Genomic DNA, 57,671 nt, shown 5'->3' on the forward strand with positions numbered 1-57,671 from the left:
TATGCAGGGCCAAAGCTGAAGTTGAAGCTTGAAAAGATCAGCAAATTCACGCTGGAAATCATCAAGCGGTCAGACGCGATTAAAGGCTTTAAGATTCTCCCGCGCAGATGGGTAGTTGAACGCACTTTTGCATGGTTGGGCCGATGCCGCAGATTGGCCAAAGACTTCGAGAGAACCATCGCTTCTGCTGAGGCGTGGATTTATATCGCAAATATCCGCATGCTCACAAGGCGCATCGCAAGATCATGATAAAAATGAATTCTTTATGAGTCAGCCTCTTAGAGTAGGCTTTGACATTGTAAAACTCCGCGCCTTGATTGTTAACCTTTTTCGTTATATCAAGACTTTGCAAATAGTGATTATAACTGTGTCGATTTAGGCGCTGGTTAAATCGCAAAAAAGGCAGATGGTAATGATTCACCATCTGCCTTTTTTTATGCCTGAATTTATATTTTCTGTCAATACAATGTTTAAACGTAGAGCTAAGCTATTATATAGGTAATATTTATATTGTCAATAATTTATATTTATTGATCTTGACTTTTATTGAAATGCGCAGATTCTATCAATACTTGGTGTTTTTGGGTAAAGTTTAGCATAAAGGCACTATATCTAGTGTTTTTATTGGGGGCTGCAAGGGGGGGGCTCATTTTGGATGGCTGCGATGGAGTGATATTTGTTTTATGGAGTATAAAAAAACCGGAGCAGTGTGTGCTCCGGTTTGCTATTTTTATGCGCGTTTAAGCTAAGCTTAAACGTCCAGATTGGCTACGTTCAGCGCATTGGTCTGAATGAATTCGCGGCGTGGTTCCACTTCATCACCCATCAATCGGCTAAACAGGCTGTCTGCGTCAGTTGCATCAGTGACTTTCACCTGCAACAGCGAACGTGCATTCGGATCAAGGGTGGTTTCCCACAGCTGCTCGGCATTCATTTCGCCAAGACCTTTATAGCGCTGCAAGCTCAGGCCCTTGCGGCCGGTGGCGAAAACCGCATCCAGAAGTGCCAGCGGGCCGGAGATTTCCTCGCTCTTGTCTTTGCGACGCAAAACCGGTGGCTCAGCATAGACTTCTTTCAAGCGCTCGGTGAGGCGGTCAATCTGACGCGCATCAGCTGAACCAATCAGGCTCATATCGAGGATGAGAACATCTTTAACGCCGCGCAATGTGCGCTCCAGACGATAGCCGCCATCTTCATGGATATGGCCAGACCAGCCACGTTCGGTATCTTCTGCAATTATATCCAAGCGCTTAGCAATGGCATCCGCAGAGGCCTGCGTTTTCTCGTCATTGGCAACCGATTCAGGGTTGAGAACACCGGCAATTGCCGCCTGTTCCACAACGCGCTGATCGTAGCGTGTGTGCAGGCCTTGCAACAGTTGACGCAGCATACGGGCATCTTCGATCACATTTTTCAGATCGTGACCTGCGCGCACTTCGCCGCCCTTCAATTCAAGGGATGCTTCTTCAAGACCGGTTTCAATGAGGAAGTCCTCAAAGGCTGCTTCGTTCTTGATATATTGCGAGCTCTTGCCGCGCGTTACTTTGTAAAGCGGTGGCTGGGCAATGTAGATATGACCGCGCTCGATCAGTTCCGGCATCTGACGGAAGAAGAAGGTCAAAAGCAGGGTTCGGATATGCGCACCATCGACGTCCGCGTCAGTCATGATGATGATTTTGTGGTAACGCAATTTGTCCGGATTGAACTCATCCTTACCAATCGACGTGCCGAGTGCTGTAATCAGCGTTCCCACCTGATCGGAACCGAGCATACGGTCAAAACGCGCGCGTTCCACGTTGAGGATTTTACCGCGCAGCGGCAAAATCGCCTGATTTTGACGCGAACGGCCACCCTTGGCAGAACCACCAGCAGAATCACCCTCAACGATGAAGATTTCTGACTTGGCAGGATCACGCTCCTGACAGTCGGCCAGTTTGCCCGGCAGTGAGGTGATATCCAGCGCGCCTTTACGGCGGGTAAGATCACGTGCTTTGCGTGCTGCTTCGCGTGCAGCGGCTGCTTCGACAATTTTGCCCATCAGCAATTTGGCTTCGGTTGGATGTTCTTCCAGCCAGATCGAAAGCGCTTCATTGACGAGGCTTTCAACGACAGGGCGAACTTCTGATGAAACCAGCTTGTCTTTGGTCTGCGACGAGAATTTAGGATCCGGCACTTTGACAGAAAGAACAGCCGTTAAACCTTCACGGCAATCATCGCCGGTGAGGTTTACTTTTTCTTTCTTGGCAATGCCGGAGCTTTCCGCATAACCGGTCAGCTGACGGGTCAGCGCACCACGGAAACCAGCCAAGTGGGTGCCGCCATCGCGCTGCGGAATATTGTTGGTGAAGCACAAAACCCGCTCGTGATAGGTATCATTCCACCACATCGCGACTTCAACGGTCATGCCGTCTTTTTCGCTGCGGATATAAATCGGCTCTTCAATGATCGGCTTTTTGCTCTGATCAAGATAGCGCACAAAAGCCTGCAAACCGCCATCATAGTGAAGTTCTTCCACACGATGATCGGCAGGGCGCTTGTCGGTCAGAAGAATACGCACACCAGAGTTAAGGAAAGCCAGCTCACGCAGGCGACGCTCCAATGTGTCATAGTCAAATTCGACCATAGTGAATGTATCGGTCGATGGCAGGAAGCTGACCTCGGTGCCTTTTTCCTCGCCCGCATCGCCGGTAACAATCAACGGCGCATCGGCTACGCCATGAGTGAAGCTCATTTCATGAATTTGTCCGCCACGGCGGATTTTGAGGCGCAGCCAAACGGACAAAGCGTTAACAACCGATACACCCACACCGTGGAGACCGCCGGAAACTTTATAGGAGTTCTGGTCGAACTTACCGCCCGCATGAAGCTGGGTCATAATAACTTCGGCAGCAGAAACGCCTTCTTCTTTGTGGATGTCGGTCGGGATACCACGGCCGTTATCGGTGACAGTGCAAGAACCATCGGCATTCAGTGTAACTGTTACCAGTGTTGCATGGCCGGCCAGCGTTTCGTCGATGGCATTATCAACGACTTCATACACCATATGGTGCAGGCCGGAACCGTCATCCGTGTCGCCAATATACATGCCAGGACGTTTACGCACGGCATCGAGGCCTTTGAGCACCCGGATAGAGTCAGCGCCATAATCCGGAGTTGCTTCAGGGGTCATCTCTGGTGTCTCGGTCATGAAAAACTTTCGATTATCTGTTACGATAATGGTTTCAGGCGCATCTTTTAAAAGGCGCACCAAAAACCTTGTGTCGAATCATACGACATATAGGAATTCAATATAGGCTCTCGCGCCGTTTTCTCCAAATTGATAGCCACGATTTAAGTGGATTTCTCATCACTTTTAGCGTGTTTTTTGATGATTTATGCTTCTTTTCACCAAAAGCACTGTAACGCTGCTCAAAACATCAGGGGATGACAATTTCAGGGTATGAAAAAAGCCCCGTGAAGGGGCTTTTAAATTTTAGAAATTGCAGATTATGCGAATAGTCTTTTTGCGTGCCAGCGCAAATGATCATCCATAAATGTGGAAATGAAATAATAAGAATGATCATAGCCTTCGCGCATATTGAGCGTCAGCGGAATATTGGCTTTTTTGCACGCCTCTTCCAGAAGCCATGGGCGCAGACCATCATCCAGAAAACCATCGGCAGTGCCTTGGTCGATGAGCAGTTCCGGCACACGGTGGCCGTCTTCGATCAGTAATGTGCTGTCATAAGCGCGCCATTGCGCCTGATCATTGCCTAAATATTTCTCAAAAGCTGGTTTTGACCATCCGGCTGTTGATGGCTGGGCAATGGGCGCAAAAGCTGAAACGGATTTAAAGCGGCCGGTATTTTTAAGCGCAAGGGTAATGGCACCATGGCCGCCCATCGAATGGCCGAAAATGCTCTGGCGGGTGAGATCAACAGGGAAGTTCTGCTCGATCAGTGCAGGCAGTTCTTGGCTAATATAGCGCTCCATCTGATAGTGCTTATCAAAAGGGGCTTGGGTGGCATTGAGATAAAAACCGGCACCTTGGCCAAACTGCCAATTGTCTTTTTCATCCGGCACATCTTGGCCGCGCGGAGATGTGTCCGGGCAGATGATTGCTAGCCCAAGCTCTGCGGCCAGACGGCGATATTCGCCTTTATCCATCACATTTTGATGGGTGCAGGTGAGGCCGGAAAGATACCATAAAACCGGAACGGGCCCTTGCTCTGCTTGTGGTGGCAGAAAAATTGCAAAAGTCATATCGCATTGGCAGGCTTCACTTTTATGGCGATAAACGCCTTGCGTGCCGCCAAAGGCTTTGGCTGTTGAAATGGTTTCCATAGATTTTCCTCCAAAGCAAAAATTATATGAGAAGGAGCACCATTCCAGTTAAAGAAATGGCGCTGCTTGATTGTTGTCAGGCCTGTGGGGCAAAGCGCATGTCGATATGCGGAATGCCATCTTCCAGATATTCATCCGAAATAGGCACAAAGCCAAACGAGCCGTAAAATTTGCGCAAATAGCTTTGCGCACCCAGCTCTATTGCCGCATGAGGAAAGCGCTTTTGTGCAAATGCAAGCGCTTCTTCAAGCAGACGATTGCCAAACTTGTGGCCGCGATAATCCGGTGCCACCACGACACGGCCAATTTTCACAGGCTTGCCGGTTTGTTCAGGCGGCAACACACGCAAAGATGCGGCCAGCACATCACCATGCACGTCAACATCCAGAATGCGCAAATGAAATGCGTCATAATCTTTACCGTCAATTTCGGGGTAAGGGCATTTTTGCTCAACCACGAAAACGTCCACGCGCAGCTTCAGCATGGCATAAAGTGCGCGCGGGGAAAGATTATCGATTTCATCCCAGCGGGAGGTGAAACGGGCTTCGCCCATCAGAATGTGATGACCGAACGGATGGATTTGCCTTCATGCATCAGATCAAAGGCGGTGTTGATTTCATCAAGCGGCATTTTATGGGTGATGAGATCATCAATATTGATCTTACCTTCCATGTACCAATCAACGATTTTCGGCACATCGGTGCGGCCGCGTGCGCCACCAAAAGCGGTGCCTTTCCAGACGCGTCCGGTGACAAGCTGGAACGGACGGGTTGCGATTTCCTTGCCGGCTTCCGCCACGCCGATGATGATTGATTCACCCCAGCCGCGATGGCAGCATTCCAGCGCCTGACGCATCACATCCGTGTTGCCTGTGGCATCAAATGAGTAATCCGCACCGCCGTCGGTTAAGTCCTGAATGGCCTGAACCACTTTATCATTGCCGATTTCACGCGGGTTGATGAAGTCTGTCATGCCGAATTTTTTCGCCATTTCGACTTTAGCCGGATTGATGTCGACACCGATGATCTTATCGGCACCCACCATGCGTGCGCCCTGAATAACATTGAGGCCGATGCCGCCAAGGCCGAACACCACAACATTGGAGCCCGGACGTACTTTTGCCGTGTAAATCACGGCGCCAATACCGGTGGTAACACCGCAACCGATATAGCAGATTTTATCGAATGGCGCGTCTTCACGCACTTTTGCCAGCGCGATTTCTGGCAAAACAGTGAAATTGGAGAAGGTCGAGCAGCCCATATAATGGAAGATTTCGCCACCATCGCAGGAGAAGCGCGTGGTGCGATCCGGCATCAGGCCCTGACCTTGGGTGGAGCGGATGGAGGTGCAAAGATTGGAGCGCTGTGACAAGCAGGTTTTGCACGAGCGGCATTCCGGTGTGTAAAGCGGAATGACATGGTCGCCGGGACGCAGAGTTGTGACGCCCGCGCCAACTTCACGCACGATACCTGCGCCTTCATGGCCGAGAATAGCAGGGAATTTGCCTTCTGAGTCAAGGCCTGAAAGCGTGTAGGCATCGGTGTGACAGACACCGGTTGCCATGATTTCCACCAGAACTTCACCCGGTTTCGGGCCGCCGATTTCAATGGTTTCGATGGTCAGCGGCTTGTTTGCTTCCCATGCCACAGCTGCGCGTGATTTCATTTTTGTTTCTCCTCGCGGGTTCCTGATATTTTATTTTAAATAGCTGCGGATGATCCGCATAATCTGGTCAATTTCGGCTTCGGCTTTTTCCAGAGGCAGCGCCCCTGCATCTGTGTTTGCCGCACCAAAAGTTTCACGCAAATGGCTTTCCAGTACTTCGGCCATCAATCCGGTGGCGGCACCGCGCAGTGCTGCCAGTTGCTGCAACAATGCACCGCATTCAGTGCCTGCATCCACCGCACGTTCCAGTGCTTCCGCCTGACCTTTAATGCGGCGCAGGCGCGTGATGACGCGTTTTTTCTCTTCTGGTGTATGCGGCATGGTGTTGAAGCCCTTTAAAGCTTGATAGTTAAAAACTATATACTATGGGGGAGTATGTCAACGGTGCAATTTGACGGGCACTCAATACTGGACAAGCACCGCCAAACTGGTGCAGAGCTTTTGTTTATCGCTTTTATTGGCGCCTTAACCGGCGAGTAAAAAATGAGATAGGCATTTTCATTGCGAAGCTTACCCGAACTACCTGTTACCCATGTCTTGCCTGCTTTGGATGCCGCGATGGAGCGGAGCAATAAACATGTGCTGGTAGCACCTCCCGGCGCGGGTAAAACGACGCTGGTGCCTTTGCATTTTTTGCATCAGAACTGGTCTGGTACGGATAAGATCATTGTGCTGGAGCCGCGCCGCATTGCAGCGCGTGCGAGCGCTAAACGCATGGCGCAATTGCTCGGCGAAGAGGTCGGGCAGAGGGTTGGCTACCGGATGCGTCTTGAAAATAAGACAAGCGCTTCCACCCGTGTGCTGGTGGTGACGGAAGGTGTCTTCGCCCGCATGATCTTGGAGGATCCGGAACTCAGCGGCGTTAAAGCGGTTTTGTTTGATGAGTTTCATGAGCGTAGTTTAGACGCGGATTTCGGCCTTGCTCTGGCATTGGATGTGCAGGCAGCATTACGTCCGGATTTGAAAATTCTGGTGATGTCGGCAACGCTTGACGGTGCGCGGGTGGCAGCACTTCTGGGCGATGAAGCGCAAGTGATCAAAAGCGAAGGGCGAAGCTTTCCTATCGATATTCGCTATCGCGAACGCAAACCACAAGAGCGCGTGGAAGATGCCGTTGCGCAGGCTATTCGGGATGCACTTTTTGATGAGGTGGGCAGTATTCTGGCCTTCCTGCCGGGGCAGGGCGAAATTGAACGGGTAGCCCGTTTGCTGGAGCCGCATCTGGGTGCAAATATCATGCTGTGCCCGCTTTACGGGGCGATGGAGGGGCGTGATCAGGATGCCGCGATCAAACCTGCGCCCGAGGGAAAACGCAAAATTGTACTGGCTACATCAATTGCAGAAACCTCGCTGACCATTGATGGTGTGCGCGTGGTGATTGATAGTGGTTTAAGCCGTGTGCCGCATTATGAACCGGCAACCGGTTTGACACGGCTTGAAACCGTGCGTGCCTCGCGTGCGGCGGCCGATCAGCGGGCAGGACGTGCAGGGCGAACAGAATCCGGTGTTGCTATCAGGCTTTGGCATCAGGGGCAGACAGCGTCTTTGCCGCCCTATAGCACACCGGAAATTCTCGAAGCGGATTTGTCCGGCCTGTTGCTTGATTGTGCTGCATGGGGTGTGAGTGATCCGGCTGATTTGCAGTTTTTGGATCAGCCGCCGCGCGCAGCCCTTAATGAAGCACGTGACCTGCTGACGGAACTGGGAGCATTGGACAGCGATGGCCGGTTGACCGTAGATGGTCAGGCAATGCGCGAACTGGCTTTGCCAGCGCGCCTTGCGCATATGGTGGCAAAAGCCAAGCAACGCGGTGAAGGTTTATTTGCGGCAGAATTGGCGCTTCTTTTAACTGAGCGCGGCCTTGGTGGCTCCGATATTGATCTGGAAGAACGGTTTCGTAAATTTAAACATGATCGCTCTGACCGCGCCCAACGCGCCAAACAATTGGCGAAGCGATTAGGAGATACTTCAACTGGCGAGACGTCCACGATCGGGCGCTTATTGCTGGATGCTTATCCTGATCGCTTGGCAAGGGCGCGTGGTGCTGCGGGGCAATTTGTGCTGGCTAATGGTCGTGGCGGCGAAGTGGATGGGGCATCGTCTTTGTCCAAAGCATCATGGTTGGTGGTGGCGGATTTGACAGGGCGTGCTGAGCGCAGCCGCATATTGGCAGCGGCAGAAACAAGCGAAAATGAAATCCGGCAGGTTTTAGGTCATAAGATCAAAACCGGCAGACAAGTGCTTTATGATGCAGAAAAAAACAGTCTGCGCGCCCGTGAAGCCACACGAATTGGCCAATTTGCTTTGCAGGAAAAGCAAATGGCTGCTCCTTCCGGCGAAGAAGCGGATTTAGGTGTCATTGATGCCGTTCGCCAATATGGATTGCAGATTTTGCCATGGGGCAAAGAGGCTGAAATTTTACGCCACCGTTTAGGCTGGCTTTATCAGGGCTTGGGCGAGCCGTGGCCTGCCATGGATGATGCGTCACTGATCGGCAGGCTGGAAGATTGGTTATTGCCGTTTTTAACCGGCGAAGCACGGCTTGATAAAATACCGTTTCATGTCATCAGCAATGGTTTGCGCTCGCTGGTGCCTTATGATTTGCAGCGCAAGATTGATGCGCTGGCACCGGTGAGTTTTGAAGTGCCGACAGGCTCCAATATCACAATCCGTTATGATGCCGGCCAGCCGGTGATTGCTGTGCGGGTGCAGGAATTATTCGGGCTGACAGTGCATCCCGCCATTGCCGATGGTAAAGTGCCGCTGGTGCTGGAATTGTTGTCGCCGGGTCATAAGCCAATCCAGATTACTCGCGATTTACCGCGTTTTTGGGCGGGCTCATGGGCCGATGTGCGCGCGGATATGCGTGGCCGTTATCCCAAACATGTCTGGCCGGAAGACCCTGCCAATGCAGCGCCGACACGCCGCGCCAAGCCACGCGGGCAATAGACGGGGACGGAAAACGGTGCGACAGGACTTACCTTGATTTAAAACTTGCCTTATAGGGTCAACAAAAAATGCTACGGAGTGGTCATGCACACAGATTTTCACAGCCGCGCTTCGAGCCAGTCGCGTCGTCCGCGTCTGACCACTCTGGTGCGCATCCGCTGGCTGGCGATTGCCGGACAAACCGCTGCCGTGATGTTTGTGGCGCTTTATCTGCGCTTTCCGTTTCCGGTCGGTATTTGTTTTGCGCTGATTGCCCTTTCTGCATGGCTTAATTTGTTTTTGGGTTTCCGTTATCCGGTCAGTCACCGGCTTGATCCGACTGCTGCCAGCTTTGTGCTGGGCTTTGATGTGCTGCAACTGGCAGGGCTGTTATATCTGACCGGCGGTTTGCAAAATCCGTTTACGATTCTGATGATCGTGCCGGTGATTATTTCGGCCACATCGCTGCCGACACGTCACACAATCGTGCTGGGACTATTGGTGACGCTGTGCACGAGCTTTCTCACCTTCTATCACCTTAATTTGCCGTGGTATCCGGATACGGTACTGGAATTGCCGTTTTTATTGGTGACAGGCATTTGGAGCGCGGTGATTTCCACGCTTGGCTTCACCGGCGTTTATGCTTACCGGATTGCTGAAGAAGCGCGCCAGCTTGGCGACGCATTAGCGGCAACCGAGCTGATTTTGCAACGCGAGCATCATTTGACCGCGCTCGACGGTTTGGCGGCCGCTGCCGCCCATGAGCTCGGCACGCCTTTGGCAACCATCGCGCTGGTGGTTAAGGAAATGCAGCGCTCGCATTCCAAAGATGAAGGGCTTGCTGATGATATCAGTCTGCTGCAATCACAAACGCAGCGTTGCCGTGAGATCTTGCAGCGCCTGACCAGTCTTTCATCTGAAAATGAAGAGCATATGTCGCGTATGCCGCTTTCGTCACTGATTGAGGAAGTGGTGGCACCGCATCGCCACTTCGGTATTGATCTGGAAGTGGTGCGTAAGGACGGGGCAAAGCCTGAACCGGTGGTGCGGCGTAATCCGGGGCTCTTATATGGCCTTGGCAATCTGATTGAAAATGCGGTGGATTTCGCCCGCGAGAAGGCTACAGTTTCATGGAGCTGGAGCGAAACGGAAGTGCGTGTCATCATTCAGGATGACGGGCAGGGGTTCAAACCGGAAATTCTGGAGCGAATCGGTGAACCTTACACAACCAGTCGTGAAAGCGGACAAAGTGGTGGTGGCTTGGGATTGGGGCTCTTCATCGCGAAAACGTTATTGGAACGCTCCGGCGCGCATATAAGTTTCCATAATCGAAGCAATCCGGGGCAGGGCGCGGAAATCCGCGTGGTGTGGTCTCGTGATATTTTGGCCGGAAATGTGAAATAAATACGGTTCGCAAGCATTTTTTTGAATTGCTTATTTGACTTTTTGCCGCAGGGCTACAATAAGGAAATAAAAAACCGAGTAGGAAAACCTGATGGACGAATTGAATCAGGACGACAGTGAAGTAATCGGCATCGATCCTTCTCTTCTTCTGGTCGATGACGACAAACCGTTTTTGCAACGCTTGGCACGTGCCATGGAAAGCCGTGGCTTTGTCGTGACAACTGCAGAGTCGGTTGAAGAGGGTATTGCAGCCGTGAAGGCCGCTGCACCGGCTTATGCCGTTGTGGACATGCGGTTGGGTGACGGAAATGGTCTCGATATTATCGAGGCGATCCGTGCCAGGCGCGCCGATACACGGGCAATTGTTCTCACCGGCTATGGCAATATTGCCACCGCTGTGAATGCGGTTAAACTTGGGGCGATTGATTATCTCTCCAAGCCTGCCGATGCGGATGAGGTTTTTGGTGCTCTGACACGCAAACCGGGTGAAAAGGTGATTCCACCGGAAAACCCGATGTCGGCCGACCGTGTGCGATGGGAACATATTCAGCGTGTTTATGAAATGTGCGAGCGCAATGTTTCCGAAACAGCGCGTCGTTTGAATATGCATCGCCGCACTTTGCAGCGGATTCTGGCCAAGCGCGCCCCGCGCTAAAAACTTCCGCCAGTTATGATGAAATATGTGAAATCAGTCTGAAGGACTGGTTTCACTGATGATTATCTTGAAAACTCTCAATTGAATTAAAGTATGACAGGCTGAAATACTGTTGTGCTTAAAAAATCTGTTCCCTCGCAAAGGTTAATAAGTATAGTTAATGAAGGTTTAACTATATTGAATGCACATTGGCGTTAACAAGCAAGGTCGGTTCAAAAGGGGAAGCGGCTTGTTATTGGGGGGAATTCATGAATTTCAAATCATTGCAAATACCCGTTGCTGTTGTTCTGACCGGATTTTTGGCAGCATGTTCCACGACCGGTTCGCCTTTTAAGGCAAGCGCATCTTATCCGGCGGTTAAAGATGCGGGCTATACGCTGCCTGCTATCCCGAGGGATAAAATTCCTGAGCAATATCGCCGCCAGACAGTGACTTATAAAACGTCGCAAAAGCCTGGCTCAATTGTTGTCGATACCAAAGATAAGCATCTTTATTATGTGCTGCCGGACAATAAAGCCGTGCGCTATGGCATTGGGGTGGGGCGTGAGGGCTTTGGTTGGTCAGGCACAGCACGTGTTGCTGCCAAGCGTGAATGGCCGACATGGACACCACCGGCACCGATGATTAAACGCCAGCCGGAATTGGCAAAATATCGCAATGGCATGGGGCCGGGCTTGAAAAACCCGCTCGGCGCGCGCGCTCTTTATTTGCACAATAAAAATGGTGATACCGGCTATCGTTTGCACGGCACACCGGAATGGTGGTCGATTGGCAAAGCCATGTCTTCCGGCTGCATTCGTCTGATGAACCAAGACATTATGGATCTTTATGATCGCGTCGATAAAGATGCGCAGGTCACCGTTCTGTAGGCGCGACCAGTAAATTTGAAAATAAAAAAGCCGCATGAAACAAAATTTCATGCGGCTTTTTGATAATGACAGAAAATCAGATCAGATTGCTTCGACCTGTAAAACTTCCGGCACAAAGTGCTTAAGCAGGTTCTGGATACCGTGCTTCAAGGTGGCGGTTGAGGACGGGCAACCGGCGCAAGCGCCCTTCATGTGCAGATACACAACGCCGTTTTCAAAGCCGCGGAAGGTGATGTCGCCGCCATCTTGTGCCACAGCTGGGCGTACGCGGGTTTCCAGCAATTCTTTGATGGTGTCGACGATTTCACTGTCACCTGCATCAAAAAATTCATCGGCGCTGTGGTCGGTGGCAGCAGGAGCGCTGGCGCCGGCCATGACAGGCGCGCCGGACATGAAATGCTCCATGATAGTGCCGAGAACCGCAGGCTTCAGATGCTGCCATTCTGCATCATCTTTAGTGACGGTGATGAAATCATAACCGAAAAATACGCCGGTAATGCCAGGAACTGCAAAGAGTTTGGCAGCAAGCGGAGAGGCATCGGCTGCGGTTTCTGCGCTGCGGAAATCTGCAGTGCCCTCAGGCATGACGACTTTGCCCGGGAGAAATTTCAAGGTCGCCGGATTAGGCGTTGTTTCTGTCTGGATGAACATTTCGTTCTCCCGCGTTGGGCAGATTTCAAGCCTCTCTTATACGGGGCTGAAAGCTGCAGAAAGAGATTATCGGAATATCCCGATTATTATCGGAAATATCATACCTTGGAACTATTCTAATAAACGGGAATGGCGAAAGAGGCAAGCCCGTTCCTTGTCAGAACAGTGAATTAAACATGACAATGTTTATCAATATAGTGTTATCAAGCCACGTCATCAATATCTTCGTCACTTAAATTCGCCGGAATAACAGTGACAGGGATAGGGAAGGATGCGCTTTTACCAGCCAGCATCTGGATGAGGGGGCCGGGGCCCTCTTTGCCTGATGCTGCGGCCAGTACCAGAATGGCAATATCCTGATCTTCTTCAACCAGGTTTTGCAATTCTTCGGTGGTTTCACCGGCACGTACAATCAGCTCAGGTTCAAGCCCTTGCTTTTCGCGCACTTGGGCTGCGAGCTTTTCCAGCGCCAAGCGGGCGCGTTCTTCCGCTTCCGAGCGCATGATCTCGCCAACGCCCAGAAAATGCTGGAAATCCGATGTATCAATAACAAACATCAAAACCAGTGCGCCGCCGGTATTTTTAGCGCGTCTTGATGCATAGGCGACAGCACGCCCGCATTCAGGCGTATCATCAATAATGACCAGAAATTTGCGGCGGTGTCCGGCTTCCCGGCTCAATCTTTTTGAAACCATTTGACCAATCTGCCATTTCAGAACATTTGCTGCAAGCGCCATGATGATAAATCAGCATGGCGCCTGACGATTATTGAAGTTGATTATTTAAAAAGCTTAGTTCTGCAACCAGCCGATAATATTGCGAACATCTTTCATTGTCTGTTCGGCAATGACACCGGCGCGTTCGCCGCCATCTTTCAGTACGCTGTCGATATAAGCAGGGTCTGCGATTAGTTTCCGCATTTCCTGTGTGATCGGCGACATCTGCGCAACCGCTAGATCAGCAAGTGATGATTTGAATTCGGAGAACTGCTTGCCACCGAAATCACGCAGAACTGCTTCTTTGGAAATACCGGAAAGAGCGGCATAAATGCCGATAAGATTGTCCGCTTCTGCTCGACCTGCCAGACCGTCAAGCTCTGATGGAATAGCATCCGCATCGGTTTTGGCCTTGCGGATTTTTCTGGTGATGGTTTCAGCATCATCAATCAGGTTGATGCGTGACAAGTCCGACGGATCGGATTTCGACATTTTCTTGGTGCCGTCACGCAGCGACATGATGCGCATTGCAGGGCCGGAAATCATCGGCTCAGTAAGCGGGAAATAACCGGTCACAGTTTCATCGCCAACTGCCATTTCCACGCCAATGCCGAGATCGGCGATGCGGGCGGAATAGTCATTGTTGAACTTTTGTGCGATGTCGCGGGTCAGTTCCAGATGCTGTTTCTGGTCATCGCCCACCGGCACATGGGTGGCGCGGTAAAGCAGGATGTCCGCAGCCATCAGGCTTGGATAAGCAAAAAGGCCGAGCGAAGCATTTTCGCGATCCTTACCGGCTTTATCCTTAAACTGCGTCATGCGGCTCATCCAGCCGATACGCGCAATACAGTTAAATACCCATGCCAGTTCAGCGTGCTGGATGACGCGGCTCTGGTTGAAAACCATGTTTTTTTTCGGATCAATTCCGGCGGCCAGATAGGCTGCGGTCAATTCACGGGTCGCCTGTGCCAGCTCTGCCGGATCGGGAGAAATGGTCAAAGCGTGCATGTCCACAACGCAATAAATGCACTCATGGTCATCCTGCAATTCGACCCAGCGCTTGATGGCGCCGAGATAGTTGCCGAGGTGGAGATTACCGGTTGGCTGGGCACCGGAAAAAATTCGTTCTTTAAAGCCACTCATAATGGGTATTTCCTCAAGCTGTTGGAAAGCCGGGCGAGTATCGTTTTCATGTCTTTGATGATCTGACATACTCTGACTTGGTTATATTAAGAGCGACGTATGTGGTTTGGACGCATGCGGACGCTCTTCAACACCAGCACTCGTGCCAGAGCGTGAACAACCAAGCAAGCTATTTTTATAGTTATGCGGCTTTTGATTTTCTTCGCATATTATTGCGAAGCATGGAAAGGCTCGCGCCACCGGTGGCAAAAGCTGCGCCGAAATAGGTAATCATGGCGCAGACAACCAGAAGGCCAACGGTTAAAGCCTGCACACCGAAGCCCGCACTTCTTTGCAGATAATCAGACAGATAATGTGCGCCGAAATAAAGCATGGCTGCCATGATAGCGGCTGACAAAATAAGGCGTGGCACACGGCTGATCAGCTGTGCGTCATAAGCCCAATGGCCGCGATAAATCAGCAGGCTCAGAAGCAGCATTGCATTTGTCCAGCCAGCGACCACCTCTGCGATGGCAATGCCCCAAACACCCCAGATCGGAAACAAAGTAAGGGCGAGCGACACATTAATTACAACTGCAATACCAGCAAAAATCATCGGTGTGCGGGTATCTTCACGGGCAAAAAAGCCGGGCAAAAAGGCTTTAATCAGCACGAAGGCCGGCAAGCCAATGCCGTAAATGGCGAGAATATGAGCAACAATAAGTGTGGAATCGGCACTGAATTGGCCGCGTTCAAACAGCAGGCGCACGATTGGTGTGGCAAAAACCAGCAAAGCGGCAGCAGCGGGCAGGGTTAAAAATAGCGTAAATTCAACCGATCGGTTTTGTAAGTTTCCGGCTTCCTTGTCATTGCCGCTTTGTAAAGCGCGCGACAATTCGGGCAGTAAAACTGTGGCAACCGCAATGCCCACCACGCCAAGCGGTAATTGTGAAATACGGTCGGCATAAACCAGGGACGAAACCGCACCTTCTTGCGATGAGGCAATATTGGTGTTGATCAAAAGGTTAATCTGCGTGATGCCGCCGGTGATCGCGGCAGGCAGAGCCAGCACCAACAGGCGGCGTACATTGGGAGTGAGTTTTGGCAAACGGAAGCCGATTTTAATGCCTGCATTGCGCACTGCGCCCCAGACGATTGCAAGCTGCACTAGACCTGCCGCCATCACGCCCCAAGAAAGACCAAGGCCGATATCAAGCGGATCATAACCCTGCCACCATGCCCACACCAGTACGGCAATGAGGATGATGTTCAGGAAAACCGGTGCAATGGCGGCGGCAAAAAAGCGATGCAAAGTGTTGAGCATCCCGCCCATCATCGCCGCCAGCGACATACAGGCCAGATAAGGAAACATGATAACGGCCAGACGTACCGTATGCTCATATTTGACCGGATCATCAACAAAGCCCGGTGCGATGACGGTGCGCACCAAAAACGGCATGGAAAGCTCCATGGCGATGGTCAGCACCAGCAAAATCGTGAACAGAACGCCAAAAACCTCTTCGGAAAATTTACGCGCACCTTCCATGCCGTTTTTTTCAATCTCTTTGGAAAAGAGCGGCACGAAGGCGGTGTTAAGCGCGCCTTCGGCAAAAAGACGACGGAAGGTGTTGGGAAACCGAAAGGCGGCATTAAACGCATCCGCGACAGGGCCGGTACCGAGCGCTGCGGCCATCATCATTTCACGGGTGAAGCCGAAAATGCGGCTCATCAAAGTGCCCGATGCGACGGTCGCGAATTTTTTAACCAAGCTCATAGGATCAATGCCTGTCAGTTACCCGTTTGCGCGGTTGTTTTGGCCGCTGTCTCGTCATTCAAAAGGGTGAGAAGTTTGCGTTTAATATTATTCTGTTTGGTTGTTGAGGCGATTTTTTCGCCGCTTAAATCTGTCACATAAAATGTATCAATAACCTTTTCACCGTAGGTGGTGATATGGGCGGATGCAATATTGAGCGACAGATCGGAAATCACACCGGTTAATTCCCATAACAAGCCGGGGCGGTCGAGCCCTTTTACTTCCAAAACAGTAAATTTATTCGAAAGACTGTTGTTGATCACCACGCGCGGCTCAATACGAAATGTTTTGGGCGTGCGCTTTGGTTTGATTTTCTTTGCCATCACATCAGGCAGATGGGCAATGCCCGCCAATGCGTCCTCAATCAGCTGGCCAACGCGCTCAGCGCGGCGGCGTTCATCCTCATCAAGCTCAAAAGCGCGGCTGATCAAAATCGTGTCCAAAGCGCGCTCATCACGGGTGGTGAAAATCTGCGCGTCAACGATATTGGCGCCTGCTGCCGCACAGGCACCGGTGATGACGGTGAGGAGGCGGGGCGAGTCCGGTGCTAAGACCGTGATTTCAGTGACGGCTTCAAAGCGGTGCGGTTGTGCAAGCGTTGCAACAGTGCGCTTTTGTGTGTCAGCCTGTCTGATAAAATCGGCATGCCGGATCTGATCTTCCAAAGGCACAGTCAGCAAATAATTGGTATAAAGAAGCGGAATATAGGCATTGACGGCCTCTTCCGGCCAGGTTTCCAAACTCTGCGCAAGCAAATGTCTGGCTTTTTCGCCGCGCTCGGTGCGCGATGCCTCGGAAAAACCACCGGTTAAAACCAGCTCGGTCTCATAATAGAGGGTGCGCAGTAACTGGCCTTTCCAGCCGTTCCAGACACCGGGGCCAACGGCTTTGATATCGCAAACAGTCAGGATAAGCAGAAGTTTCAGGCGGTCTTTGGTTTGCACAATGTCTGCAAAATCCTGAATGGTTTTGCGGTCATTGAGATCACGCGACTGGGCAATCTTGCTCATGGTCAGATGTTGTTCGATCAACCATGCAACCGTGTCTGTTTCGGAAGCTGTCAAGCCAAAGCGCGGGCAGAGCTTACGGGCAATGCGCGCTCCGGCCACGGAGTGTGCCTCAGGGCGGCCTTTGGCGATATCATGTAAGAAAAGCGCGACATAAAGAATATTGCGTGCGGTTTTAAGCGATGCGATCAGCTCATTGGAAAGCGGGTGTTCTTCCTCCAAAGTGCCGTGTTCGATTTCCGACAGCACTTTGATCGAACGTAAGAGATGCTCGTCCACCGTATAGTGGTGATACATGTTGAACTGCATCATCGCGACGATACGGCCAAAATCAGGAATGAATTTGCCCAGTACGCCGGTTTCGTTCATGCGACGCAAAATCAGTGCCGGATCACGCGGTGAAGTGACGATTTCCAGAAATAATTTGTTGGCTTCCGGATTTTCACGCAAATCAGTTTTGATGAGCTTTAACGAGCGCGAAACCTGCTGCATGGCGACAGGGTGCAGCGCCAGCCCATGTTTATCGGCCAGATGAAACAGGCGGATGATATTGACCGGATTTTCCTGAAAAACCGTATCACGGGCAATATTGATACGATGGTTTTCATCAATAAAATCACTGCCGCGGCTAAGCTTGCGCTTATGCGGTTCGCTGCTGATGTAAATCTGGTTATAGCCGGGCACATTCTTCACTTGCTTCTCTTCCAAAGCAGCACAGATGATACGGGTTAAATCACCGACATCTTTGGCCACCAGAAAATAATGTTTCATGAAGCGCTCGACGGCATTTTGACCCGGATGCGCGGTATAGCCAAGCCGTTCAGCAATGTCGGGTTGCAGTTCGAAAGACAGGCGCTCAGTGGCGCGGTTGGTGAGAAAATGCATATGGCAGCGCACTGCCCAGAGAAAATCTTTGGCTTTGTTAAACAAGCGATGTTCGGCACGCGATAAAACACCAAGCTTGACCAGCCCCTCACTGCTACGGATGCCGTAGAAATAACGCGCAATCCAGAAGAGGGTTTGCAGGTCGCGCTGTCCGCCTTTGCTTTCCTTGACATTCGGCTCGACGAGATAGCGCGTGACACCGGATTTTTGGTGGCGCAGATCACGCTCATGCAGCTTGGCGGCAATAAATTCAGGGCCTGTTCCGGCCACAACTTCGCTTTCAAAGCGGCTTTGCAGCTGCTCAAAAAGTGCAAGATCACCAATCAGTAAGCGATTTTCCAGCACCGATGTGCGGATGGTCATATCTTCCAGCGAAAGCCGGATTGTATCATCAATATTGCGTGTGGCATGGCCGACTTTAAGCTTCATATCCCACAGCATATAGAGGATATATTCCACCACCTGCTCGCCCCAGGGCGTCTGTTTATAGGGGAGCAAAAATAATAAATCGATGTCGGAGCCGGGTGCTAAACCACCGCGGCCATAGCCGCCCACCGCGACAATTGCCATGGTTTCCGCCATGGACGGATTATTAACCGGATAGATGCGGGTGGTCACAAAATTATAAAGCGCATGGATGAGGACATCCATCAAATGAGAAATACGTCTGGCGCATAAAGTGCCGCCGCCATCTTGGGCGAGCATTTTTTCAGCCGCTTCCAAGCCTTGCTGACGCGTTTCTTTCAGCAGACATAAAATATCACGGCGTAATTCTTGGGCAGGGCGCTGGCTTTCAGCCAGCAGATTGTATTTTGCAATAAAGGCTTCTTCGTCAATCGTCTGGAGTATTTTCAAGAGACTGCCTCATATTGCATCAATGTTTGAGCGCATGCCGAAAAAATCTGAAGCGGTTTTTAGACAGGATACGCGGGTATTATGAATCTTAAACGCCGGCTCCACGATGTGAGGCCGGCGTTTAATCTAATCGAAGCTTTGCTTAGTTGGAAGCATTATAGGCAGTGATTGCAGCCATATTGACGATGTCGGTATCTTTTGCCCCAAGGCTGACAATCTGGGCAGGCTTATCAAGGCCGACCAGGAGAGGGCCAATTAACGTTGCACCGCCCAGCTCTTGCAGCATATCGGCTGCAATGGTTGCCGAGTGGTGATCCGGTGTGATCAGCACATTGGCAGGGCCGGAAAGGCGGATGAACGGATATTGCGCCATCAGCTTGCCGTTAAGCGCTACTTCTGCACTCATTTCGCCATCAAATTCGAAGTCCACATGGCGTTTTTCCAAAATGCGGACAGCTTCCTGAATGGTTGCCGAGCGTTCGCCGCCCATATGGCCGAAGGTGGAATAAGCGGTGAGAGCAACGCGCGGGGTGTAGCCCATGCGACGTGCCATACCGGCTGCTTCCACGGCAATATCGGCCAGCTCTTCCGCAGATGGTGATTCATGCACGGCTGTGTCGGCGATAAAGACGGTACGGTCGCGGCAGATGGCGATAGAAACGCCAACAACGCGGTGGCCGGGTTTGCTGTCGATCACGCGGCGCACATCTTCAAGGCCGGTGGCGTAATTACGGGTGATACCGGTGACCATGCCGTCGGCATCACCAAGAGCAACCATGCAAGCTGCAAAATGGTTGCGGTCATTGTTGATCAGGCGGTGGCAATCACGGAACAAGAAGCCCTGACGCTGCAATTTCTGATAAAGATAATCAGCATATGCGCCGTTGCGGCTGGAAAGACGCGCATTGATAATTTCAATATTCGGCTTATCCAGATCAACACCTGCGGCTTCTGCGGTCGCGCGAATGCGGTCTTCACGCCCAACGAGAATGGCAGTGCCCAGTTCCTGATTGACGAAGGAGACAGCGGCACGCATGACCTGCTCTTCTTCACCTTCGGCAAAGACGATGCGTTTTGGCTTGCTGCGCACCCGCTCATAAATACCGCGCAATGTCGATGCAATCGGATCACGACGCGCTGATAATTCGCGTGAATAGGCATCAAGATCAGCAATTTCGCGACCGGCAACACCGGTATCCATCGCAGCTTTGGCAACAGCCACTGAAACAGAAGCCAGCAGACGCGGATCAAACGGCACCGGAATGATGTAATTGCGGCCAAAGCGCGGGCGGTTGCCCTGATAGGCGGCCACAACATCGTCCGGCACATCTTCACGGGCAAGCAGAGCCAGTGCGTTTGCGGCGGCAATTTTCATTTCTTCGTTGATAGTGGTTGCACGCACATCCAGCGCGCCGCGGAAGATATAAGGGAAGCCCAGCACGTTGTTGACCTGATTTGGATAATCCGAACGGCCGGTTGCAACAATCGCATCACCACGAATTTTCGCGACATCTTCAGGGGTGACTTCCGGATCAGGGTTTGCCATGGCAAAAATGATCGGGTTGGCAGCCATCGAGGCAACCATTTCGTCGGTCAGTGCGCCTTTGGCGGAAAGACCAAAGAAAACGTCTGCGCCTTCCATAGCTTCAGCCAAAGTGCGCTTGTCGGTTTTCACGGCATGGGCTGATTTCCACTGGTTCATGCCTTCTTCACGACCCTGATAGACAACACCCTTGGTGTCGCAAAGAGTGACGTTTTCAGAGGCAAAGCCCATGGCTTTGATAAGTTCGATACAAGCAATACCGGCAGAGCCTGCACCATTACAGACAAGCTTGGTCTTTTTCATGTCGCGGCCGGTCAGATGCAGCGCATTAATGAGACCTGCGGCGGAAATAATTGCGGTGCCGTGCTGGTCATCATGGAACACCGGAATGTCCATCATTTCGCGCAGGCGCTGTTCGATAATGAAGCAATCAGGCGCTTTGATATCTTCCAGATTGATGCCGCCGAAAGACGGGCCCAAATAGCGCACAGCGTTGATGAAGGCTTCAATGTCAGTGGTATCGACTTCCAGATCGATGGAATCAACATCGGCAAAGCGTTTGAACAGGACGGACTTACCTTCCATCACCGGCTTGGAAGCCAGCGCGCCAAGGTTGCCAAGACCCAAAATAGCTGTACCATTGGTAATAACGGCAACGAGATTGCCTTTGGCTGTGTAATCATAAGCACTGGCCGGATTTTCAGCGATGGCTTTCACCGGAACGGCAACGCCTGGAGAATAAGCCAGTGACAAGTCACGCTGGGTGGTCATAGGCTTGGTCGGAACGATTTCTAACTTACCGGGGCGCCCCATCGAATGGAAATCGAGCGCTTCTTTATCACTGGCAGCCTGTGCGGCAGTCGGGGTTTTGTTATTGTTTTTTTCTGAGGCTGACATGTCAACTCCGGTTTTCATCTGTGGAGAATTCTAAGTAATCTCTGTTGTGTGGTGCGTAAATATCATTTCGGGAATAGATATTGTGATGAAATTTACACTTTACGCAAGATTCAATGTTTTTGAGTGGTTTATGCGTAACAAAATTGTGTTTTATGGAAGGCGGAGCTGAAGATTGACGAACCAACCAGAGATAATCAACGATATTTCCGCGTCTTCCACTGAAACTGAAGCTGCATCCGCTGCACCAACGCGACTCACTCCGATGATGGAGCAGTATATTGAGATCAAAGCTGCGAATGTTGATTCGCTGCTTTTTTACCGGATGGGCGACTTTTATGAACTGTTTTTTCAAGATGCGGTGGAGGCTTCCAAAGCGCTCGGCATTACACTCACTAAACGCGGCAAACATCTGGGTGATGAAATTCCGATGTGCGGTGTGCCGTTTCATGCCGCTGATGATTATCTGCAAAAGCTGATCGCCAAGGGTTACCGCGTTGCCGTGTGCGAGCAGGTGGAAGATCCGGCAGAGGCGAAAAAACGCGGCTCAAAATCGGTGGTCAAACGTGATGTTGTGCGGCTGGTCACGCCGGGCACTTTGACGGAAGAAAAACTGCTTGACCCGTCCGAAGCCAACTTCCTGATGACTTTAGGCCGCGTTAAAGGCGAAGCCGACAATGTGCTGGCACTCGCTTGGATTGATATTTCCACCGGCACATTCCGCGTGACGGAAAGCTCGCCGGAGCGGATGTTTGCCGATATTATGCGCGTTGATCCGCGCGAATTAATCGTGGCTGAGCCGGTTTTTCATGATCCGGAATTGCGTCCCACTTTTGATCTGATCGGCCGCTCGGTTATTCCGCAACCGGCGATTTTGTTTGATAGTGCTGCCGCACAATCACGAATACAACGGTATTATGATGTGGCAACATTGGATGGTTTCGGTCAGTTTTCGCGCTCGGAATTGTCGGCGATTTCCGGTGCGATTGCCTATATCGAGAAAACGCAGATTTCCGAGCGCCCGCCATTGATGCGACCGGAGCGCGAACAGGAAGGCTCAACCCTTTTTATTGATCCGGCAACACGTGCCAATCTGGAAATGGTGCGCACCCTTTCCGGCCAACGGGATGGCAGTTTGCTCAAAGCGATCGACCGCACCGTAACCGGTGGCGGCAGCCGCTTGCTGGCCGAGCGATTAACCGCTCCGTTAACTTCTGCGCCAGCCATTCAGGCGCGTCTTGATGCGGTATCTTATTTTCTTAATGAGCCGGTTTTAAGTGATGCTTTGCGCCTTGAACTTAAGGGCGTGCCGGATATGCCGCGCGGCCTTTCAAGGTTGGCGGTCGGGCGTGGCGGCCCGCGCGATATGGGTGCATTGCAGCGTGGCTTTGACGCTGCGCGCAGTATTGTCGAATTGTTGAGCGGTAAAGATCTGCCATCAGAACTTAAAGCCGCGCTTCATGCATTATCTGCAATTCCTCAAACCTTGCAGGATCATCTCGACAAGGCTCTGGCGGATGAATTGCCGCTCTTGAAACGCGATGGTGGTTTTGTACGGGAAGGCTATCACGATGAGCTTGATGAAATGCGGGCGCTTCGAGACCAGTCGCGCCGTGTGATTGCCGGATTGCAGCAAAGTTATATTGATGAAACCGGCATCAAAACACTTAAAATCAAGCATAATAATGTGCTGGGTTATTTCATCGAAGTGACCGCTAATAATGCCGGTGTGATGACCGATAGTGATGAAGCAAAGGCACGCTTTATTCATCGTCAGACCATGGCTAATGCTATGCGGTTCACCACCACGGAACTGGCGGAACTGGAAACAAAAATTGCCAATGCCGCTGATCGTGCTCTGTCGATTGAAGCGGCCATTTTCGATACGCTGACCGCCGAGATTGTGCTTTTTGCTGATTTGATCCGTGCTGCGGCTTCGGCTCTTGCAGTTTATGACGTGTCGGTGGCTTTGGCGGTGCTTGCTGATGAGCAGGGCTATTGTCGCCCCATCGTTGATGACAGTCTGGCGTTTAACATCGTTGGTGGCCGCCATCCGGTGGTGGAGCAGGCATTGCGCCGTCAGGCCGCCAATCCGTTTGTTGCTAATAATTGTGATTTGTCGCCACAAAATAATGATAAATATGGAGCGATCTGGCTGCTTACCGGCCCCAATATGGGCGGTAAATCGACCTTTCTGCGCCAAAATGCACTTATTGCGATGATGGCTCAGATGGGCTCTTTTGTGCCTGCTGGTTCTGCCCATATCGGTATTGTTGATCGTCTGTTCTCGCGTGTCGGCGCTTCGGATGATCTGGCACGTGGGCGTTCTACCTTTATGGTGGAGATGGTGGAGACTGCTGCCATCCTCAATCAGGCAGGCGAACGCGCTTTGGTGATTTTGGATGAGATCGGACGTGGTACCGCCACTTTTGACGGGCTTTCGATCGCATGGGCAGCGGTTGAATATCTGCATGAGAAGAACCGTTGCCGTTCGCTTTTTGCGACCCACTTCCATGAAATGACAGCCTTGTCAGAAAAGCTTAATCGCTTGTCTAATGTTACTATGCGCGTGAAGGAATGGGACAATGATGTCGTGTTCCTGCATGAAGTGGCACAAGGCGCGGCGGATCGCTCTTATGGTGTGCAGGTTGCGCGTCTTGCTGGCTTGCCGGAGGCAGTGGTCAACCGTGCGCGTGATGTGCTGAAGCAATTGGAAGAAGGCGAAACTTCAGGAAAAGCAAATAAGCTGATTGATGATCTGCCGCTTTTCTCGGTGGTGCTGAAACAGGAAACACCAAAGGCGCAAGTGCTGGACAATGAATTACAGCAGGCTCTGGATGCTATCCGCCCTGATGATTTGAGCCCGCGTGAGGCCTTGGAAGCGCTATATCGCCTGAAAGAAATTTCGATAACCAAATAACAAAAAAAGCTGCCTTCGTTAGGAGGCAGCCCTTGTTATTGCGGGACGTTTAAAAGCGTCAAACTGAGGCGAAAATGGTGGTTTTCGAGTAACGGAGCGCAGTATACTTTTAGTATATGAGCTCCGGAACGCAGACACATTGCCATTTGCAGCGCAGTTTCAAGTTTTTATTAAATAAAACGATCTGCTTCCGCGCCGTAATAACTAATATAACGGCTGGCAATGCGTGAGACCGGCAGGATGATAAACACATCCGTGGTGCCGAAGGATTCGTCAGCCACAGCACCATCACCGATCATTGCACCAAGGCGCAAATAGCCTTTAATCAGCGGCGGCATAGAGAAGAGTGCAAGCTTCATGTTGACGCCCTCGGCAGGCATCAAATCCATCGCATGATAGTGTTCAGGCAATGCACGTACATCCCACTCAGAATCGGCGCGGGCATTTTGATGCAGGAACGACAGGCACAAAGCATGTGCCATCGGCACCGCACCATGAAAGGAAGCACAGCCCATCATCACATCAATGGAATGGCGGCGGCAATAAGCCCAGATGCCCTGCCACAAAAGCTCGACCGTGCGTTTGGAGCGATATTCCGGCTTGACGCAGGAGCGTCCAAGTTCCAGAAAATTCAGTTCCGGTTTGGTTAATGTCAGGCGTTGCACATCATATTCACTGGCGGAATAAAAACCATGCGCTTTATTGGCCTGATCGGTACGCATTAAACGATAGGTGCCAACAATCTGCTTGTGCTGCGGGCCGGGAAGGGCGGTGTCATAAACCAGGAGATGATCGCAAACCGGATCAAACCGGTCAGCATCGCGTTGTTCAATCGCTTGTAAACTGTCTTTTTTTGCGCCCATTTCATCGAAGAAAACGCGGAAGCGCAATTCTTGAGCAGCTTCGATTTCTTCCGGTGCGGTTGCAATCCGTACTTCCAATGTGCCCATACGCCCGAGCAATGCTGCATTGCCGGTCGTTTCTTGCGTCACATCTTCGCTATTCAATGTTGTCATGACATCATTATCGACTATTTGCGTAGTCTTTCCAAGCTGTAGCGCCATACTGCTTTGCTCCCGATGTGTTTATTCACTCTTTTCCAGAGCAATTCCAAGCGGTTCGGCTGCCTTTTATAAATTCAGGCTGCTTTTACCACATATCCCGTGCAAGGTATCGATAATTTAATTAAGCGATAATGGTGACAGTAGAATGTCATTTCTTGGCAGCTTTTTCCTGCTTCCAGACCAGATATTCTTGCAGCAGGATAAGACCTGCACCAATAGTGATGAAAACATCGGCGAGATTGAAAATGGCAAATGACCAGTTCGGCAGGTGAAACAACACATAATCAACCACATAGCCAAGCATGGAGCGGTCAATCAGATTGCCGATCGCGCCACCAATGATAAGGGCAAAACCGACCCGTGCCAGCACGCGTGAATGAGCGGTTGTCCACCATAAATAGATGACAAAGCCGACGACAGCTAAGGTAAATGCCACGAGCGCTTTGTCGTGAAGACCTGATAAAAGAGAGAAAGCAATGCCGGTATTATGGGTGCGATAGAGTGCCAAAAACGGCAAAATGTCGATCTGCTCGCCATATTGCATCGTGTCTTCCACGCGCAGTTTCACCATCTGATCAATGAAAATGGCTGCGACGATGACCAGAATGGTTGGCAAAGAAGCTCTGAGCTTGCTCATCAGGCAGGTCTTTCGTCTAAAATCAGCGCTTCACGGCGCACTTCATAAAGCATGACTGCGGTGGCAATGGCGAGATTGAGCGAATCGGCGCGCCCTGCTTGCGGAATACGGGCAAGCTTGTCGCAGGTTTCAGCCAGCGTATCCGGCAAGCCCTGCTGCTCATTGCCCATCATCAAAATAACCGGCTTTTTCGCATAATCAATGGTGCGGTAATCAACCGAACCCTTCAAATGCGTGCCGACAATCATGCCGGAAAAAACTTTGCGCCATTGCAGAAAGTCTGCTTCGCTTGCACGGTAAAGCGGCAATGCAAAAACCGAGCCCATGGTGGCACGAACGGTTTCAAGCGAATAAGGGTCGGTGGTGTCGCCAATCAGGATCACGCCTTTGGCGCCCACTGCATCGGCGGTGCGGATAACAGTACCAAGATTGCCCGGATCACGCACACGGTCGAGGGCGATATAGGTATCATTGCCGGATGGCTTTAAGTTTTTGAGCGCTTGATATTGCTGCTCAAAAACGCCGACAACCATTTGCGGGTTATCGCGCCGCGTAATGCCGGCCATCACTTTTTCGCTGACTTCCAAAACCAAACCGCCGGAGGCTACGGTGCGCGCTGCCGCCTGTTCGGCCAGCTTGTTGCCTTTGCCGGATTTGGCAAAAACCAGCACTTTGATTTTCCAGTTGAGATCCAGCGCATCAATGACGAGCTTCAGGCCCTCGGCCATAAACACGCCTTGCTGGTCACGGAATTTCTTCATCGCCAGCGAGCGCAAATCCTTTACAATCGGATTGGCCAGACTGGTGACTTCTTTCACCTGTCCGTTGCGCGGAGTTGAAGAACGGTTGGAAGCGGAAAAGTCGTATTCCTGGCTCATTGTTGAACCCATCTGCTGAAGAGAGAAGTGGAAAGCGCACGATTGGCCGAGCGCTCACGCAAAATTAATTCGCCTGATTCAACCACACCGCCAAGGCCGGTGAAACGGTCGCACATCAAGGCGTGAATAGCAAAGAAAGACGCGCGGATTGAATAGGCGGTTAAAATAACAGCCAGCGCATCTTTGGTGGTGATGGAGCGGCACAGATCAACCATGGCGGGCAGGTGATCAAACAACTGCCAAACTTCGCCATTCGGCCCGCGGCCATAGGCTGGCGGATCCAGCAGGATAATATCATAATGGCTGCCGCGGCGTTCTTCGCGGGCGACGAATTTCATCGCATCATCGCAAATCCAGCGGATTGGTTTATCTTGTAAACCAGCCATTTCCTGATTTTCTTTTGCCCAGTTAATTGCTTTTTTAGAAGCATCCACATGGGTGACTTCCGCGCCTGCCTGTGCAGCAATCAGTGATGCAACGCCGGTATAGCCAAAGAGATTCAGCACACGAACAGTGCGGCCTTTGGAGGTTTCGCGGCGAATAAGTTCGGCCATATAAGACCAATGTGCTGCCTGTTCAGGGAACACACCGACATGGCGGAAGGATGTGAAGCGGCCGTGGAACTCAATGCCGTCATGTTTCATCGGCCATGTTTCGCCAAGCGGCTTTTTAGGGAAAGCCCAGCGCCCCATGCCTTCTTCATCGGTGTTACCGGTGAATATAGCGTCCGCTTTGTCCCATTCCGCTTTATCCCATGCAGGTAACCAAATGGCCTGACCTTCTGGGCGGATGATGCGATATGAGCCATATTGCTCCAGCTTCAAGCCATTGCCGCTGTCGAGCAGGGCATAATCATCGCTCGGCAAAGTTTCTAAGATAACGGCGCTGCGCTCATCAGGTTTCTTGCCTGTACGAGGGCTTAAAATGCGGGCTGGCTGATCATGTCTGTCTTGTGTGCGTTCTTTAGCGCGGGTGTTTTCCGGCGCTTCACCAGACCTGTCAGCTGATTTTTCGGCTGTTTTGGCAAATTGCGGACGTGGCTTTTTAAAGCCTGCCGGCTTTGGCGAACGCTCCGCATTTGAGGCAAAATGATCTGCCCGTTCGTTTTTGGTGCGCGTTTTCTGTCCGGCCGGACGTTTATTTTTTGGTTTGGTTGCCTTCACCGGACTAACTCCACAAAGCTCTTTTACTGTCTCGTAGGATAAAGTGCTGGCAGGTGAAAGAGAAAAACTGAAATTAAGGCTCGGTTAGCACCATAAATGTGAAAAATAATGCAGCTATTTTATAAATAGCTGTCATTGCCCAGCAGATTTTGCTGATTTTGCCGTTTGATATCGGCAATTTCCAGCTTTTGGATTTTCACTTGTTTACGGTGCTTTCCTTGCGCCAGCCAGGTAACCGTACCGCCCAATACCAGCCCCACCAGCAAGGTTGCAAACAACCAGACAAAAAGCGGAGCAGTATAGGACAATGCCGGATTGCCCGGATTAAACGGATCAAAAGTCACTGTTACGCTCATACGATTGGCAACAGATAAAGCGATCAGAATAACAGCCAGAGGCACCAGAATTATCAGGGTTACCAGGCGGCGCGTCGGAATTTTTTTCATAAAAATCTCAGTCGATATCGTTTAACCGGTCACGCAGTTCTTTGCCGGTTTTGAAAAATGGCACCCATTTTTCTTCAACACTGACAGATTCACCGGTGCGCGGGTTGCGGCCGCTTCTGGCAGGTCTGTTTTTGACGGAAAACGCACCAAAGCCGCGCAGCTCCACACGATTGCCTTCTGCAAGAGCATTCGTGATTTCATCAAAAACCGCACCGACGATGTTTTCAACGTCGCGCTGGAAAAGATGCGGGTTTCGGCTGGCAATGATCTGAACGAGTTCGGATTTGATCAAGCTATTCATCCCTCTTTTTGCTGCGCATCAGGCTTTGATAAAAGCCCGATTATGGTTTTACGTTACTTATGTTCAACAGGATCAGTAACTTGCATGACAGACAGGAGCCCGTCAAGGAAGATACGTTCACTGACGCTGTCACCGATAAAATGACGGCTTTCATCCGGCAGGCCGAGAAGGCGCACAGCCCCGCGTACAACCAGATCTTTCATCGATAAAAGCGGCTCAACTTTTTCAGGTTTCCACTCAACCACAGCCAGATCAGGCGAAAGCCCTTTGCTCAAAAGCCATTGTCGGGCTTCTGTTTCGCCGCCGAGGCCATCGATCAGTTTTTTCTCCAAAGCCTGACGGCCGGTAAAGATAGAGCCATCGGCCAATGCCAATGTTTGTTCGCGGGTGAAAGAGCGGCGGGTTTCAACAAGGCCGACAAACCAGTCATAAGAATCCATAATCATATTGCGGATCATGGCTTTGGTTTCTTCGCTGGCCGGATTGAAAAAGTTCGGCTCTGCCTTCATCGGTGATGATTTGACCGCCTCCATTTTGACGCCGATCTTGTTCATCAGCTCGGAAATGTCAGGATATTGGAACAGCACCCCGATAGAGCCGACGATGGAGGATTGATGCGCGACAATGTGGTCTGAGGCAATGGCAATCATGTAACCGGCAGAGGCCGCCAGATTGCCGACACTGGTTACAACCGGTTTTTTCTCTGCCACTTTACGGATCGCGTTGAAAATGGTTTCGCCGCCAACCGTAGTGCCGCCCGGAGAATCGACAATCACAATCAGACCTTTAACCGCGTCATTTTTGGCGATGAGTTCCAGTCTTTTTAGTAATTCGTCATTTTGGGCAATGGTGCCTTCAATGCGAACTTTAGCAATATGAGGCGTGTTAAAACCGGAGAATGTTCCGGTTTGTGTGGTGGCTACAGTGATCAGAGCCAGTGCGAGCACAATCAAAAATGCACTGCGCCAGAAGGTGAGTTTGCGTCTGATACGACGTCTGTCGATCATGGCGTCGGCAGTCTGGGTCATGGTAGCCTTTTTATTTTTTCTACAATATTGATAGAAATCTTGCGGCAGATTATCGCGTCATTACGTTTTAATCTATCTTTTTTACCGCGAATTGAGCTTTATAGTTGTATATGGCCTTGTCTCAGGTCGGTTTGTACCCCAAATAAACCACATTGAAATGAAATTTGCGAGAATTCTGGTAAGAGCCGGATTAGCAACCGTGTCGGGCAATCGGGCTCGGCCGGATTATTAGTGTTGGATAGTCTTTTGTCTGTGAATGAACATAGCAATGCTCTTTATGCCAATCATGCAACGGATGTGAATACGCGTTCGGGCATGAATTTTGGCGCGAGCGAAAAGGCTGTATCCGTGTTTCAGGCGGCGCAGCGTCACTCGACGCGCGTAAAAATTTTGAAAATCGGCTTGCCTGTTGCAGCTATTGTGGTTGGCGCAGTCTTCAGTTGGTTTACATTTTTGGCAACACCTGCCTCTACCGTTAAGGTTAATCTGGGAGATGGATTGGAAGATGGCAAATTGGTGATGTCCAATCCGAATCTGAACGGTTTCACCAAAGAAAACCGCCCTTATAATTTGACCGCAACCAAAGCTGTTCAGGACGTCAAAAATGAAGGCATCATCACTTTGGAAGGGATCAGCGCGAAGTTACCGGTGGGTGCTGAAAATCTGGCAACAATTAATGCACAGAACGGTATTTACGATAATGTGAATGGCCGCATGAAGCTGGTTGGTGAATTTGTTGTAACGACAACCGATGGCCTGATTGCCAAAATGAGTTCGGCTGATGTGAATATTGCCACGGGTCAGATTATGACAGACAATCCGGTGGATATTCAAAGCGGCTCAACCCATATTCAGGCTAATAAAATGCAGGTTCAGTCGAGCGGTGATGTAGTGGTTTTTGAAGATGAAGTGCATCTGACCATCGAAGCACCCGAGGGTGATAAATAATCTCTCTTGGCCGGGTGTGTTTTGGGGTGAGGACGGCCTTTGAAACTTATCAAAATTTTATATAAAGTGGCATCAAGCCACAGTGTATTGTTGTCAGGCTTGCGATATGGCTGCAATTTGATGCTTCGCATTGTGTAGCGCGGCTTTAGTCTATATTAAAACTTTAATGTTTGTTATGAATTTATTCGTTACATGCTCTACGGTTGTACGATTCAGGGGATCAGATTATGCGCGCAAAATGCGTTGAAATGAAACAAAGCGCAGCTCGCTTCGCGCGCAGCAAGACAAATGTCTGGCTTGCAGCAGCTGGTATGGGGCTGGCTTTGAGCATGTCTCCGTTGAGTGCTTCGGCTCAAACCGAGCAGGTGCCTTTTGGCAGTCTTAATCTTTCCAGTGGCAAAGAGCCGGTTAAAATCGATGCCGACCGCCTAGAAATGCGCGATAAAGAAGGCATTGCCATTTTTATGGGTAATGTGTCTGTTGTGCAGGGCGAAACCGTTTTGCGCGCTGGCAAAATGACTGTTCATTACAATAAAGGTGCTGATAAGTCCGAATCCGGCGCCCAGCAGGGCGCAGCAGGTCTTTCTGCATCTGGTATTGACCGTCTGGAAGTCAGCGAAAAAGTTTATCTGAAATCGGGCCCTCAGGTCGCAACCGGTGATACCGGTGTTTATAATGCCAAAACCCAGCAGATGGTTTTGCAGGGTAAAAAAGTTGTGCTGACGGATGGTGATAATGTGGCTACAGGCTGCAAAATGACTGCCCATATGGATACCGGTAAAGCCTTCCTCGAAGCCTGCCCTGGTGCCAAAAAGGGACGTGTTTCCATTATTATGTCGCCTAAATCCGAAGATGGCGGCGCGCCCGCAAACAAGCGCTAAGCTACAGGGGTTTACGTGGCATCTTTTACTCCTGAGCAAAATCAGAAAACTGCAACGGCAGGACAAAGCACCCATGACCATATGGAGCATGATGACTTTGGCTTGAGTGAACGACGCGGTGATCTGAATAATACGCTTGTCGCGCGTGGACTGACCAAAAGTTATAATGGCCGTCAGGTCGTCAATGGCGTGTCTTTTGGTGTGCGCGCTGGTGAAGCAGTTGGTATTTTGGGGCCCAATGGTGCCGGTAAAACCACCTGTTTTTATATGGTGACAGGTTTGGTGCCGGTCGATAGCGGCACCATCGAGATCAATGGTTTCGATGTCACTTCCATGCCGATGTATCGCCGTTCGCGTCTGGGGATTGGCTATCTGCCGCAGGAAGCTTCGATTTTCCGCGGTCTTTCGGTTGAAAATAACATCAGGGCCGTTTTGGAAGTGGTTGAAAAAGACCGTAAGAAACGCGCTTTCGAGCTGGATGCTCTGCTGGAAGAGTTTCATATTTCGCATTTGCGCAAAGCGCCTGCGATTGCTTTGTCGGGTGGTGAACGCCGCCGTCTTGAAATTGCGCGCGCACTTGCATCGCGTCCGAATTTCATGCTGCTTGATGAACCATTTGCCGGTGTTGACCCGATTGCTGTTTCCGACATTCAGCAATTGGTGCGCCACCTCACCAGCCGTGGCATTGGTGTGCTGATCACCGATCACAATGTGCGTGAAACGCTGGGGCTGATTGATCGCGCTTATATCATCCATGCCGGTCAGGTGCTCACTCATGGCAAGCCGGATGAGATTGTGGCCAATCCGGATGTGCGTCGCCTTTATCTGGGTGACCAGTTCACGCTTTAAAAGTGATTTGCTTGTATTTTTTGACGGGTCGGATTTTTCCGACCCGTTTTTGTTTTAAAATCAGAGCGTTCGCTTGTATTTTTGTACAGGGTTACGCAGTTTTTTCGTTCAATAATTATTACATTTTAGTCTGAGATGAAGTGATGCAGGTTGACATGCGAGGCCAGCATTCATAAATAACCCGCTTGGTTGCGACCAGAGGCGTTCAAGTTAGGTTCAAGAATAAACCAGTTGAAAAATAGAGTAGTTAACGGCATCATAGGATATTGATTCATGGTAAAGTAAAAACAATCATCCAATAGCTTTACTTCGGTGAAACATTGTTGATTGTTTTGGGAAAAACGGATTTTGTAAGCAGTTTTATTGTAAAATAATTGCTTCTGCCGGACAGAGTATTTAAGACGCGTTTTTGTTTTTGTGCACTCTCATCAACGAACAGGATCAAATAGTTCATATTTGTGTAAAGTTTAACATCTGATCGCTTGGCGCATTGCATTCCATGTGGTTAGATTGAGTCGTAAGATGAACACATATGAGGTATTGCTATATGACTCTGCGTGTATCGGGTAAACACATGGACGTAGGCGATGCGTTCCGGACCCGCATTAATGATCGGGTGACCGAAGCCGTCAGTAAATATTTTGAACATGGATTTGCAGGACAAGTTACTGTAACGAAGTCCGGCTCGCGTTATGCTGCTGATTGCATGTTGCATCTGGATAGTGGTGCAACTTTGCAAAGCACAGGCGAGGCACAGGATCCGCAACTGGCTTTTGATATTGCCGCAGAAAAAATAGAAACACGTTTAAGACGCTATAAGCGACGTCTTAAATCTCGGCAGGCTGCTACAAACACGGGCTATGCTGATATCGCTTATCGTGTTATGGCTCCGCTTCTTGAGGAAGAAGAAGAGTTGCCCGCAGATTACGCACCGACAATTGTCGCGGAATCTTCGGTGACCTTGAGAACTATGAGTGTTGCCTCTGCGGTTGTGGAGCTGGATCTCACCGAACATCCGGTGCTGGTTTTCCGCAATGCAGGCAATGACGAAGTTAATATTGTTTACCGTCGGGCTGACGGCAATATCGGCTGGGTTGATCCGTCAACGGTAACCCGCCAGAATATGCCGAAAGCCTGATTCAATCGTGGAGTTGCGTGCAGCCTGATTTTGAAAGGCTGCACGTATCTCTTCTGGGCCAGGAAGCCCGCTTGAAGAAGGAATGGAGAGAATGGATCTCAGCGATCTGATTCAGCCGGGGGCGATTATCCCTGCGTTGAAGGCCAGCTCCAAAAAACAGCTTTTGCAGATTTTATCTGAAAAGGCTGCTGAACTGACCGGTCTCCCCGAGAGAGAAATTTTTGAAACGATTCTGCAGCGTGAGCGCCTTGGCTCCACCGGTGTGGGTAATGGTATCGCCATTCCGCACGGCAAGCTGACAGGTATTTCGAAAATTGCCGGCGTATTCGCCCGTCTCGAAACGCCGGTTGATTTTGAAGCATTGGACGATCAGCCCGTTGATCTCGTCTTTTTGCTGCTGGCACCTGAAAATGCCGGTGCAGATCATCTCAAGGCACTCTCGCGCATTGCCAGATTGCTGCGTGATGCCGATGTGGTGAATAAACTGCGCGGCACCCATGATGTGCAGATTTTATATTCATTTTTAACGACGCATCCGGCGTCGAATGCGGCTTAACTTATTGAAATAATAAAGGCTGCATCGTGTTTTGCGATGCAGCCTTTTTAATATGCTTGTATTTGGGCGATTTGCCTATTGCAGCATAACTGTGCGCAGCTCGTGGTCCCACGCGCCTGCCAATGCGTTGGCACGCACATCAGACAGGATGATCGGCTCACCGCTTGCACCAAACAGTGCCCAGAACTCCATATTGGGAGCAAGTGGTGGCAGTGACGGGAAATTGCGGCTCAGATCATCCGAGCGCATTTTGCGGACATAGCCGACTTCGCCAGCGCCCAGATTAGCAAATTCTGTTTCAGTTAGAATTGGTTTTGGATGGTTCATACTCATTACCTCCAACGGACGGGCTTTTAGATCAAGCCCCGTCATTGAACCCAGAGCGTGATACGCTCTTGTCTCTTATTCCCTGACGGAAATGTTAATGCGTTTGATCAGGCGTTCAGGTTCCGGTCTGTCGAGATCGATGGACAAAAGGCCGTTTTTCAATTCGCAGCCAATCACGCGCATACCGTCTGCCAGCACAAACATGCGCTGAAACTGGCGGGCTGCGATGCCGCGATGTAGAAATTCACGCTCTGTATCATCGCTCTGACGGCCGCGGATAACCAATTGATTATCTTCGGTGGTGACGTCGAGATCTTCGCTGGAAAAGCCTGCAACCGCTAAGGAAATACGCAAACGCTCGGAGCCGCTTTCATGGCGCAAACGCTCGATATTATAAGGCGGATAGCCTTCACCGGATTTGGTCAGCCGTTCCAGTGTCTTTTCCATTGTATCAAAACCGAGCAGCAAAGGGCTCGAAAATGGTGTTAGCCGTGTCATCTTGTCAGTCCTTATCAAAGCGACCGTATTGTGTTGTGAAGACCCGAATCCGGCATCTCCAGCATTTATAGTAATATGGCTTTTGCGATTACTGACTTCAAGGGGCGCTTATGTGCGCCTGCTATAAATGCTTAACCTCAGCGACAGTTGTGGAAAAACTCAGCTGCTTTTGGCTTCACGCAAGGCTGATGAAAAAGCACTGGCAAAGCTTTCACGATCATCAGGATTAAGGAAGCTGCCTATTTTCAAAATCTGGCCACGGCTTTCAATATTCATCGCGGTGATGCCGATATCGGGGCGGCGGTCGACATGAAACCGCGTCCAGAACGGATTGAACTGATGATTTTTCACGCGCCCTGAAGCGGCAATCTGGCGGATATGCAGGGCAGTTTTGGAAACATATATTTCTTCGCGTGCTTGTGCTGCACGGTAATTGACGCGGAAAGCCCAATAAATCAGTGCAATATCAAGCCCGAAAAAGCCGAAGATCGGCCAGGCACCTAGTGAGAAAAAGACGAAGCTTACCGAAAGCCAGCAGGCTATCAGCGCTGACATCAACACGATAAACCCCTTGCGCCCGAGCGAGCGATAGGGTTGGAGAAGTGCCTGAAAAATCGGCCTGTCATATTGATCAGGCTGCGCACCGTCGGGATGATAATCAACCATGATAACCTGTTGCTGGCTGCGTCAAGCTTACGACTGTTATGTCACTATAATAGTGATTATAGAGTGGATATGGAACAGCCTAAAGTAAAATCATCCGCTACAGACATCACGACTGCACCAAAGCGTAAAGCCCGCCGCCTTGCCGGTACGCTTTACACACGCGATGAGGTGCATGAAATATTCCGTCGTTTCAGCATTCAGCGTCCTGAGCCAAAGGGCGAGCTTGAACATGTGAATGTCTTTACATTACTGGTAGCGGTGGTTTTATCAGCGCAGGCAACCGATGCGGGCGTTAATAAGGCGACACGCGCTTTGTTTGCTATTGCTGACACGCCGGAGAAAATGCTGGCACTGGGCGAAGAAACGGTGGGCGAATATATTAAAACCATCGGCCTTTGGCGCAATAAAGCTAAAAATGTTATTCTGCTTTGCGAGGCTTTGATCCGTGATTTTGGCAGTGAAGTGCCGGGTAATCGTGAAGACCTGATGACGCTGCCGGGGGTCGGGCGTAAAACCGCCAATGTGGTTTTAAACATGTCTTTCGGCCAGCCAACCATGGCGGTGGATACGCATATTTTGCGCATTGGTACGCGGATTGGTCTGGCTCCAGCCAAAACGCCCGATGCGGTGGAAGCAATTTTGCTGCGGATTATTCCTGAAGAATTTATGCAGCATGCCCATCATTGGCTGATCTTGTTCGGGCGTTATACCTGCAAGGCGCGCAAGCCTGAATGTCAGCTCTGTGTGATTGCGGATATTTGCAAATCGGCGTCGAAAACCAATGCTATACCCGCACCACTGACCACTATCCCTGAAAAACTGGGATAAGGTTTTTCTCCTGACGCATGATCGCTTTATGCAGGTGTACCATCATGGTGGCAGCAAAAAGTGGCGTCAGCAGGCTGAGAAGCGGCACTGCCAGAAAACATGCAATGATAAGGCCGCCCAAGAAAATCGTGCCGCTATAGCGCGAGCGTAAAGCTTTGGCTTCTTGTTCTGAATGATAGCGCATTGCAGCAAATTCGAAGAATTCGCGCCCCAGCAAATAGCCGTTGATGATGAAGAAGGCGATCAGGTTGACACCAGGCACCAACAGCAGCATTAGCGCCAGAATATTGCCGGCAATGACAATAATTAAGAATTTGAGCGATACGATCATGGCGCGCCCGATAGGCAGTTCGGTGCCCACCGGTTCATTGGGATAATCTTCCCGCTCGACGATTTCGGCAATGTCATCAAGAAAAAGACCGGCAATCAGCGCTGTCACTGGTGCAATCAGCAGGGCGAGCATCAGTGCAAGACCCATTCCGGCAATGATGGCAGCCACCAGCCCCAGCCAGCCTGTCCATGCCGGAAGACCGGGCAGAAGTGTTTCCAGCCACGGCCATGCAAATGTGAAAAACACTTGTCTGAGTGCTGCCCAGGCGCCCATCAATAATAAAATGGTTAGCCCCAGCACTTTCCAGAATACAGCGCGATATTCTGCACTAAACAGGCGTTGCAAGGCGGTTAAGGCAGCCGATAAGACCATGAAAACTCCAGATATAGGTGAGGTCTGCGGGCTTAAAGATAGGTGGTAGGCTTTCGTCTCACAAGGGGGAGTGTAAGGTTTGGGCAAGGTTTGGGGAGTGCTTGAGGAGTGCTGGGGCAAGGTTTGGGGAGTGCGCGGTTTTCGCTATACTTCTCACAGATAATTTATGTGCGGTAAGTTTACAGGGTGGCTATTATCACGCCAAAGGGCTAAGTCATCGCATAAATCACCGCAGGAATCTGCTTGATACATAACAACGGGAGCCTTCTGGATTATCTTATGGCTACATATGACGTTCTTTGTATCGGTAACGCGATCGTCGACATTATTGCGCGTTCTGATGATGAATTTTTGGTCTCCAACGGCATTATCAAAGGCGCGATGAACTTGATTGATAGTTCGCGTGCAGAGCTTTTATATAGCCGCATGGGGCCGGCGGTTGAAATGTCCGGCGGCAGCGCCGGTAATACTGCTGCTGGTATCGCTAATCTGGGCGGTCGTGCGGCTTATTTCGGTAAAGTGGCCAATGATACATTGGGTGGTGTGTTTGCGCATGATATCCGTGCGCAAGGTGTGGCTTTTGACACGCGCCCGTTGGAAAACCAGATCCCGACTGCACGTTGCATGGTATTTGTGACACCGGATGGTGAGCGTTCGATGAACACATATCTTGGTGCCTGCGTTGAGCTGGGGCCTGAAGATATTGAAGCGTCAAAAGTGGCAGATTCAAAAGTCACCTATTTTGAAGGCTATTTGTGGGATCCGCCACGCGCTAAGGAAGCCATTCGTCTCGCCGCAAAAGTTGCTCATGATCACGGCCATGAAATGGCGATGACTTTGTCTGATCCGTTCTGTGTTGACCGTTATCGTGACGAGTTTCTGGAACTGATGCGCTCCGGCACAGTCGATATTGTTTTCTCCAATGAGGACGAAGCAAAATCGCTTTATCAGACCGATGATTTTGACACGGCTGTGCAGGCGCTTGCCAATGATTGCAAACTTGCAATCGTGACCCGTTCGGAAAAAGGTGCGGTGGTTGTTCGTAAAAACGAGCGTGTGAGCGTTCCGGCTATTGAAATCTCCGAACTGGTGGACACAACCGGCGCTGGTGACTTGTTCGCGGCTGGTTTCCTCTTTGGTTATACCAATGGCCGCTCACTGGAAGAGAGTGCGCGTCTTGGCGCGCTGGCTGCCGGTATTATCGTACAGCAGGTAGGGCCACGTCCGCAGGGTAGCCTTTCGGGCGCTGCTAAAAATGCCGGACTGCTTTAATAGCTTGTCTTAACTCACAAAAAACGGCTGATATTGTCGCCAATATCAGCCGTTTTTTTATGTGCTTATTTTGGATTAATCTTCGCGGATAACGCCGTCGCGTTTCAGCTCAGCCTCGGTGCGCCCCGGATGCGGTTTATAAACCGGCAGCTTCCAGCCGCGGATCAACGCGCCGCCACGCACAATAAAGGCTGCCAGACTACCGCAAATGACGGCAATCATCATATCAATTTGTGCCAGATGCATTGCTACATAAACGCAGGCACCGGCAAGAGCAGCGGTGACATAAATTTCGCGTTTGAGCAGAACAGATGGTTCACCGGCGATAATATCGCGCAAGACACCGCCAAGGGTTGCGGTGAAAATACCTGTCACAACGGCAACCATCGGGTCGGAGCCCAGATCAATCCCTTTGGCGGCACCCATGGCGCTGTAGAAGGACAGCCCCAGGGCGTCGAGCCACAAAAGCACGCGATAACGCGATTCAACCAGATGGGCGGTGAAATAAACGAGAATGGCAGCAGCCGTGCCTGTGACCAGATAGAGCGGCTCTCTGACCCAGAAAACCGGATCATCGCCAAGGATGAGATCACGAATGGTACCGCCGCCGATGCCGGTGACATTGGCCAGAAAGATAAAGCCGACAATATCCAATTGACGTCTGGATGCAGCTAAAGCGCCGGTCGCGGCAAATACAAAAACGCCGGCATAGTTCAAAAAAGTCAGTATGGTCACTAAGACGCTCCCCGCAACGCCACTCTTATCAGGGAGTGTATTGAGACTGAGCGGGGGCGCAAATGTTTTTTTGCGCCCCCGTAATTATAAGGATTGAATGTAAGTTTAGTCTTTTAGCAGAAGTTAAGCGTCTTTAGCCTGATCATCTGCTTCAGGGGCGCGTGCTGCACCACCTTTAGACACGCCCACCAGAGCAGGGCGAAGCACGCGGTCGCCAATGGCGTAACCGGTCTGAACAACCTGCACAACGGTGTTGTTTGGCACATCAGGGTTTGGCACTTCAAACATTGCCTGATGGAAATTCGGGTCAAACTTCTGGCCTTCCGGATCAAGCTTGGTCACGCCGTGGCGTTCCAATGCCTGCAACATGGAGCGCTCGGTCAGGTCAACACCGTCGGCCAAGCCTTTAAGGCCGCTGTCTTCAACCAGCGATTCTGCCGGAATAGCATCCAGCGCACGGCGCAGGTTGTCGGAAACGCCCAGCATGTCGCGGGCAAAATTGGTCACCGCATAGGTTTTGGCATCAGCGACATCGCGCAATGTACGCTTGCGCAGATTTTCCATGTCGGCTGCCAGACGCAACAGCTGGTCTTTCAGTGCTGCATTTTCGTCCACCAGATGCGCAAAAGGATTAATCTCCTCTTCGTCAGCCACTTCTTCCATTGCTTCCGCCTTGCGGGACTTCAAAAAATCATCAGCCGCTTTTTTCAGCGCATCCCGGTCACGGGGATTGTTCAGGTCGCGCTTGTCAAGATCGGCTGTTTCCGGGTTTTTCTTTTCTTCAGTCATGATGTTCTTCCGTCTTGAATAAGTGTTTGTGGCGGATATCGAGTGTCAGCGCATGAAAATCAAGGCTTAATGTGCATACCTTGTGCATTCTGACAGTTATAATTGCAATGCCCAGATGGTTCTCGTCATGCTTATCGCAACAATCGTGAGACAATTTGTGCGGTATAATCGACCATTGGAACGATACGGGCATAATTAAGCCTTGTCGGGCCAATGACACCAAGCGCACCGACCACGCGCTGTTCGCCGTCGCGGTAAGGTGCCACAACAAGCGAGGACCCGGAAAGCGAGAAAAGCTTATTTTCTGAGCCGATGAAAATTCGCACCCCTGATCCGGCCTCGGCCAGATCAAGCAATTGGATCATGCCGTCTTTGGTTTCCAGATCATCAAAGAGGTGGCGCAAGCGCTCCAGATCATCCTGAGCGCTGATATTTTCAAGCAAGTTGGAACGACCGCGCACGATCAGGCGTGCAGGCTGGTCGGAGCCGCTGCCACCCCAAATGGCAAGCCCTTGCGCAACAAGGCTTTGTGACAGGCTGTCGAGTGCCTCGCGGGTTTCGTTTTTAAGTTTTTCCAATTCATTGCGCGCTTCGGTGAGTGTGCGGCCATGAATATGGGCATTGAGAAAATTGGAGGCTTCGATGAGTTGTGAGGCGCTTACACCGGGCGGCAGTTCCAGCACGCGGTTTTCCACATCACCATTTTGCATGACAAGCACTGCTAAAGCGCGCGTTGGCTCAAGGCGCACAAATTCAATATGTTTCAGCGCGCCTTCGGCTTTGGTGGCCAGCACCAGACCCGCACCTCTGGAGAGGCCGGAAAGCACCTGACTTGCTTCCGTCAGGATATTTTCAACCGAATGGGTTTGTCCGGCAGCGCGCACCTGCGCTTCAATGCTGGAGCGTTCATCGGGCGGCAGATCACCGATTTCCAGAAAGGCATCGACAAAGAAACGCAAGCCGATTTGTGTTGGCATACGGCCTGCCGAAATATGCGGCGAGTAAATCAGCCCCAGATGTTCCAGATCGCTCATCACATTGCGGATGGTGGCAGGCGACAAGGCTTGCGGCAGAATACGCGCCAGATTGCGGGAGCCGACCGGATCGCCGTCATTCAGGTAGCTTTCGACAATCCGGCGAAAGATTTCGCGCGAACGCTGATCAAGCGAACTGAGAACGTCATGTGCTGGTGACTGGATCATCGTCCCGCCTTAAACCTTGTGCTTAAAATATGATTTTTCTCCTTAAATATAAGGTGGCAAGTGCCAAGGTCAAAGACTTTGAATGAAACTGTTAAAACAGTTGTGTAAAGGCTATGATAAAAAGTGGCTTGTGAAATGCCTTTCTATTTGCGCCATTGCGGCTTAAAAGCAGAAACTTCTTATATGAATCGGGGTTAAATCTTATGCGTCCATCCAATCGTGCAGCCGATGAAATGCGGGCTGTTTCTTTCGAGCGTGGTATTTCCAAACATGCGGAAGGCTCTTGCCTCGTCAAATTTGGCGATACGCATGTGCTGTGCACTGCAAGCTTGGAAGAAAAAGTGCCGGGCTGGATGCGTAATACCGGTAAAGGTTGGGTCACTGCGGAATATGGCATGCTGCCACGTTCAACCGGCGACCGTATGCGCCGTGAAGCAGCCGCTGGCAAGCAGGGTGGCCGCACACAGGAAATTCAGCGTCTGATCGGCCGCTCGCTCCGTGCGGTTGTCGATATGCAGGCTTTGGGTGAGTTTCAGATCACTGTTGATTGCGATGTCATTCAGGCCGACGGCGGCACCCGTACCGCTGCTATTACCGGTGGTTGGGTAGCGCTGCATGATTGCCTGCGCTGGATGGAAAGCCGTCAGATGGTCAAGCTCGACAAAGTGCTGAAAGACCATGTTGCTGCTATTTCTTGCGGTATTTATGAAGGCACTCCGGTGCTTGATCTGGATTATCCGGAAGATTCAGCCGCTCAGACTGATGCGAATTTCGTTATGACCGGTTCAGGCGGCATTGTTGAAATTCAGGGTACGGCTGAAGGTGTTCCGTTCTCCGAAGAAGAATTTGCCAATCTGATGGCTTTGGCCAAAACCGGCGTAAACCGTCTGGTTTCTTTGCAGAAAATGGCTGTAGCCTGATTATCTGATCGATAAAAAGTTGAATGTGGTGCTGAAATTATGAAAAAACTTGAAGAAACCAAGCTGGTCGTTGCCTCGCATAATGCAGGAAAGCTGCGCGAATTTGATGATCTGTTGGGGCCGTTCGGTTTTGAAACACAGTCTGCCGGTCAGCTCGGACTGCCGGAGCCTGATGAAACCGGCACCACATTTGAAGAAAATGCCTATATCAAAGCCTATGCTGCGGCGAGCGCCACAGGATTGCCGGCTTTGTCTGATGATTCAGGCCTTGTCGTTGATGCACTTGACGGAAATCCGGGCGTCTATACCGCTAATTGGGCAGAATTGCCTGATGGCAGCCGTGATTTTGCCATGGCGATGGGCAAGGTTGAAGATGCTATGCAGGCTAAAGGCGCTACCGAGCCACAACAACGTAAAGGTCGTTTTGTATCGGTGATTTGTCTGGCTAAGCCTGATGGTTCAGCTGAGTATTATCGCGGCGAAGTTGAAGGTCAGCTCGTCTGGCCGCCACGCGGCGAATTGGGCTTTGGCTTTGATCCTGTCTTTTTGCCGGATGGCTATGACAAGACATTTGGTGAAATGACCGCACAGGAAAAACATGGCTGGAAACCAGGTGATAAACATGCGCTTTCGCATCGTGCCCGTGCCTTCCGGCTCTTTGCCAAAGATGTGTTAGATATTTGATTTGCTGGGCATTGATTGAGATATTGAAAAACAGGCGTTTAAGAATTTGGAACTGAATACCGCGCAGGCTTCGCAGCACAAAATTGCAACCTCTGATGGGGAAAATGCTTTTGGCATTTATCTGCATTGGCCGTTTTGCATGGCCAAATGCCCATATTGTGACTTCAACAGCCATGTGCGCCATCAGCCGGTGGATCAGGAACGCTTTGCAGCCGCCTTCAATCGTGAAATGGAAACTCTGCGCGAGCGGACAGGGCCACGCACGGTGACCAGTATCTTTTTGGGTGGTGGCACGCCTTCTTTAATGCAGCCTGCAACGGTTGCCTCGCTGCTGGATGGTATTGCCAAACGCTGGTCGGTTGCTGACAATATTGAAGTGAGCTTGGAAGCCAATCCGACCAGTGTGGAGGCAGATCGTTTTCGCGGCTATCGTGCGGCCGGTGTCAATCGTGTGTCGCTCGGTGTGCAGGCATTGAATGATCGTGATCTGCGCCGTCTTGGGCGTTTACACTCGGTTGATGAGGCAAAAGTGGCGATCGGACTGGCGCGCGAGATTTTCCCGCGTCTTTCCTTTGATCTGATCTATGCCCGTCCTGACCAGACCATTGAAGACTGGCGTGGCGAGTTGAAAGAAGCCATTTCACTGGCCGCCGATCATTTGTCGCTTTATCAGCTGACAATTGAAGAGGGTACGCAGTTTTATAATCTTTGGAAGGCTGGCAAACTGGTAACACCGGAGCCGGATCACGCCGCAGCGCTTTATGAAGAAACGCAAAGGGTGACTGCCGAGCACGGTCTTCCGGCTTATGAAGTTTCCAACCATGCAGTTCCGGGGCGTGAATCGCAGCATAATCTGGTTTATTGGCGTTATGGCCAATATGTCGGTGTGGGGCCGGGGGCGCATGGCCGCTTCATTGAAAATGATACCCGCACGGTGACGATTACCGAAAAACATCCTGAAACATGGCTGGAGCGGGTTGAAAATACCGGCCACGGTATTGTTGAGCAGGAGCATCTCAACGGTAATCAGCAAGGCGACGAGTTTCTGATGATGGGTTTGCGTCTGCGTGAAGGTGTTGATTTGCGCCGCTATCAGCGCCTGACTGGTCATGCCATTAATGCAGACCGTCTGAACCGCTTGATCGAGCAGGGAGCGCTTGAACGCATGAATGATGATTTCATTCGCGCCACGCCTGCCGGTTCATTATTGCTGGATGCAGTGGTGGCTGATCTGTCTTTATAATGCTATTCACTTCGGTGATTGAATTTTTTAAGGTTTTTGCTGGTGGAAGACGAAGTTAAATCGCGCGATTATGTCATTGGTGGTGTTCCGCAACGGGCACGCCCTTTGGAGCCTGCGCTTTATATTGTCTCAACCCCTATCGGAAACTTAGGCGATATGACCCTGCGTGGTATTGAAACCATTGCCGGTGCCGATATTTTGGCTTGCGAAGATACGCGCGTAACACGTGTATTGCTTGACCGTTTTGGCGTCACACGCCGCCCCGTTGCTTATCATGAACATAATGCAACGGAAGCAGGGCCAAAGCTGATTGCCGCTCTCATGGAGGGCAAAAGTGTGGCGCTGGTGTCTGATGCCGGCACACCGCTTGTGTCTGATCCGGGCTTTCGTTTGGTGGGTGAGGCACGCAGCTCAGGCATCAAGGTGGTTCCGGTTCCTGGGGCTTCCGCAGTGCTGGCGGCTTTGACCGCTACAGGTTTACCGACTGATACATTCATGTTTTGCGGGTTCTTGCCGCCCAAGCAAGGCCAGCGCCGTGCGCGGTTGGAAGCACTGAAAGCCATTGATACCACGCTGATTTTCTTTGAATCACCTAATCGTGCTGCCGCTGCCTTAAGTGATATGGTGCATGTGTTTGGTGAAGCCCGTGAAGGTGCTCTGTGTCGCGAGCTGACCAAGGCTTATGAAACTGTTGTCACGGCTCCTTTGCGCGAATTGTCTGAAACCTATGATGGCGAAGACCGTATTCGCGGTGAAGTGGTTTTGCTGGTGGCGCCGCCTGAAGAGCAGGCAGTGGTTACAAGTGCGGAAGACATGGACAAGTTGCTGTTGTCGCTCGCACAAGAAATGCCGACATCGAAAGCTGCCGCCGAAGCTGCCCGTATGACGGGCGCGAAAAAGTCTGATCTTTATCAGCGGCTGATTGCGCTCAAGAGCAGCGAATGAATAAATTTAAGGAAAAGCGTCAGGCAGCATTTTCCTTAGGACATCGCGCCGAGTTTCTGGCCAGCCTTAGCTTGATGCTCAAAGGCTACAGAATTATTGAGCGCCGTTATCGCACTAAACTTGGCGAGATTGATTTGATTGCACGACGCGGCAATCAGGTGCTGATAGTTGAAGTGAAGGCGCGGGTTCATACTGCATCGGCAATGGATGCGGTGGATTTGCAATCCATGCGCCGCATAGAAGCGGCAGCCGATTTATGGCTTGCCCGACAACCTGATTATGCGCAGCTTTCATTGCGTTTTGATCTCATCATTGTGCGTCCGATGCGTTGGCCTGCACATTATCCGGCCTTTTTCATGAGCCGTTAATTAGGGAATGAAAAACCTCCCGCGCGTGGAAGTGCAGAAAAGCAATTGCTATTCGCAGGCCTGCCGCGCAAGCGCATTTCTTATCAAGCTCTAACCGTTAGGCGATACTGCTCTTCATGTTTGAAAGGGTGGGTAGAGTGTCAGGGTCTGTTTCTCTTTTAGCCGATTTTCCGGTTTTTTTCCGCGTTGCCGACAAGCCGGTACTGGTGATCGGCAATGGCGAAGAAGCGCTGAACAAGGCACGGCTTTTGCACCAGACCCAAGCCCGCATTCGCGTTGTCGCTGATCATCCTGAACCTGTTCTGGCGGATTTTTTACGCGAAACAACCATCGAACATTTTGCCCGTGATGTGAAAGACACGGATTTTCTCGATGCAAAACTGGTTTTTATTGCTAGTGGTGATGAGGCGACAGACCATGCTTTAGCAAAGCGCATTCAAGCGCATCACATTCCGGTGAATGTGGTTGATCGCCCGCAGCTTTGTGATTTTCTGATACCTGCCATCGTTAATCGCGCACCTGTGACAATTGCTATTGGTTCGGAAGGGGCGGGGCCTGTTTTAACACAAATGATCCGTGCGCGGATTGAGGCAATGTTAGCGCCGCAATTAGGCGCATTGGCAAGGCTGGCGGTGCAATTTCGGGCGCAGGCTGAAGCCCTGATTGAAAAAGGGGCAGCACGGCGCAATTTCTGGCGTAGCTTTTTTGAAGGTAAGGTTGCACGGGCATTAGAAGGTGGCAATGAGAAAGCTGCCCATGATGAAGCGCGCCTCTTGTTGCAAAATGCCAGCACTCAACAAAACAACACCCAAAAACAAAACGGCTATGTCTGGTTGGTGGGGGCGGGAGCGGGAGCAGAAGATTTACTCACATTACGTGCTCATCGTGTGCTGATGAATGCGGATGTCATCATTTATGATGCGCTGGTGCCGGAAGCAATTGTGGCTATGGGCAGACGTGACGCAACCCGCATTCTGGTTGGTAAACGCAAAGGCTGCCACTCTAAAAGTCAGGATGAGATAAGCCAGTTGCTGGTTGATGAGGCGCGTCTTGGCAGACAGGTGGTGCGGTTAAAATCCGGCGATCCGTTGATTTATGGGCGCGCAGGCGAAGAAATGGCGGCGCTGAGAGCGGCAAATATTTCGTTTGAAGTGGTGCCGGGCATAACATCGGCTTTTGCTGCCGCTGCCGATATGGAATTGCCACTGACATTACGCGGTGTTGCTTCATCGCTGATTTTTACCACCGGACACGACATGCAGGGCGAAACCTTGCCGGATTGGGCGCGTCTGGCTGTCACCGGTGCAACGATTGCCATTTATATGGGGCGCAGTGTGGCAGGTGATGTGGCTTCACGGTTGATGAGCGCTGGTTTGCCCGCTGATACGAGTGTCGCGGCAATTGAAAATGCCAGCCGTCAGGATAAGCGGTTTTTTCACGGCACTTTAAAAGATCTGCCGGAGTTGGCTTTGCGTGAAGATTTGCACGGGCCGGTAATGGTGATTATCGGCGAGGCGGTGGCGGGTGCGTCGTTAAAAAATGCAGAGCCTTTAAGCCGGCAGCAGCATTTTGCTGCGGCTTGAAACATTAAATCAGGAGCGAAAATCATGGTTGTAAAAGTTCTGACTGCCAATCGTTTGCTGGATGGTGTGGCTGTATGGCTGGGGGCTGATGGCAAATGGCAGAAAAACCTGAAAGGCGCTTTGGTTGCGCGTCATGCGCAAGCGGTGGAAGCGCTGGAAGCGGCAGGGCGCGCAGCCTCGCTTTTTGATGAAGTGGTGGATGTCAACGTCATTGAGGTGGAAGACAATGACGAGGGTTTAAGCCCGTTGCGTCTGCGCGAACGCATCAGAGTGAGCGGCCCGACCATTGTGACATTCGGGACTGCAAGACCTGCTTATTAATTCTCCGTTTTAAAAGGCCGGACGATGTATCGTTATGACGAGTTTGACCGCGATTTTGTGAAATCGCGTGTTGCCCAGTTTAAAGATCAGGTGGAGCGCCGCCTCTCTGGTGAAATGAGTGAAGACCAGTTCAAACCCTTGCGTTTGATGAATGGTCTTTATCTGCAATTACATGCCTATATGCTGCGCGTGGCTATTCCTTACGGCACTTTGTCATCGCGGCAATTGCGCAAACTGGGCTCGATTGCACGGCGCTATGACCGTGGCTATGGCCATTTCACCACCAGACAAAATATCCAGTTCAACTGGCCGGCCTTGAAGGATGTGCCAGCCATTTTAGACGAATTGGCGGAAGTGGAAATGCACGCCATTCAAACATCGGGCAACTGTATCCGCAATGTGACAGCCGATCATTTTGCCGGTGCAGCTGCAGATGAAGTGGCTGACCCACGCCCTTTTGCCGAGATTTTGCGGCAGTGGTCGTCGCTGCATCCGGAATTTTCTTACCTGCCGCGTAAATTTAAAATTGCGATTGTTGGTGCTGATAATGACCGCGCTGCCATTCAGGTGCATGATATCGGCTTGCAGCTGAAGAAGAACGAAGTGGGCGCTTTGGGTTTGAGTGTCTATATTGGTGGCGGGCAGGGACGCACGCCGATGGTGGCGCGCAAAATTCGTGAATTTTTGCCGGTTGAAGATATGCTGACTTATATCACAGCGATTGTGCGGGTTTATAATCTGCACGGGCGCCGCGATAATAAATATAAAGCGCGCATCAAAATTCTGGTGCATGAAACCGGCATTGACGAACTGGCACGAGAAATTGAAGCGCAATGGGAAGCAATCCGCCATACGGATTTGAAACTGCCGCAAAGCGATATTGATGCCATTCAGCATTATTTTAAAATGCCGGACTTACCTGAACGGTCTGAAGGTTGGGTATTATTGGCACAAGCCCAAAAGGCCGATGAAGGTTTCAGTGCATGGGTGGCGCAAAATGTAACGCGTCACAAACATCCTGATTATGGTGTGGTGACAATTTCGCTAAAACCCATTGGTGGTATTCCGGGTGATGCCAATGCTGAACAAATGGATTTGATTGCCGATATTGCGCAGCGTTTTTCATCTGATGAAATCCGCGTCAGTCACGAGCAAAATCTGGTGCTGCCGCATGTGGCCTTAGCTGATCTGAAAGCGGTTTATGATGCACTGAAAACCGAGCAATTGGTGACCGCCAATGCAGGGTTGATTACTGATATTATTGCCTGTCCGGGGCTTGATTACTGTGCGCTTGCCAATGCGCGTGCCATTCCGGTGGCGCAGCGTATCAGCCAACGTTTTGGTGACCATCAGCGCCAGCTTGATATTGGTGATCTGAAGATTAAAATTTCCGGCTGCATTAATGCTTGCGGCCATCATCATGTTGGCCATATCGGCATTTTGGGCGTGGAGAAAAAGGGCGAGGAACTTTATCAGATAACGCTTGGTGGTTCGGCTGATGCGCATACCAGTATCGGCGATATTATCGGGCGGGGTTTTTCGTCTGAAGATATTGTCGATGCCATTGAAAAACTGGTGGATGCTTATCTGGATGTACGGCTTGACCGGAGTGAAAACTTCCTGACGACTTATCGTCGTTTGGGGGCGGAACCGTTCAAGCAAGCCCTCTACGGTGAACGCGCCCATGCCGCCTGAGCCACAGCTAAACCAAGAGATGCGGGTGGCCGCACAGGCGCGATTGCTGGAAACAAGCCACGGCGCGCGTGAGCCACAGGTGATTATCGAGCAAGCGCATCGCGTTTTTGGCTTAGGCGCCTTGGCGCTGGTTTCTTCTTTCGGCGCGGAATCGGCGGTGCTTTTGCATATGGTGGCGCAAATTGATCCCAATATTCCGGTGCTGTTTTTAGATACGGGCAAGCATTTTACCGCGACATTGGACTATCGCCATCAGTTGACGCAACAATTAGGCTTGCAAAATGTGCAGGATATTACGCCTTTATCAGAAAGTTTGCGGCGTGATGATCGCTATGGCGCTTTATCGATGACGGATAAAGACCGTTGCTGCTTTTTGCGCAAAGTCGAGCCGATGACGAGGGCGGTTGCACCATTTAAGGCATGGATGACAGGACGCAAACAGTTTCAGGCTGCAACACGCCAGCACTTGCCGAGCTTTGAGGCGGTTGGTGTGCGTATTCGCATCAATCCGCTGGCGCATTGGCAAAGCGATGATCTCATTGCCTATATGCGGCGTCATGATTTGCCGGTGCATCCGCTGACTTTGCAAAATTATCGCTCCATCGGTTGCATGCCCTGCACACGCCCGGTTGAAGAGGGTGAGGATCAGCGCGCAGGGCGCTGGGCAGGCTCAGATAAAACCGAATGCGGCATTCATTTGAGCGGCTTGACGCAACAGCTGGAGCAAAAGGGAGCGATCAAATGAGTGCTTATTTGTGGACGGCAGATGGTTTCAAGCCGGATGATTATCAGTTTCGGCAAGACCTGTCTGAGGAAGCAGATGCGGAAGCGGTATTGTTGCCGCTCAATATCTGGTTGCAGGAAGGTGAGGCTTTTCACGCGCAAACCAATCACCGGCTGGGGGTGCGGGTGGAAGCGGGCGAGGATATCTCGCCGCTTTTTTCAGCACTTGACCGATTGTCACTGATTGCGCTGGATTTTCCGGCCTTTAATGACGGGCGCTCTTATTCAAAGGCAGAGCTGTTGCGTGCGCAAGGTTTTAAAGGGGAATTGCGTGCCGTAGGTGATGTGCTGATTGATCAGGCGGCTTTGATGCTGCGTTCTGGTTTTGATACACTGGAAGTGCGCCATCCGACAGCTTTAAAGCGTTTACAGGCAGGGGCATTGGTGGATACGCCTCATTATTATCAGCCGGGCTCCGGTTCCGTACGCCAGAAAGGCGAGTTTAGCTGGCGACGTTTCAGAGAATAGATAAAAACCGATATTCAGGCATTTTCGTTTGAACCCGGATGGGGTAATAAGCCCCTATCTGCAATGAGCGCATATCTTGTAACGGGAATGAAGTGAAAATGATCCGTCATATCGTATTTTTTAGCGTCAAAGAGGGGCAGGATATTGATGTGGTGCGCGAGGGGCTGGAGCGCCTGAAAGCCATTCCGCATTCGGATGTGTTTGAAGTTTTACCAAACAGTAAAGTTGACCCGATGTGCGACCGGATTGATCTGGTTGTCTATGGCGAGTTTAAAGATGAAGCAGCCCTCTTTGCGTTTAAGGCCGACCCTATCTATGCCGCCACCACCCAATATGTGCGCCCTATGCGTGAGATGCGCTTTTCCGCCGATGTGGAAACACTGCCTGGCGGCACAGTCTAAGCGCAATTTTTGTAAAATTGGCACGTAAACACAAAAAACACAGCGTTTATGTAAGGTCTGACAACAGAAATGTTGAAGAATGGCGCGAATAGTGGTTGTGTAAGCGTGAGCTTGATTAACTTTTCGCATTCGGCGTATGAACAACAAATCTTCCGGCCTCTTGTCAGGTCAATCAATCAGGAACTACAAATGGACGATTATGAAAAATATGCCACAGGTCTGATGATCGTATTCGGCGCTTTGATCATTGGTGGTCTTATGGCTGTTAATATCGTCGCGCATGACAAGCCGGGCTTTTTGTTTGCTCTGGGTGCTGCTGTTGTTGCCTGGTTCTCGGCTTTTGCGGTTATTTTTGACAAGCCGCGCCTTTATGGCGTGATGATTGCGGCAGCGATTGCGCTGGTTGGTGCGTCTATCACTGCTTATGTGACCTGAGCCGGTCTGGTCGGTATTCATTTGGTTTTTTACGCAATAACCCCGGTTCATCCGGGGTTATTGCGTTTTGGCCGCACTATAAAGATAATAGTGATAAGTTTGACATAAAGATATGTTTATGTCATTAACTCAATAAATTGTGCCCGCTTGATAAGGTCTGGTGATTCTTATGACGTCTTCTGTTGACGATCTTTTTGGTGCTGTTGCACCACGTACCGATGGTTCTGAAATTTTCACAAGCTTAAAAAAAGCTGCCAGTGAACGCATCATGATACTTGACGGTGCGATGGGAACACAGATTCAGGGGCTTGGCTTTCATGAAGAGCATTTCCGTGGTGAGCGGTTTTCAGGTTGCGAATGCCATTTGCAGGGCAATAACGATCTTTTGACCCTGACCCAGCCGAAGGCAATTGAAGATATCCATTATGCCTATGCCATGGCTGGTGCGGATATTCTGGAAACCAACACATTCTCATCCACCTCCATTGCGCAGGCCGATTATGGTATGGAGCATGTGGTTTATGAGCTAAACCGTGATGGTGCGCGTCTGGCACGTCGTGCTGCTATCCGCGCCGAACAACAGGACGGCCGCCGCCGTTTTGTTGCCGGTGCCTTGGGGCCGACAAACCGTACCGCTTCGCTTTCGCCTGATGTCAATAATCCGGGCTACCGCGCCGTTACGTTTGATGATCTGCGCATTGCTTATGCCGAGCAGATCCATGGCCTCATTGATGGGGGCGCAGATATTATTCTGATTGAAACCATCTTTGATACGCTGAACGCTAAGGCTGCGATTTTTGCCTGCGAACAGGTGTTTGAAGAAAAGCAGATCCGTCTGCCTTTGATGATTTCCGGCACTATTACCGACTTGTCGGGGCGCACGCTTTCCGGCCAGACACCAACTGCTTTCTGGTATTCATTGCGCCATGCCAAGCCGTTTTCTATCGGGCTTAACTGTGCGCTGGGCGCTAATGCTATGCGCGCGCATCTGGCTGAAATTTCAAGCGTAGCAGATACATTTGTCTGTGCTTATCCGAATGCCGGTCTGCCAAACGAATTTGGCCGTTATGATGAAACGCCTGAAGTGATGGCCGCGCAAATGGAAGGCTTTGCGCGTGAAGGCCTCGTCAATATTATGGGCGGCTGCTGTGGCTCGACGCCTGAACATATCGCAGCTCTGGCAGAAGTTGCGAAAAAATACCCACCCCGTAAACCAGCCAAACTTGAACCTTTGATGCGTTTGTCCGGCCTTGAGCCATTTACGCTTACCAAAGATATTCCGTTCGTCAATGTGGGCGAACGCACTAATATCACCGGTTCTGCCCGCTTCCGCAAACTCATCAAAGAAGGTGATTATGCCACCGCTTTGGATGTGGCGCGTGATCAGGTCAGCAATGGTGCGCAGGTCATTGATATCAACATGGACGAAGGGCTGATCGACAGTCAGAAGGTCATGGTTGAATATTTGAATCTGGTCGCATCCGAGCCTGATATTGCTCGTGTGCCGGTGATGATCGACAGCTCCAAATGGGAAGTCATCGAGGCCGGCCTTAAATGCGTGCAGGGCAAGCCGCTGGTCAACTCCATCTCGCTGAAAGAGGGTGAAGAAGCCTTCATCCATCATGCCAAGCTGGTGCGCGCTTATGGTGCGGCTGTGGTGGTGATGGCGTTTGACGAAACCGGTCAGGCTGACACACTTGAGCGAAAGGTTGAAATTTGTACCCGCGCTTATAAAATTCTGACCGAGGTAGTTGGTCTGCCGCCGGAAGATATCGTCTTTGACCCGAACGTCTTTGCGGTGGCGACCGGTATTGAAGAGCATAATAATTACGGTAATGATTTTATTGGTGCGACCAAGATCATTATTGAAACCCTGCCGCATGTGCATGTGTCGGGTGGTATTTCCAATCTGTCCTTTTCGTTCCGCGGTAATGAGCCGGTGCGTGAAGCCATGCATGCGGTTTTCCTTTATCATGCCATTCAGGTTGGCATGGATATGGGGATCGTTAATGCCGGCCAGCTGGCGGTTTATGAATCCATTGATCCGGAATTGCGTGAGGCTTGCGAAGATGTGGTGTTAAACCGCCGTTCTGATGCGACGGAACGTTTGCTGGATTTGGCTGAACGTTATCGCGGCACGGCCGGTAAAGAAGCTAAAGCCAAGGATTTGAGCTGGCGCGAATTAAGCGTTGAAGAACGTATTTCCCATGCGCTGGTCAATGGTATCACTGAATTTATTGAAGCTGATACGGAAGAAGCCCGCCAAAAGGCCGAGCGTCCGCTGCATGTGATTGAAGGCCCGTTGATGGCCGGTATGAATGTGGTGGGTGATCTTTTTGGCTCCGGTAAAATGTTCCTGCCGCAGGTGGTGAAATCTGCCCGTGTGATGAAGCAGGCCGTGGCAGTGCTCTTGCCTTATATGGAAGAAGAAAAGCGCTTAAACGGCGGTGACGGTGAGCGTCAAAGTGCCGGAAAAGTGCTGATGGCAACCGTTAAGGGCGACGTTCATGATATTGGTAAAAATATCGTCGGCGTTGTGCTGGCCTGTAACAATTATGAGATCATCGATCTCGGCGTGATGGTTCCGGCTGCTAAAATTCTGCAAGTCGCGCGTGAGGAAAAAGTCGACATTATCGGCCTTTCCGGTCTGATTACGCCGTCATTGGACGAAATGGTGCATGTGGCCGCCGAAATGGAGCGTGAAGGGCTTGATCTGCCATTGCTGATTGGTGGTGCAACCACCAGTCGCGTGCATACGGCTGTGAAAATCCATCCGAAATATGAGCGTGGCCAAACTGTTTATGTGGTGGATGCCAGCCGCGCGGTGGGTGTCGTGTCGCAGCTTTTATCGCCTGATGCCAAGGCTGGTTATGTGCAAAGCATCAAAGATGAATATGCCAAAGTGGCCGAAGCGCATGCCCGTAATGAAGCAGAAAAGCAGCGCCTGCCGCTGGCAAGTGCCCGCGCCAATCCCTTTAAAATTGATTGGAGCAACTATCAGCCACCACGCCCTAGCTTCCTTGGCACTAAGGTGATTGATGATATCGATCTGGAAACATTGTCGGGCTATATCGACTGGACACCTTTCTTCCAGACATGGGAGTTAAAGGGACGTTTTCCGGCGATTTTGGAAGATGAAAAACAGGGCGAAGCAGCACGCCAGCTTTATGGTGATGCACAAGCCTTGCTGAAAAAAATCATTGATGAAAAATGGTTCGTACCGCGTGCTGTAATCGGTTTCTGGCCAGCCAATGCGGTTGGCGATGATATCGAACTTTACGCGGATGAAAGCCGCACTGAACATTCTGATACATTCTTCACGCTGCGTCAGCAATTGTCGAAGCGCGGCGACCGCCCGAATGTAGCATTGTCCGATTTTGTTGCACCGAAAGATACCGGTAAGGCGGATTATGTCGGTGGTTTTGTGGTGACTGCCGGTATTGAGGAGGTGGCAATCTCGGAGCGTTTTGAACGCGCCAATGATGATTATTCGGCCATTTTGGTCAAAGCTTTGGCTGACCGTTTTGCCGAAGCCTTTGCCGAAATGATGCATGAGCGGGTGCGTAAAGAATATTGGGGCTACGCACCGGATGAAAGTTTTACCAATGAAGAATTGGTGTCGGAAAGCTATCAGGGTATCCGTCCGGCACCTGGTTATCCGGCACAGCCTGATCATACTGAAAAAACCACGCTCTTCCGTCTGTTGGATGCCACCAATGCAACCGGCGTGGAACTGACCGAAAGCTATGCCATGTGGCCTGGCTCTTCTGTGTCAGGGCTCTATATCGGCCATCCGGATAGTTATTATTTCGGGGTGGCGAAGGTTGAGCGGGATCAGGTGGAAGATTATGCGCAACGTAAAGGCAAGAGCATTGAGGAAGTGGAGCGCTGGCTCGGGCCTATTCTCAATTATATCCCCGGACAGGCGGCGAACACGAAAGAATCAGCTGCTTAATCTTTAAGATTTATCAAAAAGAAGACCTGAGACTTGTCATTATTCTCAGGTCTTCTTTGTTTTTACGCATAATTATCTTTGTTTTTTGAAATAATATAAAAACTATACAAATGCCAATGATAGCTTGTTTATTCTATCTGTGTTACTGTCAAAGTGTATAGCATTACGCATGTTTGTTTAAAGTATTTAAGCTTGTTTTAATATATAATCATAAGGCTCCCGTATAAATGTGGAAGCCTGTAATAACACGGGGTTTAAAAAATGTTATGGGAAAGAATTTACAACGACGTCAGGTCGGTGGATGATGCTGCATGCCTGTTTAAGGTGATTGCGGATTTTGCTGTTCAATGCGGTTTTGATTATTGCACCTATAGTATCAGTATTCCTGCATTGAACTCGAAATCGAAGTTTTTTCTTTTTGATAATTGCCCGGAAAAATGGGGAGCAGAATATCGCGCTGCCAATGCCCATGAAAATGATCCGGTCATTCGTAGGGGGATGAAAAGCAATCAGCCGGTGGTCTGGTCGGAGGCAGTTTTTGCAGATGCCACAGCACTTTGGCAAAAAGCACGCCAATCAGGGCTTAATATCGGCATTTCGGTGCCGTGCTGGTCGGCGCATGGTGTGTTTGGTATGCTGAGCTTTATCCGGCGTGAAAAAGCCATCAGTGATGAGGAATTGCAGACGCTTTCTACCAAAATGCAGGTAATCGGCAGTCTTATTCATCTGTCGATGTATCAATTGCTGGAGGTGGAAAAGATCACCGGTATGCAGGATGTGACACTGACTGCGCGTGAACGGGAAATTATGCTCTGGACGAGCGAAGGGAAAACGGCGGAGATTATCGGCGCCATCCTGAGTATTTCCACCCGCACGGTCAACTTCCACATCAGCAATGTTCTGACCAAGCTGATGGCGGTCAATAAAGTGCAGGCAGTGATGAAAGCTCGCACACTCGGACTACTTTAATTGAACTATTGCCTATAGCGGTTTGGTCTGTAGGTATTTTTGGACTTGCTCATCTCACAAAATTTTATGCGAAGGACAGATTTTCGTCCTCAGGTCTCTGACCAAAGTGTCATCGAAGACCGCATTTAAAAATCACTTTTACAATCTGATAATTTTGCTCAGTCTTTTGTCATTTTTTGCAAGCGGGCTTTGGTATCTCTTGGTGCGTGCCAGCCGGTTTGGGCAAGCTTCTGCGAGCTTACCATCAAGGGGCCGGTGAGTGCCTGCAAGGCTTTTTGCTGGCCTGCCAGATTGGCCGCCAGTTCAAGCAGTTTATGCGGGAAAGGCACAAGCATTGGTTTGCGCCCCATGCCCTGACGCAGGCTTGAGATAATATCGGCAATAGTAACGGCTGACTGATCGGCAACCAGATAGGTTTCGCCGTCCGTGACTGATGTTGCTAAAACATGGGCAATTGCATCACACAGCGCCTCTCTGTCGAGAAGGTTGCGCTTTTGTGTTTGATTGGCAAAGGGCAGCGGCAATGGCAGTTTAGCAAGTTTCACCAAGCGTGCGAGATTGCCGCCTGCACCTTTGCCGTAAACCAAAACGGGGCGCAGAATTGTAAAGCGCTTATCCTGTCCGTAAACTGCGTGGATAGCGTCCTCGGCCAGCAATTTGGCACGGCCATAATCGCGCTCGGGTTTGTTATCATCGCTTTCCGTTAAAATGCCTTCGCGTACCGATCCCGTTTGAACACCAATCGAAGATATAAAGACAAATTTACCGGCTATTTTGTTTTTTGCTGCCTGTGCAAGTTTTTCCGTCAATAGGCGGTTGGCCTTGTCGTAAGTCTCAGCTGGCAGTTCATGCATCACATGGGCAATGGCCGCCAGATGAATGACATGGACGCAATCTTCAACCAGTTTTTCAAAGGTTTTGATGTCGGCATCCGGTTCAGGCAACTGTGCCATATCGGCATGTCGTGAGCGCGATGTTGCTTTGACGTGATAGCCCCGGCTTTGCAAAAAAGGCACAAGCGCCCGACCTATAAAACCTGTTGCACCGGTTACAAGAACGCGCGGTGTTTTTTGTTTTACATCACTCAAAACTTAAATCCTGCCTGATTATATAAATGCCACTAAATTAGTAGGATTATCAATATGTTATAAACTCCGCACTGTGGTTCGGGTATTATATTACTGGAAGGGAGCTGAAAGCGAGTAGGAATTTATCTGCGCTTTTGAATTTTCGCACATCCATCCTTTTAAATCAGCACGCCTTATCGCGATAATAATGCTCAAGGCATCGACGGTGCGGGCTTTGTAAACCTTGCGTCTGCCATCAGATCAATCGCGGGGAATAATATGCAGCTGGCAGCTTCGGTAAAAACATTAACTCATTTGGACAAACTTGAAGCAGAGGCCATACATATTTTCCGCGAAGTGGCGGCAAGCTTTTCCAAGCCGGTGATGCTTTATTCAGTGGGCAAGGATTCGTCTGTTTTATTGCATCTGGCACGCAAGGCTTTTTATCCGGCCAAATTGCCGTTTCCGCTGTTGCATGTCGATACGACATGGAAGTTTAAAGAGATGATTGCCTTTCGTGATCAGCGGGCGCGTGAGGATGGTTTTGAACTGCTGGTGCATATCAATCAGGATGCGGTTGAGCAGAATATCGGCCCGTTTTCGCATGGTTCCAATGTGCATACCCACATGTTTAAAACAGTGGCACTGCGGCAGGCGCTGGACAAGCACGGCTTT

53 protein-coding genes and 1 pseudogene (1 of these 54 running past the window's edge) are annotated in these 57,671 nt (G+C 50.7%); 28 read left to right on the forward strand and 26 right to left on the reverse strand.

Features of this window, described 5'->3' with window-relative positions; genetic code table 11:
- The coding region (locus FHS77_RS10895) for a transposase (protein ID WP_184223256.1) at positions 1 to 249 on the forward strand (249 nt) is incomplete at its 5' end.
- 502 nt (positions 250 to 751) lie between these two features.
- Here the strand turns inward: FHS77_RS10895 and gyrB are convergent.
- From gyrB to FHS77_RS10920, 5 genes are all read right to left on the reverse strand, one after another.
- Complete coding sequence (gene gyrB, locus FHS77_RS10900; protein WP_184223387.1) at positions 752 to 3,187, reverse strand: DNA topoisomerase (ATP-hydrolyzing) subunit B; 2,436 nt, start codon at positions 3,185 to 3,187, stop codon at positions 752 to 754.
- A gap of 299 nt (positions 3,188 to 3,486) precedes the next feature.
- Positions 3,487 to 4,323, reverse strand: coding sequence for an S-formylglutathione hydrolase (gene fghA, locus FHS77_RS10905; protein WP_184223258.1), 837 nt, complete (start codon positions 4,321 to 4,323; stop codon positions 3,487 to 3,489).
- Between the two features lie 76 nt (positions 4,324 to 4,399).
- Entirely contained in the window at positions 4,400 to 4,876 is a 477-nt protein-coding gene (locus FHS77_RS10910) for a GNAT family N-acetyltransferase (protein ID WP_184223260.1), read from the reverse strand.
- Positions 4,876 to 5,988, reverse strand: a complete 1,113-nt coding sequence (locus FHS77_RS10915; protein ID WP_184223262.1) for an S-(hydroxymethyl)glutathione dehydrogenase/class III alcohol dehydrogenase — start codon at positions 5,986 to 5,988, stop codon at positions 4,876 to 4,878. The genes FHS77_RS10910 and FHS77_RS10915 overlap by 1 nt, the downstream gene beginning before the upstream one ends.
- A 30-nt stretch (positions 5,989 to 6,018) precedes the next feature.
- Positions 6,019 to 6,309 carry a metal/formaldehyde-sensitive transcriptional repressor gene (locus FHS77_RS10920; protein WP_184223264.1) on the reverse strand — a complete coding sequence of 97 codons (291 nt, stop codon included), beginning with the start codon at positions 6,307 to 6,309 and terminating at the stop codon, positions 6,019 to 6,021.
- A 180-nt stretch (positions 6,310 to 6,489) separates the two neighbouring features.
- Here FHS77_RS10920 and hrpB point away from each other — a divergent pair, with 180 nt between their 5' ends.
- The 4 genes from hrpB (at position 6,490) to FHS77_RS10940 (ending at position 11,844) form a co-directional block, all read left to right on the forward strand.
- Entirely contained in the window at positions 6,490 to 8,937 is a 2,448-nt protein-coding gene (gene hrpB, locus FHS77_RS10925) for an ATP-dependent helicase HrpB (protein ID WP_184223266.1), read from the forward strand.
- A gap of 84 nt (positions 8,938 to 9,021) precedes the next feature.
- The gene (locus FHS77_RS10930) at positions 9,022 to 10,320 is read left to right on the forward strand and encodes an ActS/PrrB/RegB family redox-sensitive histidine kinase (protein WP_184223268.1); all 1,299 of its coding nucleotides are present in this window, start codon (positions 9,022 to 9,024) and stop codon (positions 10,318 to 10,320) included.
- Between the two features lie 91 nt (positions 10,321 to 10,411).
- Positions 10,412 to 10,975, forward strand: a complete 564-nt coding sequence (locus FHS77_RS10935) for an ActR/PrrA/RegA family redox response regulator transcription factor (protein ID WP_184223270.1) — start codon at positions 10,412 to 10,414, stop codon at positions 10,973 to 10,975.
- Positions 10,976 to 11,223: 248 nt separating this feature from the next.
- Entirely contained in the window at positions 11,224 to 11,844 is a 621-nt protein-coding gene (locus tag FHS77_RS10940; protein ID WP_184223272.1) for a L,D-transpeptidase, read from the forward strand.
- Positions 11,845 to 11,925: 81 nt separating this feature from the next.
- Here the strand turns inward: FHS77_RS10940 and FHS77_RS10945 are convergent, their stop codons facing one another.
- The 6 genes from FHS77_RS10945 to FHS77_RS10970 all read right to left on the reverse strand — a co-directional run bounded on the left by FHS77_RS10945 (position 11,926) and on the right by FHS77_RS10970 (position 21,333).
- The gene (locus tag FHS77_RS10945; RefSeq protein ID WP_184223274.1) at positions 11,926 to 12,495 is read right to left on the reverse strand and encodes a NifU family protein; all 570 of its coding nucleotides are present in this window, start codon (positions 12,493 to 12,495) and stop codon (positions 11,926 to 11,928) included.
- A 203-nt stretch (positions 12,496 to 12,698) separates the two neighbouring features.
- Complete coding sequence (locus FHS77_RS10950) at positions 12,699 to 13,190, reverse strand: universal stress protein (RefSeq protein WP_184223389.1); 492 nt, start codon at positions 13,188 to 13,190, stop codon at positions 12,699 to 12,701.
- Positions 13,191 to 13,286: 96 nt separating this feature from the next.
- Positions 13,287 to 14,354, reverse strand: a complete 1,068-nt coding sequence (gene trpS / locus FHS77_RS10955; RefSeq protein ID WP_184223276.1) for a tryptophan--tRNA ligase — start codon at positions 14,352 to 14,354, stop codon at positions 13,287 to 13,289.
- A gap of 181 nt (positions 14,355 to 14,535) precedes the next feature.
- The gene (murJ, locus tag FHS77_RS10960; RefSeq protein ID WP_184223278.1) at positions 14,536 to 16,107 is read right to left on the reverse strand and encodes a murein biosynthesis integral membrane protein MurJ; all 1,572 of its coding nucleotides are present in this window, start codon (positions 16,105 to 16,107) and stop codon (positions 14,536 to 14,538) included.
- 14 nt (positions 16,108 to 16,121) lie between these two features.
- Positions 16,122 to 18,893: a [protein-PII] uridylyltransferase gene (locus FHS77_RS10965; protein WP_184223280.1), complete on the reverse strand. Its 2,772-nt coding sequence runs from the start codon at positions 18,891 to 18,893 to the stop codon at positions 16,122 to 16,124.
- 142 nt (positions 18,894 to 19,035) lie between these two features.
- Entirely contained in the window at positions 19,036 to 21,333 is a 2,298-nt protein-coding gene (locus FHS77_RS10970) for an NADP-dependent malic enzyme (protein ID WP_184223282.1), read from the reverse strand.
- A gap of 262 nt (positions 21,334 to 21,595) precedes the next feature.
- Here FHS77_RS10970 and mutS point away from each other — a divergent pair, with 262 nt between their 5' ends.
- Complete coding sequence (gene mutS / locus FHS77_RS10975) at positions 21,596 to 24,250, forward strand: DNA mismatch repair protein MutS (RefSeq protein WP_184223391.1); 2,655 nt, start codon at positions 21,596 to 21,598, stop codon at positions 24,248 to 24,250.
- Between the two features lie 170 nt (positions 24,251 to 24,420).
- Here mutS and olsB read toward each other — a convergent pair whose 3' ends face one another.
- The 7 genes from olsB to sppA all read right to left on the reverse strand — a co-directional run bounded on the left by olsB (position 24,421) and on the right by sppA (position 29,767).
- Positions 24,421 to 25,314, reverse strand: a complete 894-nt coding sequence (gene olsB, locus FHS77_RS10980) for a l-ornithine N(alpha)-acyltransferase (RefSeq protein WP_184223284.1) — start codon at positions 25,312 to 25,314, stop codon at positions 24,421 to 24,423.
- A 148-nt stretch (positions 25,315 to 25,462) separates the two neighbouring features.
- Complete coding sequence (gene lspA / locus FHS77_RS10985; RefSeq protein WP_184223286.1) at positions 25,463 to 25,951, reverse strand: signal peptidase II; 489 nt, start codon at positions 25,949 to 25,951, stop codon at positions 25,463 to 25,465.
- Positions 25,951 to 26,829: a TrmH family RNA methyltransferase gene (locus FHS77_RS10990; RefSeq protein ID WP_184223288.1), complete on the reverse strand. Its 879-nt coding sequence runs from the start codon at positions 26,827 to 26,829 to the stop codon at positions 25,951 to 25,953. The genes lspA and FHS77_RS10990 overlap by 1 nt, the downstream gene beginning before the upstream one ends.
- On the reverse strand, positions 26,826 to 27,992 hold the full coding sequence (locus FHS77_RS10995) for an RsmD family RNA methyltransferase (RefSeq protein WP_184223290.1): 1,167 nt from the start codon (positions 27,990 to 27,992) through the stop codon (positions 26,826 to 26,828). Before FHS77_RS10995 ends, FHS77_RS10990 begins: the two co-directional genes overlap by 4 nt.
- Positions 27,993 to 28,111: 119 nt before the next feature.
- On the reverse strand, positions 28,112 to 28,429 hold the full coding sequence (locus FHS77_RS11000) for a lipopolysaccharide assembly protein LapA domain-containing protein (RefSeq protein ID WP_184223393.1): 318 nt from the start codon (positions 28,427 to 28,429) through the stop codon (positions 28,112 to 28,114).
- A gap of 16 nt (positions 28,430 to 28,445) precedes the next feature.
- Positions 28,446 to 28,730 carry an integration host factor subunit beta gene (locus FHS77_RS11005; RefSeq protein WP_184223395.1) on the reverse strand — a complete coding sequence of 95 codons (285 nt, stop codon included), beginning with the start codon at positions 28,728 to 28,730 and terminating at the stop codon, positions 28,446 to 28,448.
- 62 nt (positions 28,731 to 28,792) lie between these two features.
- Positions 28,793 to 29,767, reverse strand: a complete 975-nt coding sequence (gene sppA / locus FHS77_RS11010) for a signal peptide peptidase SppA (protein ID WP_184223292.1) — start codon at positions 29,765 to 29,767, stop codon at positions 28,793 to 28,795.
- Between the two features lie 252 nt (positions 29,768 to 30,019).
- On the opposite strand from sppA, the gene lptC reads away from it, so the two are divergent.
- The 5 genes and pseudogenes from lptC to ptsN all read left to right on the forward strand — a co-directional run bounded on the left by lptC (position 30,020) and on the right by ptsN (position 34,139).
- Positions 30,020 to 30,715, forward strand: coding sequence for an LPS export ABC transporter periplasmic protein LptC (gene lptC / locus FHS77_RS11015; RefSeq protein ID WP_343061004.1), 696 nt, complete (start codon positions 30,020 to 30,022; stop codon positions 30,713 to 30,715).
- Positions 30,716 to 30,942: 227 nt separating this feature from the next.
- Positions 30,943 to 31,596 carry an LptA/OstA family protein gene (locus FHS77_RS11020; RefSeq protein WP_374786248.1) on the forward strand — a complete coding sequence of 218 codons (654 nt, stop codon included), beginning with the start codon at positions 30,943 to 30,945 and terminating at the stop codon, positions 31,594 to 31,596.
- 123 nt (positions 31,597 to 31,719) lie between these two features.
- Positions 31,720 to 32,445: pseudogene (gene lptB / locus FHS77_RS11025) on the forward strand (LPS export ABC transporter ATP-binding protein); the annotation flags it as partial.
- A 547-nt stretch (positions 32,446 to 32,992) separates the two neighbouring features.
- On the forward strand, positions 32,993 to 33,583 hold the full coding sequence (hpf, locus tag FHS77_RS11030; RefSeq protein ID WP_184223294.1) for a ribosome hibernation-promoting factor, HPF/YfiA family: 591 nt from the start codon (positions 32,993 to 32,995) through the stop codon (positions 33,581 to 33,583).
- Positions 33,584 to 33,674: 91 nt separating this feature from the next.
- The gene (ptsN, locus tag FHS77_RS11035) at positions 33,675 to 34,139 is read left to right on the forward strand and encodes a PTS IIA-like nitrogen regulatory protein PtsN (protein ID WP_184223296.1); all 465 of its coding nucleotides are present in this window, start codon (positions 33,675 to 33,677) and stop codon (positions 34,137 to 34,139) included.
- A 75-nt stretch (positions 34,140 to 34,214) separates the two neighbouring features.
- Here the strand turns inward: ptsN and FHS77_RS11040 are convergent, their stop codons facing one another.
- The 3 genes from FHS77_RS11040 to FHS77_RS11050 all read right to left on the reverse strand — a co-directional run bounded on the left by FHS77_RS11040 (position 34,215) and on the right by FHS77_RS11050 (position 35,630).
- Complete coding sequence (locus tag FHS77_RS11040) at positions 34,215 to 34,466, reverse strand: BQ00720 family protein (protein ID WP_184223298.1); 252 nt, start codon at positions 34,464 to 34,466, stop codon at positions 34,215 to 34,217.
- Between the two features lie 75 nt (positions 34,467 to 34,541).
- Positions 34,542 to 34,964 carry an Hsp20 family protein gene (locus tag FHS77_RS11045; protein ID WP_184223300.1) on the reverse strand — a complete coding sequence of 141 codons (423 nt, stop codon included), beginning with the start codon at positions 34,962 to 34,964 and terminating at the stop codon, positions 34,542 to 34,544.
- A 159-nt stretch (positions 34,965 to 35,123) separates the two neighbouring features.
- Positions 35,124 to 35,630 (reverse strand): DUF2244 domain-containing protein, encoded by a 507-nt coding sequence (locus FHS77_RS11050; RefSeq protein WP_184223302.1) that lies wholly within the window; start codon positions 35,628 to 35,630, stop codon positions 35,124 to 35,126.
- Between the two features lie 69 nt (positions 35,631 to 35,699).
- On the opposite strand from FHS77_RS11050, the gene nth reads away from it, so the two are divergent.
- A complete protein-coding gene (gene nth / locus FHS77_RS11055) occupies positions 35,700 to 36,458 on the forward strand; it encodes an endonuclease III (protein ID WP_184223304.1) in 759 nt (252 codons plus the stop codon).
- On the opposite strand, the gene FHS77_RS11060 is transcribed toward nth, so the two are convergent.
- Positions 36,436 to 37,161, reverse strand: a complete 726-nt coding sequence (locus FHS77_RS11060; RefSeq protein ID WP_184223306.1) for a sulfate transporter family protein — start codon at positions 37,159 to 37,161, stop codon at positions 36,436 to 36,438. The genes nth and FHS77_RS11060 overlap by 23 nt on opposite strands.
- Before the next feature lie 279 nt (positions 37,162 to 37,440).
- On the opposite strand from FHS77_RS11060, the gene FHS77_RS11065 reads away from it, so the two are divergent.
- Positions 37,441 to 38,433, forward strand: coding sequence for an adenosine kinase (locus FHS77_RS11065; RefSeq protein WP_184223308.1), 993 nt, complete (start codon positions 37,441 to 37,443; stop codon positions 38,431 to 38,433).
- A 75-nt stretch (positions 38,434 to 38,508) separates the two neighbouring features.
- Here the strand turns inward: FHS77_RS11065 and FHS77_RS11070 are convergent, their stop codons facing one another.
- The 3 genes from FHS77_RS11070 to hrcA form a co-directional block, all read right to left on the reverse strand.
- Positions 38,509 to 39,168: a TRIC cation channel family protein gene (locus tag FHS77_RS11070; RefSeq protein ID WP_184223310.1), complete on the reverse strand. Its 660-nt coding sequence runs from the start codon at positions 39,166 to 39,168 to the stop codon at positions 38,509 to 38,511.
- A 123-nt stretch (positions 39,169 to 39,291) separates the two neighbouring features.
- Positions 39,292 to 39,957 (reverse strand): nucleotide exchange factor GrpE, encoded by a 666-nt coding sequence (gene grpE, locus FHS77_RS11075; protein WP_184223312.1) that lies wholly within the window; start codon positions 39,955 to 39,957, stop codon positions 39,292 to 39,294.
- Between the two features lie 131 nt (positions 39,958 to 40,088).
- The gene (hrcA, locus tag FHS77_RS11080; protein ID WP_184223314.1) at positions 40,089 to 41,159 is read right to left on the reverse strand and encodes a heat-inducible transcriptional repressor HrcA; all 1,071 of its coding nucleotides are present in this window, start codon (positions 41,157 to 41,159) and stop codon (positions 40,089 to 40,091) included.
- Between the two features lie 203 nt (positions 41,160 to 41,362).
- Between hrcA and rph the strand changes: the two genes are divergently transcribed.
- From rph to FHS77_RS11150, 14 genes are all read left to right on the forward strand, one after another.
- A complete protein-coding gene (gene rph / locus FHS77_RS11085) occupies positions 41,363 to 42,079 on the forward strand; it encodes a ribonuclease PH (protein ID WP_184223316.1) in 717 nt (238 codons plus the stop codon).
- A 39-nt stretch (positions 42,080 to 42,118) separates the two neighbouring features.
- Positions 42,119 to 42,763, forward strand: a complete 645-nt coding sequence (gene rdgB / locus FHS77_RS11090) for an RdgB/HAM1 family non-canonical purine NTP pyrophosphatase (RefSeq protein WP_184223318.1) — start codon at positions 42,119 to 42,121, stop codon at positions 42,761 to 42,763.
- Positions 42,764 to 42,902: 139 nt separating this feature from the next.
- Positions 42,903 to 44,006, forward strand: coding sequence for a radical SAM family heme chaperone HemW (hemW, locus tag FHS77_RS11095; protein WP_246431303.1), 1,104 nt, complete (start codon positions 42,903 to 42,905; stop codon positions 44,004 to 44,006).
- A 42-nt stretch (positions 44,007 to 44,048) separates the two neighbouring features.
- Positions 44,049 to 44,951, forward strand: a complete 903-nt coding sequence (rsmI, locus tag FHS77_RS11100) for a 16S rRNA (cytidine(1402)-2'-O)-methyltransferase (RefSeq protein WP_374786249.1) — start codon at positions 44,049 to 44,051, stop codon at positions 44,949 to 44,951.
- Complete coding sequence (locus FHS77_RS11105; RefSeq protein WP_184223322.1) at positions 44,948 to 45,319, forward strand: YraN family protein; 372 nt, start codon at positions 44,948 to 44,950, stop codon at positions 45,317 to 45,319. The genes rsmI and FHS77_RS11105 overlap by 4 nt, the downstream gene beginning before the upstream one ends.
- A gap of 116 nt (positions 45,320 to 45,435) precedes the next feature.
- Positions 45,436 to 46,902 (forward strand): siroheme synthase CysG, encoded by a 1,467-nt coding sequence (gene cysG, locus FHS77_RS11110; protein WP_374786250.1) that lies wholly within the window; start codon positions 45,436 to 45,438, stop codon positions 46,900 to 46,902.
- A 24-nt stretch (positions 46,903 to 46,926) separates the two neighbouring features.
- On the forward strand, positions 46,927 to 47,223 hold the full coding sequence (locus FHS77_RS11115) for a DUF2849 domain-containing protein (RefSeq protein WP_184223324.1): 297 nt from the start codon (positions 46,927 to 46,929) through the stop codon (positions 47,221 to 47,223).
- A gap of 24 nt (positions 47,224 to 47,247) precedes the next feature.
- On the forward strand, positions 47,248 to 48,918 hold the full coding sequence (locus FHS77_RS11120) for a nitrite/sulfite reductase (protein WP_184223326.1): 1,671 nt from the start codon (positions 47,248 to 47,250) through the stop codon (positions 48,916 to 48,918).
- Positions 48,908 to 49,663 (forward strand): phosphoadenylyl-sulfate reductase, encoded by a 756-nt coding sequence (locus tag FHS77_RS11125; RefSeq protein WP_184223327.1) that lies wholly within the window; start codon positions 48,908 to 48,910, stop codon positions 49,661 to 49,663. Before FHS77_RS11120 ends, FHS77_RS11125 begins: the two co-directional genes overlap by 11 nt.
- Complete coding sequence (locus tag FHS77_RS11130) at positions 49,660 to 50,169, forward strand: DUF934 domain-containing protein (RefSeq protein ID WP_184223329.1); 510 nt, start codon at positions 49,660 to 49,662, stop codon at positions 50,167 to 50,169. Before FHS77_RS11125 ends, FHS77_RS11130 begins: the two co-directional genes overlap by 4 nt.
- 98 nt (positions 50,170 to 50,267) lie before the next feature.
- Positions 50,268 to 50,570, forward strand: a complete 303-nt coding sequence (locus tag FHS77_RS11135) for a Dabb family protein (RefSeq protein ID WP_184223331.1) — start codon at positions 50,268 to 50,270, stop codon at positions 50,568 to 50,570.
- Between the two features lie 189 nt (positions 50,571 to 50,759).
- On the forward strand, positions 50,760 to 51,005 hold the full coding sequence (locus FHS77_RS11140; RefSeq protein ID WP_184223333.1) for a hypothetical protein: 246 nt from the start codon (positions 50,760 to 50,762) through the stop codon (positions 51,003 to 51,005).
- A 169-nt stretch (positions 51,006 to 51,174) separates the two neighbouring features.
- Positions 51,175 to 54,960, forward strand: a complete 3,786-nt coding sequence (gene metH, locus FHS77_RS11145) for a methionine synthase (protein ID WP_184223335.1) — start codon at positions 51,175 to 51,177, stop codon at positions 54,958 to 54,960.
- Between the two features lie 261 nt (positions 54,961 to 55,221).
- Positions 55,222 to 55,929: an autoinducer binding domain-containing protein gene (locus FHS77_RS11150; RefSeq protein ID WP_184223337.1), complete on the forward strand. Its 708-nt coding sequence runs from the start codon at positions 55,222 to 55,224 to the stop codon at positions 55,927 to 55,929.
- Positions 55,930 to 56,087: 158 nt separating this feature from the next.
- Here FHS77_RS11150 and FHS77_RS11155 read toward each other — a convergent pair whose 3' ends face one another.
- The gene (locus tag FHS77_RS11155; protein WP_184223339.1) at positions 56,088 to 57,017 is read right to left on the reverse strand and encodes an NAD-dependent epimerase/dehydratase family protein; all 930 of its coding nucleotides are present in this window, start codon (positions 57,015 to 57,017) and stop codon (positions 56,088 to 56,090) included.
- Positions 57,018 to 57,275: 258 nt separating this feature from the next.
- Here FHS77_RS11155 and cysD point away from each other — a divergent pair, with 258 nt between their 5' ends.
- Positions 57,276 to 57,671: the start of a sulfate adenylyltransferase subunit CysD gene (gene cysD, locus FHS77_RS11160; RefSeq protein ID WP_184223341.1), read on the forward strand. 525 nt of this gene lie beyond the right edge of the window; 396 of the gene's 921 nt are visible here — the first part of the coding sequence; its start codon is at positions 57,276 to 57,278; the stop codon falls past the right edge of the window.

The organism is Paenochrobactrum gallinarii (assembly GCF_014205685.1).
Taxonomy (GTDB): Bacteria; Pseudomonadota; Alphaproteobacteria; order Rhizobiales; family Rhizobiaceae; genus Paenochrobactrum; species Paenochrobactrum gallinarii.

What these genes read in the sequence shown, in the direction of transcription:
- FHS77_RS11140 (WP_184223333.1), top strand. Translation starts at nt 50,760, where the DNA reads ATGGACGATTATGAAAAATATGCCACAGGTCTGATGATCGTATTCGGC.
- FHS77_RS10910 (WP_184223260.1), bottom strand. Translation starts at nt 4,876, where the DNA reads ATGGGCGAAGCCCGTTTCACCTCCCGCTGGGATGAAATCGATAATCTT.
- FHS77_RS11040 (WP_184223298.1), bottom strand. Translation starts at nt 34,466, where the DNA reads ATGAACCATCCAAAACCAATTCTAACTGAAACAGAATTTGCTAATCTG.
- mutS (WP_184223391.1), top strand. Translation starts at nt 21,596, where the DNA reads ATGATGGAGCAGTATATTGAGATCAAAGCTGCGAATGTTGATTCGCTG.
- hpf (WP_184223294.1), top strand. Translation starts at nt 32,993, where the DNA reads ATGACTCTGCGTGTATCGGGTAAACACATGGACGTAGGCGATGCGTTC.
- FHS77_RS10930 (WP_184223268.1), top strand. Translation starts at nt 9,022, where the DNA reads ATGCACACAGATTTTCACAGCCGCGCTTCGAGCCAGTCGCGTCGTCCG.
- FHS77_RS10950 (WP_184223389.1), bottom strand. Translation starts at nt 13,190, where the DNA reads ATGGTTTCAAAAAGATTGAGCCGGGAAGCCGGACACCGCCGCAAATTT.
- trpS (WP_184223276.1), bottom strand. Translation starts at nt 14,354, where the DNA reads ATGAGTGGCTTTAAAGAACGAATTTTTTCCGGTGCCCAGCCAACCGGT.
- grpE (WP_184223312.1), bottom strand. Translation starts at nt 39,957, where the DNA reads ATGACTGAAGAAAAGAAAAACCCGGAAACAGCCGATCTTGACAAGCGC.
- rdgB (WP_184223318.1), top strand. Translation starts at nt 42,119, where the DNA reads ATGAAAAAACTTGAAGAAACCAAGCTGGTCGTTGCCTCGCATAATGCA.
- sppA (WP_184223292.1), bottom strand. Translation starts at nt 29,767, where the DNA reads ATGACCCAGACTGCCGACGCCATGATCGACAGACGTCGTATCAGACGC.
- FHS77_RS10920 (WP_184223264.1), bottom strand. Translation starts at nt 6,309, where the DNA reads ATGCCGCATACACCAGAAGAGAAAAAACGCGTCATCACGCGCCTGCGC.
- FHS77_RS10915 (WP_184223262.1), bottom strand. Translation starts at nt 5,988, where the DNA reads ATGAAATCACGCGCAGCTGTGGCATGGGAAGCAAACAAGCCGCTGACC.
- FHS77_RS11020 (WP_374786248.1), top strand. Translation starts at nt 30,943, where the DNA reads ATGCGCGCAAAATGCGTTGAAATGAAACAAAGCGCAGCTCGCTTCGCG.
- FHS77_RS10945 (WP_184223274.1), bottom strand. Translation starts at nt 12,495, where the DNA reads ATGTTCATCCAGACAGAAACAACGCCTAATCCGGCGACCTTGAAATTT.
- lspA (WP_184223286.1), bottom strand. Translation starts at nt 25,951, where the DNA reads ATGAGCAAGCTCAGAGCTTCTTTGCCAACCATTCTGGTCATCGTCGCA.
- FHS77_RS11115 (WP_184223324.1), top strand. Translation starts at nt 46,927, where the DNA reads ATGGTTGTAAAAGTTCTGACTGCCAATCGTTTGCTGGATGGTGTGGCT.
- ptsN (WP_184223296.1), top strand. Translation starts at nt 33,675, where the DNA reads ATGGATCTCAGCGATCTGATTCAGCCGGGGGCGATTATCCCTGCGTTG.
- fghA (WP_184223258.1), bottom strand. Translation starts at nt 4,323, where the DNA reads ATGGAAACCATTTCAACAGCCAAAGCCTTTGGCGGCACGCAAGGCGTT.
- FHS77_RS11150 (WP_184223337.1), top strand. Translation starts at nt 55,222, where the DNA reads ATGTTATGGGAAAGAATTTACAACGACGTCAGGTCGGTGGATGATGCT.
- nth (WP_184223304.1), top strand. Translation starts at nt 35,700, where the DNA reads ATGGAACAGCCTAAAGTAAAATCATCCGCTACAGACATCACGACTGCA.
- FHS77_RS11135 (WP_184223331.1), top strand. Translation starts at nt 50,268, where the DNA reads ATGATCCGTCATATCGTATTTTTTAGCGTCAAAGAGGGGCAGGATATT.
- FHS77_RS11060 (WP_184223306.1), bottom strand. Translation starts at nt 37,161, where the DNA reads ATGGTCTTATCGGCTGCCTTAACCGCCTTGCAACGCCTGTTTAGTGCA.
- FHS77_RS11050 (WP_184223302.1), bottom strand. Translation starts at nt 35,630, where the DNA reads ATGGTTGATTATCATCCCGACGGTGCGCAGCCTGATCAATATGACAGG.
- FHS77_RS11105 (WP_184223322.1), top strand. Translation starts at nt 44,948, where the DNA reads ATGAATAAATTTAAGGAAAAGCGTCAGGCAGCATTTTCCTTAGGACAT.
- murJ (WP_184223278.1), bottom strand. Translation starts at nt 16,107, where the DNA reads ATGAGCTTGGTTAAAAAATTCGCGACCGTCGCATCGGGCACTTTGATG.
- hemW (WP_246431303.1), top strand. Translation starts at nt 42,903, where the DNA reads ATGGCCAAATGCCCATATTGTGACTTCAACAGCCATGTGCGCCATCAG.
- FHS77_RS10970 (WP_184223282.1), bottom strand. Translation starts at nt 21,333, where the DNA reads ATGTCAGCCTCAGAAAAAAACAATAACAAAACCCCGACTGCCGCACAG.
- FHS77_RS11125 (WP_184223327.1), top strand. Translation starts at nt 48,908, where the DNA reads ATGCCGCCTGAGCCACAGCTAAACCAAGAGATGCGGGTGGCCGCACAG.
- metH (WP_184223335.1), top strand. Translation starts at nt 51,175, where the DNA reads ATGACGTCTTCTGTTGACGATCTTTTTGGTGCTGTTGCACCACGTACC.
- FHS77_RS10990 (WP_184223288.1), bottom strand. Translation starts at nt 26,829, where the DNA reads ATGAGCCAGGAATACGACTTTTCCGCTTCCAACCGTTCTTCAACTCCG.
- FHS77_RS11120 (WP_184223326.1), top strand. Translation starts at nt 47,248, where the DNA reads ATGTATCGTTATGACGAGTTTGACCGCGATTTTGTGAAATCGCGTGTT.
- hrcA (WP_184223314.1), bottom strand. Translation starts at nt 41,159, where the DNA reads ATGATCCAGTCACCAGCACATGACGTTCTCAGTTCGCTTGATCAGCGT.
- FHS77_RS10935 (WP_184223270.1), top strand. Translation starts at nt 10,412, where the DNA reads ATGGACGAATTGAATCAGGACGACAGTGAAGTAATCGGCATCGATCCT.
- olsB (WP_184223284.1), bottom strand. Translation starts at nt 25,314, where the DNA reads ATGGCGCTACAGCTTGGAAAGACTACGCAAATAGTCGATAATGATGTC.
- gyrB (WP_184223387.1), bottom strand. Translation starts at nt 3,187, where the DNA reads ATGACCGAGACACCAGAGATGACCCCTGAAGCAACTCCGGATTATGGC.
- FHS77_RS11045 (WP_184223300.1), bottom strand. Translation starts at nt 34,964, where the DNA reads ATGACACGGCTAACACCATTTTCGAGCCCTTTGCTGCTCGGTTTTGAT.
- FHS77_RS10940 (WP_184223272.1), top strand. Translation starts at nt 11,224, where the DNA reads ATGAATTTCAAATCATTGCAAATACCCGTTGCTGTTGTTCTGACCGGA.
- FHS77_RS11065 (WP_184223308.1), top strand. Translation starts at nt 37,441, where the DNA reads ATGGCTACATATGACGTTCTTTGTATCGGTAACGCGATCGTCGACATT.
- rph (WP_184223316.1), top strand. Translation starts at nt 41,363, where the DNA reads ATGCGTCCATCCAATCGTGCAGCCGATGAAATGCGGGCTGTTTCTTTC.
- FHS77_RS11130 (WP_184223329.1), top strand. Translation starts at nt 49,660, where the DNA reads ATGAGTGCTTATTTGTGGACGGCAGATGGTTTCAAGCCGGATGATTAT.
- cysG (WP_374786250.1), top strand. Translation starts at nt 45,436, where the DNA reads ATGTTTGAAAGGGTGGGTAGAGTGTCAGGGTCTGTTTCTCTTTTAGCC.